Annotated in this window: 51 protein-coding genes and 3 pseudogenes (1 of these 54 running past the window's edge); 43 read left to right on the forward strand and 11 right to left on the reverse strand. The window is 41.3% G+C overall.

What is annotated here, in order from left to right:
- The 3 genes and pseudogenes from T543_RS16085 to T543_RS13975 all read left to right on the forward strand — a co-directional run.
- Positions 1-1,476: pseudogene (locus T543_RS16085) on the forward strand (hypothetical protein); the annotation flags it as partial.
- A 341-nt stretch (positions 1,477-1,817) separates the two neighbouring features.
- Positions 1,818-3,221: a hypothetical protein gene (locus tag T543_RS13970; protein ID WP_035769654.1), complete on the forward strand. Its 1,404-nt coding sequence runs from the start codon at positions 1,818-1,820 to the stop codon at positions 3,219-3,221.
- A 205-nt stretch (positions 3,222-3,426) separates the two neighbouring features.
- On the forward strand, positions 3,427-4,986 hold the full coding sequence (locus T543_RS13975; protein WP_035769656.1) for an ABC-F family ATP-binding cassette domain-containing protein: 1,560 nt from the start codon (positions 3,427-3,429) through the stop codon (positions 4,984-4,986).
- A 53-nt stretch (positions 4,987-5,039) separates the two neighbouring features.
- On the opposite strand, the gene T543_RS15950 is transcribed toward T543_RS13975, so the two are convergent.
- Entirely contained in the window at positions 5,040-5,195 is a 156-nt protein-coding gene (locus tag T543_RS15950; RefSeq protein WP_155843304.1) for a hypothetical protein, read from the reverse strand.
- Between the two features lie 300 nt (positions 5,196-5,495).
- Between T543_RS15950 and T543_RS13980 the strand changes: the two genes are divergently transcribed.
- On the forward strand, positions 5,496-6,524 hold the full coding sequence (locus T543_RS13980; RefSeq protein WP_035769658.1) for an NAD-dependent epimerase/dehydratase family protein: 1,029 nt from the start codon (positions 5,496-5,498) through the stop codon (positions 6,522-6,524).
- Here T543_RS13980 and T543_RS13985 read toward each other — a convergent pair.
- Entirely contained in the window at positions 6,502-6,954 is a 453-nt protein-coding gene (locus tag T543_RS13985; RefSeq protein ID WP_035769660.1) for a hypothetical protein, read from the reverse strand. The two genes, T543_RS13980 and T543_RS13985, sit on opposite strands and share 23 nt — an antisense overlap.
- A gap of 173 nt (positions 6,955-7,127) precedes the next feature.
- Here T543_RS13985 and T543_RS13990 point away from each other — a divergent pair, with 173 nt between their 5' ends.
- Genes T543_RS13990 through aat form a run of 3 tightly spaced genes read left to right on the forward strand, consistent with a single transcriptional unit; the run spans position 7,128 to position 10,345 of the window.
- A complete protein-coding gene (locus T543_RS13990) occupies positions 7,128-7,427 on the forward strand; it encodes an ATP-dependent Clp protease adaptor ClpS (RefSeq protein ID WP_035769661.1) in 300 nt (99 codons plus the stop codon).
- Positions 7,427-9,643 carry an AAA family ATPase gene (locus T543_RS13995; RefSeq protein ID WP_081830094.1) on the forward strand — a complete coding sequence of 739 codons (2,217 nt, stop codon included), beginning with the start codon at positions 7,427-7,429 and terminating at the stop codon, positions 9,641-9,643. The genes T543_RS13990 and T543_RS13995 overlap by 1 nt, the downstream gene beginning before the upstream one ends.
- A 12-nt stretch (positions 9,644-9,655) precedes the next feature.
- Positions 9,656-10,345: a leucyl/phenylalanyl-tRNA--protein transferase gene (gene aat / locus T543_RS14000; RefSeq protein ID WP_035769665.1), complete on the forward strand. Its 690-nt coding sequence runs from the start codon at positions 9,656-9,658 to the stop codon at positions 10,343-10,345.
- Positions 10,346-10,423: 78 nt separating this feature from the next.
- Here aat and T543_RS14005 read toward each other — a convergent pair whose 3' ends face one another.
- A complete protein-coding gene (locus T543_RS14005; RefSeq protein ID WP_035769666.1) occupies positions 10,424-11,584 on the reverse strand; it encodes an endo-1,4-beta-xylanase in 1,161 nt (386 codons plus the stop codon).
- A gap of 228 nt (positions 11,585-11,812) precedes the next feature.
- Between T543_RS14005 and T543_RS14010 the strand changes: the two genes are divergently transcribed.
- The 8 genes and pseudogenes from T543_RS14010 (at position 11,813) to T543_RS14040 (ending at position 18,044) form a co-directional block, all read left to right on the forward strand.
- Positions 11,813-12,439 carry a GDSL-type esterase/lipase family protein gene (locus T543_RS14010; RefSeq protein ID WP_035769667.1) on the forward strand — a complete coding sequence of 209 codons (627 nt, stop codon included), beginning with the start codon at positions 11,813-11,815 and terminating at the stop codon, positions 12,437-12,439.
- A gap of 115 nt (positions 12,440-12,554) precedes the next feature.
- Positions 12,555-13,487, forward strand: a pseudogene (locus T543_RS16600) (transporter substrate-binding domain-containing protein); the annotation flags it as partial.
- Positions 13,488-13,565: 78 nt separating this feature from the next.
- Positions 13,566-14,291: pseudogene (locus T543_RS16605) on the forward strand (MetQ/NlpA family ABC transporter substrate-binding protein); the annotation flags it as partial.
- Positions 14,292-14,293: 2 nt separating this feature from the next.
- Entirely contained in the window at positions 14,294-15,307 is a 1,014-nt protein-coding gene (locus T543_RS14020) for a methionine ABC transporter ATP-binding protein (RefSeq protein ID WP_035769669.1), read from the forward strand.
- Positions 15,300-15,959 (forward strand): methionine ABC transporter permease, encoded by a 660-nt coding sequence (locus tag T543_RS14025; RefSeq protein WP_035769670.1) that lies wholly within the window; start codon positions 15,300-15,302, stop codon positions 15,957-15,959. The genes T543_RS14020 and T543_RS14025 overlap by 8 nt, the downstream gene beginning before the upstream one ends.
- Before the next feature lie 2 nt (positions 15,960-15,961).
- Entirely contained in the window at positions 15,962-16,621 is a 660-nt protein-coding gene (locus T543_RS14030; RefSeq protein ID WP_035769673.1) for an amino acid ABC transporter permease, read from the forward strand.
- Between the two features lie 11 nt (positions 16,622-16,632).
- Complete coding sequence (locus T543_RS14035) at positions 16,633-17,301, forward strand: amino acid ABC transporter permease (protein WP_035769676.1); 669 nt, start codon at positions 16,633-16,635, stop codon at positions 17,299-17,301.
- On the forward strand, positions 17,298-18,044 hold the full coding sequence (locus tag T543_RS14040; protein WP_155843328.1) for an amino acid ABC transporter ATP-binding protein: 747 nt from the start codon (positions 17,298-17,300) through the stop codon (positions 18,042-18,044). The genes T543_RS14035 and T543_RS14040 overlap by 4 nt, the downstream gene beginning before the upstream one ends.
- Positions 18,045-18,087: 43 nt before the next feature.
- On the opposite strand, the gene T543_RS14045 is transcribed toward T543_RS14040, so the two are convergent.
- Positions 18,088-19,140 carry a LacI family DNA-binding transcriptional regulator gene (locus tag T543_RS14045; RefSeq protein WP_035769681.1) on the reverse strand — a complete coding sequence of 351 codons (1,053 nt, stop codon included), beginning with the start codon at positions 19,138-19,140 and terminating at the stop codon, positions 18,088-18,090.
- A 239-nt stretch (positions 19,141-19,379) separates the two neighbouring features.
- On the opposite strand from T543_RS14045, the gene T543_RS14050 reads away from it, so the two are divergent.
- The 5 genes from T543_RS14050 to T543_RS14070 all read left to right on the forward strand — a co-directional run bounded on the left by T543_RS14050 (position 19,380) and on the right by T543_RS14070 (position 25,858).
- Complete coding sequence (locus T543_RS14050) at positions 19,380-20,300, forward strand: ABC transporter permease (protein ID WP_035769683.1); 921 nt, start codon at positions 19,380-19,382, stop codon at positions 20,298-20,300.
- A 14-nt stretch (positions 20,301-20,314) separates the two neighbouring features.
- Positions 20,315-21,229 carry a carbohydrate ABC transporter permease gene (locus T543_RS14055; RefSeq protein ID WP_035769684.1) on the forward strand — a complete coding sequence of 305 codons (915 nt, stop codon included), beginning with the start codon at positions 20,315-20,317 and terminating at the stop codon, positions 21,227-21,229.
- 56 nt (positions 21,230-21,285) lie between these two features.
- Positions 21,286-22,938, forward strand: a complete 1,653-nt coding sequence (locus T543_RS14060; protein ID WP_035769685.1) for an ABC transporter substrate-binding protein — start codon at positions 21,286-21,288, stop codon at positions 22,936-22,938.
- A 95-nt stretch (positions 22,939-23,033) separates the two neighbouring features.
- The gene (locus T543_RS14065; RefSeq protein ID WP_255347227.1) at positions 23,034-24,365 is read left to right on the forward strand and encodes a family 43 glycosylhydrolase; all 1,332 of its coding nucleotides are present in this window, start codon (positions 23,034-23,036) and stop codon (positions 24,363-24,365) included.
- Positions 24,366-24,373: 8 nt separating this feature from the next.
- Positions 24,374-25,858: a glycoside hydrolase family 32 protein gene (locus T543_RS14070; protein WP_035769689.1), complete on the forward strand. Its 1,485-nt coding sequence runs from the start codon at positions 24,374-24,376 to the stop codon at positions 25,856-25,858.
- A gap of 38 nt (positions 25,859-25,896) precedes the next feature.
- On the opposite strand, the gene T543_RS14075 is transcribed toward T543_RS14070, so the two are convergent.
- Entirely contained in the window at positions 25,897-26,646 is a 750-nt protein-coding gene (locus T543_RS14075; RefSeq protein WP_051638803.1) for an SIMPL domain-containing protein, read from the reverse strand.
- Between the two features lie 238 nt (positions 26,647-26,884).
- Here T543_RS14075 and T543_RS14080 point away from each other — a divergent pair, with 238 nt between their 5' ends.
- Entirely contained in the window at positions 26,885-27,577 is a 693-nt protein-coding gene (locus tag T543_RS14080) for a hypothetical protein (RefSeq protein WP_035769693.1), read from the forward strand.
- Between the two features lie 63 nt (positions 27,578-27,640).
- Here the strand turns inward: T543_RS14080 and T543_RS14085 are convergent, their stop codons facing one another.
- Positions 27,641-29,197, reverse strand: a complete 1,557-nt coding sequence (locus T543_RS14085) for a GGDEF domain-containing protein (protein WP_035769696.1) — start codon at positions 29,195-29,197, stop codon at positions 27,641-27,643.
- 175 nt (positions 29,198-29,372) lie between these two features.
- Here T543_RS14085 and T543_RS14090 point away from each other — a divergent pair, with 175 nt between their 5' ends.
- From T543_RS14090 to T543_RS14105, 4 genes are all read left to right on the forward strand, one after another.
- Positions 29,373-30,488 carry an AI-2E family transporter gene (locus T543_RS14090; RefSeq protein ID WP_035769698.1) on the forward strand — a complete coding sequence of 372 codons (1,116 nt, stop codon included), beginning with the start codon at positions 29,373-29,375 and terminating at the stop codon, positions 30,486-30,488.
- On the forward strand, positions 30,485-32,341 hold the full coding sequence (locus T543_RS14095; RefSeq protein ID WP_035769701.1) for an ABC-F family ATP-binding cassette domain-containing protein: 1,857 nt from the start codon (positions 30,485-30,487) through the stop codon (positions 32,339-32,341). Before T543_RS14090 ends, T543_RS14095 begins: the two co-directional genes overlap by 4 nt.
- A gap of 53 nt (positions 32,342-32,394) precedes the next feature.
- Positions 32,395-33,612, forward strand: coding sequence for a hypothetical protein (locus tag T543_RS15450; RefSeq protein ID WP_051638804.1), 1,218 nt, complete (start codon positions 32,395-32,397; stop codon positions 33,610-33,612).
- Positions 33,613-33,886: 274 nt separating this feature from the next.
- Positions 33,887-34,477, forward strand: coding sequence for a hypothetical protein (locus T543_RS14105; protein ID WP_035769704.1), 591 nt, complete (start codon positions 33,887-33,889; stop codon positions 34,475-34,477).
- A gap of 125 nt (positions 34,478-34,602) precedes the next feature.
- Here the strand turns inward: T543_RS14105 and T543_RS14110 are convergent, their stop codons facing one another.
- Both T543_RS14110 and T543_RS14115 read right to left on the reverse strand, forming a co-directional pair.
- Positions 34,603-34,908 (reverse strand): YolD-like family protein, encoded by a 306-nt coding sequence (locus T543_RS14110; protein WP_035769706.1) that lies wholly within the window; start codon positions 34,906-34,908, stop codon positions 34,603-34,605.
- Positions 34,909-34,947: 39 nt separating this feature from the next.
- Positions 34,948-36,237: a Y-family DNA polymerase gene (locus tag T543_RS14115; RefSeq protein ID WP_242839531.1), complete on the reverse strand. Its 1,290-nt coding sequence runs from the start codon at positions 36,235-36,237 to the stop codon at positions 34,948-34,950.
- Positions 36,238-36,582: 345 nt separating this feature from the next.
- Between T543_RS14115 and T543_RS14120 the strand changes: the two genes are divergently transcribed.
- Positions 36,583-37,524, forward strand: coding sequence for a carbohydrate kinase family protein (locus T543_RS14120; RefSeq protein WP_035769708.1), 942 nt, complete (start codon positions 36,583-36,585; stop codon positions 37,522-37,524).
- 629 nt (positions 37,525-38,153) lie between these two features.
- Entirely contained in the window at positions 38,154-38,732 is a 579-nt protein-coding gene (locus tag T543_RS14125; protein ID WP_035769710.1) for a xanthine phosphoribosyltransferase, read from the forward strand.
- A 97-nt stretch (positions 38,733-38,829) separates the two neighbouring features.
- Here T543_RS14125 and T543_RS14130 read toward each other — a convergent pair whose 3' ends face one another.
- Complete coding sequence (locus tag T543_RS14130; RefSeq protein WP_035769712.1) at positions 38,830-39,117, reverse strand: hypothetical protein; 288 nt, start codon at positions 39,115-39,117, stop codon at positions 38,830-38,832.
- 262 nt (positions 39,118-39,379) lie between these two features.
- Between T543_RS14130 and T543_RS14135 the strand changes: the two genes are divergently transcribed.
- From T543_RS14135 to T543_RS14185, 11 genes are all read left to right on the forward strand, one after another.
- Positions 39,380-39,976, forward strand: a complete 597-nt coding sequence (locus T543_RS14135; RefSeq protein ID WP_035769714.1) for a hypothetical protein — start codon at positions 39,380-39,382, stop codon at positions 39,974-39,976.
- Between the two features lie 3 nt (positions 39,977-39,979).
- A complete protein-coding gene (locus T543_RS14140) occupies positions 39,980-40,432 on the forward strand; it encodes a PaaI family thioesterase (protein WP_035769715.1) in 453 nt (150 codons plus the stop codon).
- A gap of 187 nt (positions 40,433-40,619) precedes the next feature.
- Positions 40,620-40,859, forward strand: coding sequence for a hypothetical protein (locus T543_RS14145; protein ID WP_035769718.1), 240 nt, complete (start codon positions 40,620-40,622; stop codon positions 40,857-40,859).
- 81 nt (positions 40,860-40,940) lie between these two features.
- Positions 40,941-42,503 carry a DUF5605 domain-containing protein gene (locus T543_RS14150; protein ID WP_051638805.1) on the forward strand — a complete coding sequence of 521 codons (1,563 nt, stop codon included), beginning with the start codon at positions 40,941-40,943 and terminating at the stop codon, positions 42,501-42,503.
- Between the two features lie 167 nt (positions 42,504-42,670).
- On the forward strand, positions 42,671-43,978 hold the full coding sequence (locus T543_RS14155) for an erythromycin esterase family protein (protein ID WP_035769720.1): 1,308 nt from the start codon (positions 42,671-42,673) through the stop codon (positions 43,976-43,978).
- 108 nt (positions 43,979-44,086) lie between these two features.
- Complete coding sequence (locus T543_RS14160; RefSeq protein ID WP_035769721.1) at positions 44,087-44,764, forward strand: response regulator transcription factor; 678 nt, start codon at positions 44,087-44,089, stop codon at positions 44,762-44,764.
- Entirely contained in the window at positions 44,751-45,737 is a 987-nt protein-coding gene (locus T543_RS14165) for a sensor histidine kinase (RefSeq protein ID WP_242839532.1), read from the forward strand. The genes T543_RS14160 and T543_RS14165 overlap by 14 nt, the downstream gene beginning before the upstream one ends.
- Positions 45,738-45,862: 125 nt before the next feature.
- Positions 45,863-46,729, forward strand: coding sequence for a hypothetical protein (locus tag T543_RS14170; RefSeq protein ID WP_035769726.1), 867 nt, complete (start codon positions 45,863-45,865; stop codon positions 46,727-46,729).
- Positions 46,730-46,920: 191 nt separating this feature from the next.
- Positions 46,921-47,691 (forward strand): ABC transporter ATP-binding protein, encoded by a 771-nt coding sequence (locus T543_RS14175; protein ID WP_035769728.1) that lies wholly within the window; start codon positions 46,921-46,923, stop codon positions 47,689-47,691.
- Positions 47,681-49,696: an ABC transporter permease gene (locus T543_RS14180; RefSeq protein ID WP_035769730.1), complete on the forward strand. Its 2,016-nt coding sequence runs from the start codon at positions 47,681-47,683 to the stop codon at positions 49,694-49,696. Before T543_RS14175 ends, T543_RS14180 begins: the two co-directional genes overlap by 11 nt.
- 25 nt (positions 49,697-49,721) lie before the next feature.
- Positions 49,722-50,348 (forward strand): flavodoxin family protein, encoded by a 627-nt coding sequence (locus T543_RS14185; RefSeq protein ID WP_035769732.1) that lies wholly within the window; start codon positions 49,722-49,724, stop codon positions 50,346-50,348.
- A gap of 130 nt (positions 50,349-50,478) precedes the next feature.
- Here T543_RS14185 and T543_RS14190 read toward each other — a convergent pair whose 3' ends face one another.
- Complete coding sequence (locus T543_RS14190) at positions 50,479-51,327, reverse strand: alpha/beta hydrolase (RefSeq protein WP_035769734.1); 849 nt, start codon at positions 51,325-51,327, stop codon at positions 50,479-50,481.
- A 247-nt stretch (positions 51,328-51,574) separates the two neighbouring features.
- Between T543_RS14190 and T543_RS14195 the strand changes: the two genes are divergently transcribed.
- Positions 51,575-52,564 carry a DUF362 domain-containing protein gene (locus T543_RS14195; protein ID WP_035769735.1) on the forward strand — a complete coding sequence of 330 codons (990 nt, stop codon included), beginning with the start codon at positions 51,575-51,577 and terminating at the stop codon, positions 52,562-52,564.
- Positions 52,565-52,709: 145 nt separating this feature from the next.
- Here the strand turns inward: T543_RS14195 and T543_RS14200 are convergent, their stop codons facing one another.
- Positions 52,710-53,588 (reverse strand): alpha/beta hydrolase, encoded by an 879-nt coding sequence (locus T543_RS14200; protein WP_035769737.1) that lies wholly within the window; start codon positions 53,586-53,588, stop codon positions 52,710-52,712.
- A 177-nt stretch (positions 53,589-53,765) separates the two neighbouring features.
- On the opposite strand from T543_RS14200, the gene T543_RS14205 reads away from it, so the two are divergent.
- The 4 genes from T543_RS14205 to T543_RS14220 all read left to right on the forward strand — a co-directional run.
- Positions 53,766-54,440 carry a DUF4230 domain-containing protein gene (locus T543_RS14205; protein ID WP_035769739.1) on the forward strand — a complete coding sequence of 225 codons (675 nt, stop codon included), beginning with the start codon at positions 53,766-53,768 and terminating at the stop codon, positions 54,438-54,440.
- Positions 54,437-55,198, forward strand: coding sequence for a hypothetical protein (locus T543_RS14210; RefSeq protein ID WP_035769741.1), 762 nt, complete (start codon positions 54,437-54,439; stop codon positions 55,196-55,198). The genes T543_RS14205 and T543_RS14210 overlap by 4 nt, the downstream gene beginning before the upstream one ends.
- A 111-nt stretch (positions 55,199-55,309) precedes the next feature.
- Positions 55,310-56,974: a dicarboxylate/amino acid:cation symporter gene (locus tag T543_RS14215; RefSeq protein ID WP_035769743.1), complete on the forward strand. Its 1,665-nt coding sequence runs from the start codon at positions 55,310-55,312 to the stop codon at positions 56,972-56,974.
- A gap of 186 nt (positions 56,975-57,160) precedes the next feature.
- On the forward strand, positions 57,161-57,671 hold the 5' portion of the coding sequence (locus T543_RS14220; protein WP_035769745.1) for an EAL domain-containing protein. Its footprint extends 1,265 nt past the window's final position; only the first 511 of its 1,776 coding nucleotides appear in the window; its start codon is at positions 57,161-57,163; its stop codon lies beyond the right edge, outside the window.

The following is a 57,671-nucleotide window of genomic DNA, read 5'->3' on the forward strand; positions in this document are numbered from 1 at the left end:
GAGGAAATACCTGCTGTTGAGGAAGTGCCTGTAGTAGAGGAAACGCCTGTAGTAGAAGAGGCGGCACCGGCAATCGAAGAAGCGCCTGTGGCAGAAGAGATTCCTGCAGTAGAAGAAATCGCAATGCCTGAGGAGATACCAGCAGTAGAGGAAGTGCCAGTAGTAGAGGAAGTACCGGTAGCAGAAGAAATCCCTGCGGTAGAAGAAATCGCAATGCCGGAAGAAATGCCAGCAGTAGAGGAAGTTCCTGCAGCAGAAGAAGCAGCACCAGTGATTGAAGAAGTACCTGTAGTTGAAGAGGCGGCACCGGTAATCGAAGAAGCGCCTGTGGCAGAGGAAATCCCCGCGGTAGAAGAAGTAGCAATGCCTGAGGAGATACCATTAGTAGAGGAAGTTCCTGTAGTAGAGGAAGCAGCACCAGTGATCGAAGAAGCGCCAGTAGCAGAGGAGATTCCTGCAGTAGAAGAAATCGCAATGCCCGAGGAGATTCCTGCGGTAGAAGAAATCGCAATGCCAGAGGAAATACCCGCTGTTGAGGAAGCGCCTGTAGTAGAGGAAGTAGCGGCAGTAGAGGAAGCCTCAGTAGTCGAAGAAGCAGCGCCAGTGATAGAAGAAGCGCCTGTGGCAGAGGAAATCCCCGCGGTCGAAGAAGTAGCAATGCCAGAGGAAATACCTGCTGTTGAGGAAGTGCCTGTAGTAGAGGAAGTACCGGTAGCGGAAGAAGTGCCAGTAGTCGAAGAGGCAGCGCCAGTGATTGAAGAAGCGCCAGTAGCAGAGGAGATCTCTGCGGTAGAAGAAATCGCAATGCCGGAAGAAATGCCAGCAGTAGAGGAAGTTCCTGCAGCAGAAGAAGCATCACCTGTGATCGAAGAAGTGCCAGCAGCAGAAGAAGCAGCGCCAGTGATCGAAGAAACCCCTGTGGCAGTCGAAATCCCCACATTCGATGAGGCGGAACAGGTAATTGAAGAAGCTCCGGCAGAGGAGGATATGATCGATCTGGAGATTCCGCCGCTTGATATTCCGGGAATGGATCTGAGCGAAATAACCGAGGAGGCACCTACAATAGGTTCACTCCTTCAGGAAGGCGAAGAGGAAGCATCTCTCGATGCTGAGATAAATGAAATGGAAATGGCTCTTGGAATGTCCAATGCCAAGGAACTTGATTTTGAGAAGGCAGACGGCGCAATAATGGGCGCTGTTGCAGACATGACAGGATTCCTTGAGGGAGAGGGCTATGACTTTACCATAGTTTCAGAAGGCAGCCAGAACGCTACAATCCTCCTTAAGATGGAAGATGATTTCGTAATGGCGATCAGCTATGAGGATGACGAATTTAGCGCCCTGATCTCGCGATTTGAAAAGGATGGCAAAACTTCTTATAAAGAAATAGTTAATACCTACGTTAAAAATGCGATCCTTACAGGGGCTGAATCATCTATCACACGTCATAAGGGTGACAAAGTGGTTGCAAAATGAACTACCCCCACCGACTATGTCGGAAGGAGTTTTCTCGCTGATATATCATAAAATAGAGCCAGTATTTATCAATGGCTTGGAGCTTTGTTGGACAATTGTTGGACAAAGGATACTAAAATGACTTTCATAAGATATATGAAAGTCATTTTTTATTGAATAGGAAATTTCTCCGAAATTCCTATTCAATAAAAAACGCTCCGCGAGGATGCGCACTCGCGCGAAAGGAAAATGTTGCATTCTGCAACCGCGCTCGGCGCGAGAATGTCGCGAGCGACATTCTTTTCTTATTGGAAATTTCGACGAATTTCCTCTTTTTTTGTTAGGGGGGTGTAATAATAATAATGAGTATTTTACCGGAAAATATAAGGATTATGGGCGGCAAAATGACAGGTGCCGTTGCCAGAGTTGAATCAGTAGATTCGGGTGTCAGAGTACTGATGCATGTAAAAATGGATGACTGCGAAAAAGACATATTTTTCACGGAAGAATCATATCATACAAGTCCCGGAGACGGGCTTTCCAAATTCATAGATTACGTATCAGAGCTTCCTTCTGTTGACAGAATAACGGATTTTATAAAAAGAGGCGGCACAAATGTACTTTACGTTCTGGGCAATTGCGCCAATGGCCTTAATATGCGTTTGAAGGATTATTATCCCGAGGCAGATTACTGGTCAGAAAAAGAGAGAACAGCTCTGATCGTTTCGGATAAATTTTCGGGCCAGTTTTCTTTGGAGCATAAGAAAATCAAAGTATATTACAACCATATTTACGGAGATAATGCATTTGAAAATGACTACGCCAGTGCAGAAAAGAAGCGACTTCTGTACATTGTTGAAAAAAAGGCGCAGCACTACTATTCCGATTGCTATACATATGACCGGATTCTCGGAGTAGATGAAGGAGAGGCTATAGCCAAAAGGAATGTTGCAATGTCAAAAGTGGCAACACTTATCGGCAATCCTCAGATAGTAGCAAAATCGGAGTTCGTTGAGCTTGATATAAACGGCAATATCAAAAAAGGAATTGCGATGGACAGGGCAAAAGGCAGTGACCTGGCTAATTTCAGGGCTGTGAATATCAGCAGATGGCAGGAGGTTCCTGCAGATGCTGATCCGATCCAGCTTTTGAGTGAAGAGGTTATGAATAAGAGCGGTCAGCTCAAGAGAGATATTGCTGATATGCAGGTTCTTGACTACCTTTGCGGTAACTTTGACAGACACGAAAGACATATCATTTATAACGTTGTCTGGAAGAACAGGGAAAAGGGAGAAGTTGAGATAAAGGGCATTCAGGGCATCGACAATGATGGCTGCATGGGAACTGTGGATGATGAAGTTCTTGCAAGAAAAAGCATGACGACACCAACAGATATGCTTGTTATGCGCAGAGCAACAGCTGACGTGATCATGAACAAATTAACGGCTGAAGTACTAAGAGATAATCTCGCAGACCTCTGTTTTACCGAGGAGGAGCTTAGAGCTATGGAAAACAGGCTGCTCAACCTTAAAGCACAGCTGTATGCTGATGAAGATTATTTCAGCTATAGAAACCCGGTGACAGATATCACACTTGAGTCAGGTCATATCAGAGTGCTTGAAGATTCTGCTTTCGAAAATGAAAAGCTGTCCATAAAGGATATTGCAGAAAAAGTCAGCCATAAGAGCCTTTTTAAGACCGTAAGCATAGTACCGGGGCTTATAAGTAAAACAACTGCAAAGCAGCTGTATTTTGACAAAACGTGAGATACAAAACAGATACAAGAGGGGGATAAAAAGATGCCAGGTATAAGGATAATAAAACAACCTTGCAATTATAAAACTATGACTTCTTGCGGGCGATTCCGGTTTTTCTGAGGAAAAACAAAAACCTATGTACATTGAAGAGATGACGTGGTAATCTGACTTGAGCGAAGAAGCAGAATTTTTGCTTAAGGAAGGAAATTGTTAAATGAGTATTTTGAACGTTGAACATCTCACACACGGTTTCGGTGACCGCGCCATTTTTGACGATGTTTCATTCAGGCTTCTAAAAGGGGAGCATATAGGGCTTGTCGGTGCTAATGGAGAGGGTAAATCCACTTTCATGAACATTATCACCGGTAAGCTTATGCCCGATGCAGGTAAGATCGAATGGGCTAAAAATGTAAAGGTTGGATATCTCGATCAGCATGCTGTCTTAAAGGAAGGCATGACAATAAGAGACGTACTTGCTTCAGCCTATGAACCGCTTTTTGACATGGAAAGAAGGATGAATGAAATCTGTGATGCCATGGCAGAGGCAGATGAAAAGCAGCTTGAAGAGTACATGGAAGAACTCGGGACGATCCAGGACCTTCTGACAAATCACGATTTTTATCTTATCGATTCAAAAATAGAGGAAGTATCAAGAGCTCTGGGATTCTTGGAACTAGGTCTTGAAAGGGATGTAACAGAGCTTTCAGGAGGTCAGAGAACGAAGATTCTTCTTGCCAAACTACTCCTGGAAAAGCCGGATATCCTGCTTCTTGATGAGCCTACGAACTATCTTGATGCTGAGCATATCGTGTGGCTTACAAGGTATCTTCAGGAATACGAGAATGCTTTTATCCTGATCTCACACGATATTCCGTTTATCAACAATGTGGTAAACATCATCTATCACATGGATGGACAGACGCACAGCCTTGACAGATATGTGGGCGACTATGACAAATTCATGGAAGTCTATGAGATGAAAAAGGCTCAGAGAGAGGCTGCTTATAACAGACAACAGCAGGAAATAGCGGATCTTAAGGATTTTGTTGCCAGAAATAAGGCAAGAGTTGCTACCAGAAACATGGCTATGGCAAGGCAGAAGAAGCTTGACAGTATGGACATCATAGAGAAAATACAGGAGAAGCCAAAGCCGGAATTCAATTTTAAGACCGCACGCACTCCGGGTAAGGTGCTCTTTGAAGCAAAAGATCTGGTTATAGGCTATGATGAACCGCTATCAAGTCCTCTTAACATGATGATCGAAAGGAATACTTTTATTGTGCTCACAGGCTCAAATGGTATCGGAAAAACCACTCTTTTAAAGAGCCTGCTTGGACTTATTAAGCCTATATCCGGAAAAGTTGAGCGCGGAGAAAATGTTGAAATAGGATATTTTGAGCAGGAGATGTCGCCTGATATTGAGACAACCTGCATGGAAGAGATATGGAACGAATTTCCTTCTTTTTCACAGTATGAAGTGCGTTCCGCTCTTGCAAAATGTGGACTTACGACCAAGCACATAGAAAGCAAATGTAAGGTTTTATCCGGTGGTGAGCAGGCTAAAGTAAGGCTGTGTAAGCTCATAAACAGAGAATCCAATATCCTGGTACTTGACGAGCCTACAAACCATCTTGATGTGGACGCAAAAGAAGAGCTGCACAGAGCTCTTAAAGAATATAAGGGAACTGTCCTTATGGTGTGCCATGAGCCAGATTTTTATGAGGATCTGGCTACTGAGATTGTCGATTGCACCAAGTGGACTACTAAGATTTAATATCCTGTCCACGGGGCCACAAAATAATAAATGCTGTTATTCCGTAAGCCTTCTTAGAACAGGAGGATCGGAATAACGGCAGCACATATTACCACTAACACCAAAGCTCCTGCAGAAAGGAGCTTATTTCTTACGACTGAAGCATCTGTATATTTACCGTTGTATTCAACAACATCTATACAATTATCTTTATAATCATTTGTATTCATAGCCAAACCTCTAAAAAAACCGAGGACATAATGTCGATTTATACTGCATCAAAAAATTCATTTTTGATATCTTAATCCATGAATGTGTCCAAAATGCATCCGGTGACTAAAAAAAATATTAATTTGCATCTATGTGAATTTACATTTTTTTTATGAAAATTTCAAAGGCGGCATCCACTTTCATAATAAAAAGCCGTCAAAAGATAGAAAAAATCCGGTGGACGAGGAATAAGAAGAACTATAGAATCAAAGTAAGACTAAGCAACAAAAGCATTAGATTACAGATGGAGGTATAGCAAAATGAAAGCACTTTTTATAGGTGGCACAGGCACTATCAGTATGGGGATAGTGAAACGTCTTGCAGAGGATCCGCAGTGGGAAGTCTACCTTCTGAACAGGGGAAACAGAAGTGACAGCGTTCCTGCAGGTGTTAAGCAGATTGTGGCGGATATCTATAACGAGGAAGACGCTGCAAAGAAGCTTGAGGGGATGGAGTTTGACGTTGTCAGCGAGTTTATTGCATTTGATGTTTCTGCAGTAGAGCGTGATTACAGGCTTTTTAAGGGAAAAACAAAGCAGTATATTTTCATAAGTTCTGCATCTGCATACAATAAACCTGCGGCTAATTATGTGATCACAGAGGGAACAACCCTTGCAAACCCGCATTGGGAGTATTCAAGAAACAAAATCGCTTGCGAAGAATTCCTGATGGAAAAATACAGAAAAGAAGGCTTCCCGGTTACGATAGTAAGACCCAGCCACACATATGATGAGAGGAGTATTCCTGTAGGTGTTCACGGCGATAAGGGCTTTTATCAGGTAATAAAGCGAATGCAGCAGGGAAAACCTGTTATCGTGCAGGGCGATGGATCTTCACTTTGGACAGTTACATTTAACAGCGATTTTGCTATTGGATATACCGGTCTTATGGGAAACAGACATGCAATCGGTGAGGCTTTTCAGATAACAAGTGATGAGACACTTACATGGGATCAGATCCACAAAACCATTGCAGATGCTTTGGGTGTTGAGTACAAGCCTTATTATGTTACATCTGAGTTCTTAAGCAGCACAGGCAAGCTTTACGGATATGATTTTGAGGGCGGACTTATAGGAGATAAGTCTGTATCGGTTGTTTTTGACAATAGTAAACTAAAGAGACTTGTTCCGCAGATGACTACCAATGTGCCTTTCCACAAGGGAGTCAGGATGTCTCTTGATTACATTCTTTCTCATGAAGATAAATATGAGGAAGACCCTAAATACGATGAGTTCTGTGACAAAGTCATAGAAGCTATGGAGAATGCTAAGAAGGCAGTTCGTCCATAAGGCTGTCAGTTTTCTGGTAATCGCGGGCTTTCTGTGCAATCTTATCCTGCTGGATGGCCCGCATTATCAGTCCCTGATCTTTTGCTGAAAACATGCTGATACTCTGTACCAGCTCATCCAGATTATCTCTGTTTACCACAAGAGATCCGCCTCCTGAGAGCTTTATCCTTAGGCAGTTTTTCTCATCGCTGCAATCTCCCAGAAGCAGTCTGTTATTTTCTTTATCACACATAAAAGTAGCGCGTCCGTATGAAATAGCCCCTGTGCTGTCAGCATTTCGGAAATATTCGCATGGACGTTTATCTTTTGTTATCGCTTGTGATTTATTATCCAGAATCTTAGAAAAAGAATCGATGGAATCGCCTTTTGTAGTGAAGCTATAAGTGTAGATTTTATGCTTGGGTTCGTTAATATTCGATGTTTGAATCATAGAGTACCTCCTATAATCCTTTCCGTGGAAAACCGAATATCTGCCATCCTTGCGGATATTACTATTTAGTATATCGGCTTTGCTTTTGGAAAAATAACCCTTTTTCTTGTGAAATGGTATAGAATGAATTAAAGCCTCTTTAGAGGAAAACACAGATAAATATTGGAGAAAATATGGCAACGAAAGACGCAACAAAAGAGAAAACAAGAAGCAAAATAAAGGAACCACGCCAATTCAACGTGGTGATGCATAATGACGATTTTACTACCATGGAATTTGTGGTAGAAGTACTTGTAGATATATTCCACAAAGACGAAGTTACAGCGCAGGCAATCATGCTCAATGTCCATAAAAAGGGCAAGGCAGTAGTCGGAAAATATCCTTACGATATCGCAGTTACCAAGGTTACAAGTGCGCTTAACCGTGCCAAACGAGAGGGATATCCCTTTAGAATGACAGTGGAGGAAGCATGATGGATTTTTCAAAAGACGCAACAGAAGTATTACAGAAGGCGATAGCATTTGCAAAAGCCAATAAATATGAATATGTAACTCCTGAAATGGTGCTTCTTTTTATAGCGGAGACACCAATATTCAGAGAAGCATTTATGGAGTGCGGCGGAGACCTTAATATTCTTTCCGCAGATCTTATTAAGTACATAGATGAGTATGTTGAAAAGGTGAAGGGAAAAGAACCCGAGCTTTCTGCGACTCTTAATTTTCTGATAAGTTTTGCAGGGGAGAGCGCCTACAACAGTGCAAGTGATGAGGTTCATATTAGGCATCTGGTCCATGCTTTTTGGAGCCTTGATAACAGCTATGCTCTGTATTATATGGAAAAGCAACAGATAGCTGAGGCAGATCTATTGCAGGAAATCGCCAATTTAGAGGACCTCGAAGCCTTTGTTGCCGAGACTGCGCAGCCGGGAGAGGCTGACAGCCACGGTGACAACTGGAAGCTCTATGCACCATGCCTTAATGAAACTTTGACTGATGTAAATCCTCTTATAGGCAGGAAAAATGAGCTGGAGAGAACAATCCAGATCCTCTGCAGGAAGGATAAAAACAATCCGCTCCACATAGGAGAGCCGGGAGTTGGCAAAACGGCGATCACATACGGTCTCGTGCAGCTGCTTAGAGAAGGCAAAGTTCCCGATGCAATAAAGGGAGCTAAGGTATTTTCTGTTGACCTGGGCGGAATGCTTGCGGGAACGCAGTACAGAGGCGATTTTGAGAAGCGCTTTAAGAAGGTTCTTAATGAAATTGGCAAAGAAGAAAAACCGATAATATATATTGATGAAATTCACAACCTGTCCGGCGCCGGTGCTGTAGGAGAGGGCTCTTTTGATGCATCGAACATGTTAAAGCCTTACCTCTCTGACGGACATATCAGATTCATTGGAGCGACAACCTTCGAGGAATACAAGAAGTATTTTGAGAAAAACAAAAGCCTTGTTAGACGCTTCCAGAATATAGATATTAAGGAGCCGAGCGAAGATGAAAGCGTTGAAATACTCGAGGGCTTAAAGGCTAAATACGAGGAATATCACGGCGTAAAATATGAAAAAGGTGTAATAGAATACGCCGTAAAAATGAGCAGTAAATACATAAATGAGAGATTTCTTCCTGACAAAGCGATAGACATAATTGATGAAGCAGGCTCTTACAGAAAGCTTCATCCCACAGACAAAAAGAAACAGACAGTAGATAAAGATGTGATAAACGAAATCCTCACTAAGATCTGCAGAGTGCCGATAGAAACCGTTGAGACGGATGATATGGCGGGACTAAAGACTCTTGAAGATCGCCTTAAAAAGCGCATATTCGGACAGGATGAGGCGATCAGCCAGGTTGTCAATGCAGTTAAGTTTTCCAAGGCAGGTCTTGCAGATGAGAATAAACCCTTATCCAGTCTTCTGTTCGTTGGACCTACAGGTGTCGGCAAAACGGAAATCGCAAGGAGTCTTGCGGACGAACTTGGCTCAAAGCTTATCAGATTCGATATGAGTGAGTACGGAGAAAAACACTCTGTTGCCAAACTTATCGGATCTCCTGCAGGATATGTCGGATACGAAGATGGCGGCATTTTGACAGAAGAAATAAGGAAAAACCCTTCATCGGTGCTTCTTCTTGATGAGATTGAAAAGGCTCATCCTGATATTTTCAACGTGCTTTTGCAGGTCATGGATTATGCGACGCTCACGGATAACCAGGGAAGAAAAGCGGATTTCAGGAACGTCATAATCATAATGACATCTAACGCAGGCGCCAATCGCCTTGGAAAGAGCGGAATCGGATTTATCAGCGAAAGCTACGATAATGGGGCACTTATGGATGCTGTAAAACAGACATTTCAGCCTGAGTTCAGAAACAGATTAAGCAAGATCGTTGCTTTTAACAGCATGGACGAAGCTATGGCAGAGCTAGTTGTAGACAAAAAGCTTGCCGAAATGAGTGAGCAGCTAAGGGCTAAAAAAATCGAGGTAAAAGCCGATAAAAAAGCTAAAGACCTTGTCAAAAAGCGCGGCATCAGTCAGGAATTCGGGGCAAGAGAGGTTGACCGCGTGATCAGAAATGACATCAAGCCTCTATTTGTTGATGAGATTCTGTTCGGAAAATTGAAAAATGGCGGAAAGATCACGATCACAGTAAAGGACGGAGGTTTTTCCGTAAGTACAACAAAGAAATAACAGAGGTAGAAAATGCCTGTTTTTCAGCTAAATGACAACGAAATAAGCTTTCCCCTGCCTACACTGGCAGATGATGACGGGCTCCTTGCAATAGGCGGAGACTTATCCTTGGAGCGCCTTGTTCTGGCTTACAGCAATGGGATTTTTCCGTGGTATAACGAGGGCGAGCCTATATTGTGGTGGTGCCCCAAAGAGAGATTCATCATAAGGCCCGCAGAGCTTCACGTATCGCATTCACTTCGCAAATTCATGAAAAAGCATGAGATAACCGTTAAGCAAAACCGCGATTTTGCTGATACTATGCACAGATGCAGAGTTAAGCGTGAATTTAACGAGGGAACCTGGATAACAGATGACATGGAAAAAGCCTACAAGAACCTGTTTGACAATAAGCTTGCGATCAGCATAGATGCTTATACAGATGGCGAATTGGCAGGCGGGCTCTACGGTGTCAGTCTTGGGAAATGCTTTTTTGGAGAGAGCATGTATTCAGAAATGGATAATGGTTCCAAGATAGCACTTTATGCACTTTCCAAGATCCTGGCAGCCAATAATTATGTAATGATCGACTGCCAGTTTCATACAGATCATTTGGAAAGTATGGGAGGCGTCAGAATATCCTGGGAAGAGTACTACCAATATCTTCAGGAAGGTCTCCATCCCGAAAAAATGACCCCAACCTACAATATCCTTCCGACATAAGCAAGACCTGCGTATTTAATTCTCACCGGAGGAGCCTGGGAGCGGGTGCATGGCCTCTTGGAATGCGGGAAGTTTTGATCACTTACCTTTTAAGGCGTTTGCAACCGCATAATATGCCGGCTTTGGAAGATAATCCTTATCAAAGAGGCGTGAATTTGTGCCATCCTCTGGGCGATAGTGATCAACAAGACCAAATACGGTAACGTTGGTAATATTCGCGGGACCACCGCCCTGAGTGTCCATTTCGCACAGAAGAGAGAAGATTTCTCCGTATTTGTCAGCCTGTTTTTTGAACATTTCTTCTGATTCTTCATCAACACCTACGGATAGCTCTGTGATATGGATTTCAAGCCCTAGCTCTGAAAATTTTTCTATAGCTCTCTTTATATCAGTCATTGGAGGATAATCTATTCCCCAATATCCCTGCATTCCGATACCATCAATCAGGCCCTTTTCCTTTAAAGACTCGCACAGATTGTAGATGGCTGTTGTCTTAGGCGCCTGATAGGTGTTGTAGTCGTTATAGAAAAGTTTTACATCGCTATCTGCGTATTTACGCGCATAAGTAAATGCCATTTCGACATAATCCGGGCCTATCGTTTCATACCAGGGATTTGGTGCATCGCCTATTTTGGTGCGGCATTTAAAATCGCTGTCAGGATCTGCGCTTTCGGGATCGACAGCTTCGTTTACTACATCCCAGCAGTAGATGACACCGGGATATTCTGTCTGCACGTGTGTCAGGAGCTGCTTTATATAGCTTTCTACACGGACAAGCATGGTTTCTTTATCAACGTATTCTCCCTCGTCAGTATATCCCTCTCTGAAAAACCACTCGGGAGCCTGAGTATGCCATACAAGAGTATGACCACGCATTCTCATTCCATTCTCCTTGCACCATTCTAATGTAGGATCGATAGACATGAAGTTAAGAGCGGGTTCTTCGCTTCCGTTTTTATAGTTTTCCTGTGAACCAAACTGATCCAGGATATATCCGCTCTTCATAAGATTTGTCATGGTACAGCTGTTGAACTCTTTCTTAGCGAGCTCCATGTACTGCGGTATGTTGAGTGTCTGATTCTCAAGCGTGCTTCCGTTTATCCCCACTCCAAATGTGAAATAGTCCTTGCTAAGGTCCTTTAGGACTTTAGTATTGGCCTTTGCGCTGCCGCATCCTGTTAAAACGCACAAGGCAAGTGACAAGGCTGCAATTTTGCTAAAAATTCCCCTTTTTTTCATTGTTCCCTCCGTTTTTTTGTTTTTTGCCGGGTTTTTCCCTTACCTAAATATAAATGAACTTAAAGGCCGCAACTACTCACTAATTGTGGAGATATTGAGCTTTATTGCTAAAGTGATAGCCATGTGTGATAAGCCTGTTTTATCGCAGATGATAAAATCTATTGATTTTTCAAGGCGGAGTTTTAATGCTAAGCTATGAACCATCAAGAAACGAAGGGAGCGGAGCATATGGAATCAATACTTGCCTATGGTGATTCAAATACATGGGGATTTATTCCGGGTTCAAAAAACTATATCCGTTACCCTTACGAAAAACGGTGGACAGGTATTTTACAGAATAAGTTACCTGATGCGCAGATCTGTGAGGAAGGTCTTTGCGGAAGAACAACTATATTTGAAGATGAGATAAGACAGGGAAGACGAGGACTATCAACACTACCTATCATACTTGAAACCCACAATCCTCTAAAAGCAGTGTTTCTGATGCTTGGCACAAATGATTGTAAAAGCATATACGGAGCATCTTCCTACATGATAGGAAAAGGAATTGAACTGTGTCTTGATGAGATAGAAAAATTTGTAAGTCCTGACAGGATACTTCTTATATCACCGATCCATCTGGGACAGGATGTATGGAGGCCTGACAAGGATCCTGAATTTAATAAACATTCAGTTGAGATCAGTTATGAATTAAAGGACGTTTACAAAGAAATCGCACAAAGACGAGGAACACAATTTCTTGCCGCATCTGATCAGGCAAAGCCTGATGATGCAGACAATGAACACCTGAATGAGAAAGGACACCAAATACTGGCGGAGGCTATTTATGAAAAATACAGTAAGAACTTCATGTAGAAAAATGAATAAAGTCATGTGTTGTCATATGTCAATATCCCGGAAAAGTAATATGTCCGGGTGCTTAGGAGCAGATGATAGTATTAACCCAACAAATTTGAAGGAGGTACAAATTATGAAAAAAGACATCTTAAAAAAGTTTCTTACAGGAGCATTAACACTTGGACTTGGAGCATCAGTCATAGCAGGATGCGGACAAAGTAAAGCCGCCGAGGCTGACAGCCAGTCAGAAGATACTGCACAGGATACTGAAGCATCTGATGCACAGGAAGATGCGGCTGAAAGTACTGATGATAGCAGCAAAGTATACAGAACCCTTGATGAGATCAAGGAGAGCGGTGAAATAAATATCGGAGTTTTCTCAGATAAGAATCCTTTTGGATATGTCGATGAAAACGGTGACTATCAGGGCTATGATGTATATTTCGCAGAGAGGATCGGAGAGGACCTCGGAGTTTCGATCAACTACGTATCAACAGAGGCTGCAAGCAGAGTTGAATATCTTGAGACAGGAAAAGTTGATATAGTTCTTGCAAACTTCACAGTTACAGAGGAGAGAGCAGAAAAAGTTGACTTCGCACTCCCTTACATGAACGTAGCACTTGGAGTTGTATCACATGAGGACAACGTAATAGAGGATCTTAGCCAGATCGGAGCTGACGATCAGGTGATCGTAATCTCAGGAACTACAGCTGAGACCTATCTTGAGAAAGAAAATCCCGAGATCAAGCTTCAGAAGTTTGACACATACGCATCAGCAAAGACAGCATTTGAAAATGGCACAGGAGTTGCGTGGGCAAACGACAACACAGAAGTAATCGCATATTCTCTTGAAAATGAGGGATATGTTGTAGGAATTCCTTCACTTGGAAGTCAGGATACCATTGCACCTGCAGTATCTAAGGGCAACTCATCACTTCTTGACTGGATCAATTCAGAGATCGAGAGCCTTGGAAATGAGCAGTTCTTCCATGCAGATTATGAAGCAACTCTTCTTGATACCTATGGCGCAGATTACGAGGATACACTTGTTGTAGAAGGCGGAAAAGCAGCAGGCGCATCTGAAAGCGAAGATTCAGCAAGCAGTGAAGATGCACTTTCCGATATCGTACCCGGCAACGGTGAGACTATCAAGATCGCAGCATCACCTGTTCCTCATGCAGAGATACTTGCAAAAGCAGCAGAGATTCTTAAAGACTACGGATACGAACTTGATATTGTTGAATTCGAAGATTATGTTCAGCCAAACCTTGTAGTAGAGTCAGGCGAGTTTGATGCAAACTACATGCAGCATGTTCCTTACCTTGAGAGCTTTAACGAGGAGCAGGGAACACACATCGTAAATGCAGGCGGAATCCACTATGAGCCCTTCGGTATTTATCCCGGAACAAAGAAAAGCCTTGATGATGTAGCAGAAGGCGATAAGATCGCAATTCCCAATGATACAACAAACGAAGCAAGAGCGCTCCTGCTTCTTCAGGACAACGGACTTCTTAAGTTAAAGGATGGAGCAGGACTTACAGCAACAGTAAACGACATCGAAGAAAATACTTATAACCTTGAGTTTGTAGAACTTGAAGCAGCACAGGTAGCAAGAGTAATAAATGAAGTTGAATATGTAGTATTAAACGGCAATTATGCTTTGGAAGCAGGATACTCAGTAAAGAAAGACTCAATTGCTTATGAAGCTTCTGATTCTATCGCAGCACAGACTTACGTGAATATTATTGCAGTAGAAGACGGAAATCAAGATCAGGATAAGATAAAGGCTCTTGTGAGCGTTCTCAGATCAGATGATATCAAGAAGTTCATTGAAGATACTTATGACGGTGCAGTAGTATTTTTGGAGTGATCATGAGCATAATTGAGATTAAAAATCTGACGAAAAAATTTGATATCGAAGGACATACGATCGTTGCACTGAAAGACATAAACTTATCTATTGAAAAAGGCGATATATATGGGATCATCGGTATGTCAGGTGCCGGGAAAAGTACACTGGTAAGATCCATAAACTATCTTGAAAAACCTTCTGAGGGCAGCATTTTTATAGAAGGAATAGAGCTTGGCAGTTTATCTGAACGGGAGCTTAGAAAAAAGCGAAGCAATATCGGGATGATATTTCAGAATTTCAACCTCCTGGAGCAGAAAAATGTACTCGGCAATGTGTGCTTTCCCTTGGAAATAAGCGGAATAAGAAGATCCGATGCAAGGAAAAAGGCAAGGGAACTTCTAAAGCTTGTAGGCATTGAGGATAAGGAAAAGGCGTATCCCGCGCAGCTTTCAGGAGGGCAGAAGCAAAGAGTCGCAATTGCAAGAGCACTTGCGACTAGCCCTGACATTCTGCTCTGCGACGAAGCTACAAGCGCACTCGATCCCCAGACTACAGCATCTATACTTGAACTTATCAGATCGATCAACGAAAAGCTCGGTATCACGGTGATAATCATCACTCATCAGATGTCAGTTGTAACCGATGTATGTAAAAATGTAGCGATCATTGACAGCGGAAAGCTTGTAGAAAAAGGCTCTGTAGAAGAGATATTTGCTAACCCCAAGTCAGATGCTGCAAAAGAGCTTCTATCAGGAAAAAGAAATACCTATACACCTGTAAAACAGCTCAATACCGGAAACAAGATAAGAATTGTTTTCAAGGAAAACTCAGCATACGAGCCGGTTATAGCAAATCTTATACTTAAATGCAAAGTGCCGATAAACATACTTAAGGCAGATACCAGGAACATCGCGGGAAAGGCTGTGGGAGAAATGATCCTGGATCTTCCCGAGGATGAAGAAAAGCAGGAAGAGATCATAAATGAGCTTAAAAGAGCCAATCTAACAGTGTCGGAGGCTTCGGAGAATGAATGAAAATGTAATTAAAATGCTCATAAGAGGCATAGGAGAAACACTGTACATGACTTTTTTGTCAGTCATTGCCGGATATATCATAGGGCTTCCTGTAGGTGTTATCCTCTATGTCACCGGCAAAAAGGGGCTTAAGCCAAACGCAGTAATATATGGTGTGCTTGATTTCATAATAAATATTATAAGAAGTATTCCATTTTTGATCCTGCTCATTCTGCTTATTCCTCTTACCAGATTTTTAGTCGGTCAAAGCTATGGCTCGACTGCTACTATCGTACCGCTTGTAATATGCGCAGCGCCGTATATAGCAAGGGTTGTGGAGTCATCATTAACTGATGTGGACGGCGGTGTGATAGAAGCTGCAAGATCTATGGGAGCAAGTAATTTCCAGATAATTACGAAGGTTTTGCTTGTTGAAGCAAAGACATCCCTTATGACAGGGTTTACTATTACAACCGGAATTCTCCTCGGATATTCTGCAATGTCAGGAACAGTAGGAGGCGGTGGACTCGGAGATATAGCGGTCAGATACGGATACTACAGATGGCAGACAGATATCATGATAATAACGGTCATTTTGCTGATCGTGATATTCCAGATAATCCAGAGTGTGGGAACCCGCATATCAGCGCATTTTGATCACAGAAAGAGGTAAAAATGAATGTAGATGTTTTATATTCATATTTTCCCAAATACGCAGAGGCATTTATTTTAACAGTAAAAATTGGATGGCTTGGAATAGTACTTGCACTTGTGATCGGGATTTTTTCTGCATTTGTTACGCATTTTAAGATTCCGGTTCTTGGAAAAATTGCAGGAGCTTACGTGGAGCTATTCAGGAATACACCACTGCTTGTACAGCTGTTCTTCATTTATTTCGGACTTCCTAAGATAGGACTGTCAATTTCGGCTGAAAGTTGTGGGATTCTGGGACTTGGACTCTTAGGAGGCAGTTATATGTCTGAAGCAATAAGGAGCGGCCTTGATGCGGTTTCTAAGCTTCAGACTCAGACAGCCCTTGCACTTGGAATGACAAGATTACAGGTATTTTTATTTGTAATTTTTCCTGAGGCAGTGACTCTTAGCTTACCTGCAATAATTGCAAATGTTATCTTTCTTCTTAAGGAAACAAGCGTGTTCTCGGCAATCAGTCTGATGGATCTGATGTTTACTGCTAAGGATCTTATAGGCCTTTACTATGACACGACAGAGGCTCTGTTTTTACTTGTAATGTTTTATATAGTAATGCTCCTTCCGGTTTCAATACTGGGGAGTTATGCAGAGAAAAAGTACAGATACAGGATGCTTGGGCAATAAGAAGGCAGAATATGGGATTTGAAGTTTTATTTAAAGGTAGTAATTTTATAAGGCTGTTTCAGGGGCTTAGTGTGGCACTGAAAATAAGCATGATATCTGTGGTTATAAGTATCGCACTTGGGATGGTGATAGGCATTTTGATGGCGCTTGATATCCCCTATCTTAAAAGTGTCTTTAGGATATATCTTGAAATTGTCAGGATCATGCCACAGATGGTTCTGCTTTTTATAGTTTATTTCGGAATAACAAGGATGCTTGGAATAAGCCTCTCTGCTGAGGTTTCTTCTATAATAGTATTTTCATTTTGGGGAACTGCAGAGATGTCCGATCTGGTGAGGGGCGCACTAAAGAGCATTCCGCTTGTGCAGTATGAAAGCAGTATGGCACTGGGGCTTACTACGCTCCAGACTTATATATATGTCATCATTCCGCAGATTGTAAGGCGCATGATACCTCAGTCAATAAATCTGATAACACGTATGATCAAGACGACGAGCCTGATAATGATGATAGGAATAGTTGAAGTGCTAAAGGTAGGTCAGCAGATCATAGAGGCTAACAGAAAAAGCTCTCCCAATGCGGCATTTGGCATATTTATGACGATCATGCTCTTGTATTTTATAGCTTGCTGGCCAATCAGCCGCCTGTCAAAATATCTTGAAAAAAAGTGGGAAACATAATGAGCAAAGTATTGGAAATAAAGGAAATAACCAAAAATTACGAGGATATAAATGTTTTGGACGGGGTGAGCCTGTCTGTTGAATATGGCGAGGTTGTCGTTATCGTAGGACCCTCCGGATGCGGAAAAAGTACGCTTCTTAGGTGCCTTAATGCGCTGGAAAAGATAGATGATGGAGAGATCCTGCTTGACGGAGAATTAATAAATCCCGGGAACAACAACTTAAGCCGCGTAAGGCAGAAGATAGGCATGGTTTTCCAAAGCTATGAATTGTTTCCACACAAGACAGTACTGCAGAATCTGACACTTGCTCCACTTCATGTAAAGAAAGCGGATAAAAGAGAAACAGAGAAAGAAGCCCTGATGCTTCTTGAAAGAGTAGGTTTATTATCAAAAAAAGACAGCTATCCAAGGCAGCTCTCCGGTGGTCAAAAGCAGAGAGTTGCTATAATAAGGGCTCTGATGATGCATCCGGAGGTTCTTCTTCTTGATGAAATAACAGCGGCGCTTGATCCCGAGATGGTAAGGGAGGTCCTTGATGTAGTATTATCCCTGGCAAAAGAGGGCAGGACAATGCTGATTGTTACACATGAACTGTCTTTTGCAAGAGCTGTAGCAGATAGGATGATCTTTATTGATGGTGGAAGAATTGTAGAAGAGGCACCGCCGTCAGACTTTTTTGAAAAACCAAAGTCTGACAGGCTGAGAAAATTCCTCGATTCCTTCTCCTATGAGAAGGAGTAAGAATAATTAAAGGTTTTTGTTTTTGTCGGGAAAACAGAAACCTTTATATTTTTGTTGAATCTCTGTATATCAGATCGGTTTCTGTATAAGTAATCCTGTAGTTGAGTTCCGGCTGCTTTATCCTGGAAATAAGCAGGTTAGCAGCGGAATAACCTATTATCTGGCTGTGTATGTGGCTTGTTGAAAGCGATGGAGTCATGATCTTTGATTCCGGAGAATCATCAAAGCCAAATACTTTTATGTCCCGGGGACATTCTATGCCCAGCTTTTTTAATCCGTAAATTAGATCCAGAGCTACGAAATCATTGGCACAGATAAACATCTCCGGCATTTCATCAAGCTTTTCAAGAGCTTTGAATAAGTATTCTTTATATTCAAGATCATGTGGATGAACTTCTGTGAGGCAGAACTTTTCATCGGAGGTAAGGTTGTTGATATACAGAGCCTCTCTGTAGGCGATGAAACGCTCATAGAAAGAGCGGCAGTGCGTAACCTGTCCGACAAATCCGATCCTGGTGATCCCCTTTTTCTTCATATCATTAATAACCGTATATATGCTTGATGAATTGTCCATCAGGAGTATATCGGCATTAAGCGGTCTCCAGTAGCTTGAAACAGGGGCATCTACCATAAGTGTAGGGAGCCCCAGGTTGCACAGCATCTCGCAGTACCGCTGATTGAACATCTCAATACACATGATGGCTTTGACATTGTCTGACATAAAAGAGATGGGCAGGCTAAGATCCTGGATGTTAGACTCATCAACTCTGTGCATTGAGAGACTGTATCCCAAAAGGGATATCTCATGCTGGAATTTATCGAGCATGGTCGAAGCAAAGTGAGAATTATTTAAGAAGCTTCCGGTAAAGAGAGCAATCTCGCCGGAGGCTTTTTGCTGTGAAATATTGGGATTTTTGATATCTGCAATTGAACTTGCATAGGAAAACTGTTTATATCCCATTTCAATTGCTTTTTCCAAAACCTTCTGTCTGGTAGCTTCTGCCAGAACACCGGTATTATTGATAGCTTTTGAAACTGTATTTCTGGATACTCCAAGAGCATCAGCAATATCTTGTAATGTGACTTTTGAGGCCATATTTATTCTCCGTTCCTAATGTAATTATCAATCATCTTATTATGTAAAAGAAGCAGAAACGCTTCATCTGGGCTTATCTAGCTTTTTCAATTATAAAATGTAAAACTAAGAGTGTCAAATGTAAATCACATTGTTACAAATGTAAAATAAACATATTGACACCGCTTCTAATCTGTGATATATTTTGCACATGTAAAACACAGTTGTGCAAATGTAACACACGCTTGGAGGAGTTACGGATGGAAGCAAAAGCAAAAGATAATAGAATACACAACACGCTTATTTATATAAAGCAACATTGGCAGTTGTATGTTTTCTTTTTAGGACCTGCATTATTACTGACAATAGTATTCAGGTATATTCCGATGGGGGGAGTTCTGATCGCGTTTCAAAAGTACAATCCCTTCAAAGGAATTCTCGGAAGTGAATGGGTTGGACTTAAGTATTTCAAACAATTCTTATCATCCCCCGATTTCATGCAATATCTTGTAAATACACTTAAGCTTAGTATTTTCGGATTGCTTTGGGGATTCCCGATGCCGATCATTCTTGCACTTCTTCTTAACAGAATCACAAGCAGCAAGATAAAGCAGAAGATACAGCTTGTACTGTATATGCCGAACTTCATTTCAGTCATCGTACTTTGCGGTATGGTCAGAATCCTTCTTTCAGTAACAGGACCACTCAACATGATGCTTGGAACAAAGATCAACTTCCTTACAATACCTGCAGCATTCAGACCGATCTACATCATAAGTGGTATCTGGCAGGGTGCAGGCTGGGCTTCGATCATGTACACCGCTGCATTGTCAAATGCAAGTAAGGAACTAAAGGAAGCAGCACAGATCGATGGTGCCAATATCTGGCAACAGATAAAAGCAGTTGAATGGCCTGCGATCAAGGATATGGTAGTTATCCAGTTCATACTTCAGGCAGGTAACATCATGAGCATCGGATTTGAAAAAGCATATGCTCTTCAGTCAGACATGAACCTTGCGTCATCAGAAATCATAGCAACCTACGTTTACAAAAAAGGTTTGCTTAACGGTGACTACAGTTACTCAACAGCGGTTGGACTTTTTAACACGATCGTCAATGTAATACTTCTTATAGTAGTAAATAAGATAGTAGAGAAGCTGAATGACGGACAGGGATTATAAGAGGAGATATCAAAATGGAAAAAGCACTTAAACTTAAAAAGACAGAGTTTGCAAGGGCATCCATGGGAGATAAGATCTTTCTCCTTGCAGGATACATATTACTTGGACTTTTCGTACTCGCAATAATCGGACCTGTCGTATACATCATAGTCGCTTCCTTTATGGATCCGATAACACTTCAGAATAAAGGTATTGTTTTTGATCTCAGCAAATGGACACTTACAGCATATGAGCGTGTAATGACCAATTCACAGATCTGGATCGGTTTTGGTAACGCAATTCTTTACTCAGTATTATTTGCGGTTATCTCAGTATTCATCACACTGCTTTGTGCATATCCCATGTCACGTGATGACTTTAAGGGTAAGGGATTTTTTAACACGATCTTCATTATAACAATGTTTTTTGGCGGCGGACTTATCCCTACATACCTTCTTATCAGCAACATGGGTCTTCTGGACAGTATGTGGGCGGTTATCCTTCCCGGTTCCTTCAGTGTATGGAACATGATCATCGCAAGAACATATTACAAGGGAGTTCCTTCAGAGCTTAGAGAAGCAGCTGATGTTGACGGAGCAAATGAACTTGTATTTTTCTTCAGAATACTGATGCCGGTTTGTACACCGCTTATAGCAGTGCTCATTTTGTGGCAGTTTGTAGGAATGTGGAACAGCTACTTTGATGCAATGATCTACCTTAATTCAGCAAGCAAGCAGCCCCTTCAGCTCGTACTTAGAGCAATTCTTATTCAGAATGAGCCTGATCCGGGAATGATTGCTGATATGCAGAGTACAGCACAGAGAGCACAGCTCGCAGAGCTTCTTAAATATGCAACGATCATTATCTCAAGCTTACCGCTTGTTGTAATGTATCCGTTCTTCCAGAAGTATTTCGATGCAGGAATCATGGTTGGTTCAGTAAAAGGTTGAGCAATCCTCCTAAATTAGGGTTGAATATAGCAAAAAGGATTAAAAAGGAGAGGACAATGAAAAAGAACACAAAGAAACTACTGTCAACAGCACTTGTGTTAGCAATGTCAGCAAGTGCACTCACAGGTTGCGGTAAGCAGGCAACTGGATCCGGGGCAGCTGAAGTATCAGCTGATGATCTTAGTTTCCCGCTTCAGGACAAGGTTACTATCACAGGTACAATAAGCTATCCTTCAGGAACTGAGTCTGAGCCCAACAACAGAACAATCTTCAAGAGACTTGAGGAAGAGACAAACGTACACGTTGATTGGACAGCAATTTCAAACGATCAGTGGGGAGACAAGATCCAGCTTAACATGGCAAACAAGGATGCTCTTACAGATTTCGTATTTAACGCAGGCTTCAGCAATTCTGACCTTATCAAGTATGCTGACCAGGGCGTTATCATCCCTGTAGAAGAGTACATCGATAACAACATGCCTAACCTTAAGGCAGTATTTGATAAATATCCTGAATACCGCGCAATGTGTGAGGATTCAGAGGGTCACATCTGGGCACTTCCGTGGATCGAGCAGCTTGGTTCAAACAAGACAGCAATCCAGACTGTAGGTAACAACTTCACATATATCAACAAGAAGTGGCTTGATTTCCTTGGACTTGAGACTCCTACAACTGTAGATGAATTCGAGCAGGTTCTCCTTGCATTCAAGGATCACGCAGCAGAGCTTCAGGCAGAGTTTGGCATCGAGGGTGACATCATCCCTATGTCATGCATCATGAACGATCAGGATCCCAGCCTTCTTATCAACGGATTTGGCGAAGGCTACGGTGACAACGATATAGGACAGCACATCGCTGTAACAGATGACAAGAAGGTTATCTGCACAGCTACAACAGAGGGCTTTAAGTCAGGTATGCAGTGGCTCCACAAGCTCTATGATGAGGGTCTTATCGATCCTGAGTGCTTCACACAGGATTGGTCAACATACGTTGCTAAGGGTAAATCTCACAGATATGGCGTTTGCTTTACATGGGACGTTGCTAACGTAGATAACCTTGAAGACTTCGTGCCTCTTGCAGCACTTGAAGCTGATACCAAGAACGTAACACCTCTTAATGGTTCATTTACATCAGGTTTTGACCGCGGCAGATGTGTTGTAACAGCTAAGTGTGAAAACCCTGCATTTGTATGTGCATGGCTTGACCTTATGTATGATCCTTTCCAGTCACCTCAGAACAACTGGGGAACCTATGGTGAGGATGACGAGTTCGATATCTTCGAGCTTTCAGAGAACGAGAACGGCGAAAAGATGCTTAAGCATGCTCCTCTTGGCGATGCATCACCTGTTGAAGTTCGTGAAGCTGAGTGCGTAGGCGGACCTCTTGCAATCCTTGATGAGTACTACGGTGTATATGTAACATGCCCTGATGATGCTCAGTATCGTCTTGACTGGATCAAGGAATACTACACAGATGATATGCACTGCAAATATGTATATCCTAACGTATTCATGACAGCTGAAGATACAGAGAAGCTTACAACAATCCAGACAGACCTTATCAGCTACATCAACTCAAGCAGAAGTAACTTCGTTATGAACGGTCTTACAGATGCAGAGTGGGATGAGTACTTGAACCAGGTTAACGCTTACGGTCTTGATGAGTACCTTTCAATCTATCAGAAATATCTTGATGAGTTCTACAAATAAGACAAGGCAGCTTTAAAAAGGAAAGGTGAGGGGGGAGATTTCTCCTCCCTCTTTTTTAAAAGATGAAATTTAAAACTATTGCTTTACTGAGCTTGATGATATGCACTTTATCAGGTTGTGCTTCAAAAAACGAAACAGAATGTCTTTTTCCCAGAGCAGAGGAAAGCTATGTGGGAGATGTGATGGCGCTTTCAGACGATAATGGTGTATATCTGAACTATCTGTATGAAACAGACAATAACGGAATCGGATACCATCCGATACATCAGTTTTATACCAGAGATTTTCTAAGATTTGAGGATAAGAATGAGGTACTTCCTTTTGCGGAAGACTCAGAGAAGCAGGATCTTGCAGTAGGAACCGGCTCTTTTATAAAAGACGATAAAGGCATCTACCACTGCTTTTACACAGGCCATAACGATTATTATGATCTGTACGGTCTTGATAAAGAGTGCGTAATGCACGCTACAAGCAAAGACAACAAAAAGTATACAAAAAACTATGATGAAATAATACATGCACCTGAAGGGTACAGCACAACGGATTTTCGTGATCCTCAGATACTCCGCACAGATGACGGATACATAATGCTTGTTGGTGCAAGAAAAGAAAACGAAGAAGAAAGCGCGATCGTCTATTACGAATCGCAGGATCTTGAAAACTGGACATTTAAGGGTGATTTTTACACAAGTAAAGATCTGTATTTTATGGAATGTCCTGATGTATTTGAATTGGGGAACAAGTACTACATGGTTTTTAGCTGGAACAATGTAGTTTATTATCGTGTAGCAGACAGCTTTTTTGGACCTTGGGAAAAACCTGAGATCGACACCTTCGACGGGAACGGTTTTTATGCCGCAAAGACATGTGAATACAACGGGAAAAGATATCTTATAGGATTTCTTGATCGCAAAAAAAGGGAAAGCGACAGTCTTTCCTACACATGGGCAGGAAGCGTTCTTGTATATGAACTTAGACAATTAGAGGATGCCACATTAGGGGTGTGCATGCCTGAACAATATAATGAGTATTTTTCAAAAGAGATATTTTCTGCTGAAACTGCAGATAAGTCACTTGATCTTGGACAGGTTCCAAATACCTGCCATCTTTCATTTGACTTAACACTTGAAGATGATGGAAGATGCGAACTTTCCTTTGCGAACAGTGAATTAAATGAAGAGTACAAGATCTCAGTTGATAATGCAGAGGACAATATTTCCTATAATGCATTTCCGAATTTTCAGGCTATGAAACTGGAGGCAGGAAAAACCTACAAAACGGATGTTGTAGTGGAAAAAGATATAGTAGTAATTTACGTTGACGGCAATAAGGCATTATCGAACCGCATATATGCTGCGCAGGGTGCAGACTGGAAGCTGGACCTCTCCGGAGCACAAGCGGACAATGTAGTGATTTATGGCAAGTGAGGAATATTATGAGCGAAAAGTTAGAAAAAGCAAGAACTTACGAGGCGAAAGAAGAGCAGAAGATTGCAGAAGAGCTTAGACCTCTTTTTCATCTTACACCTCGTTGCGGCTGGATGAATGATCCCAACGGATTCAGCATATATAAGGGAAAATATCACCTTTTTTATCAGTACTATCCGTATGAAACAGTATGGGGCCCTATGCACTGGGGACATGCTGAGAGTGAAGACCTTATCACATGGAAGTACCTTCCCTGCGCTATTGCACCGGACGAGGAGTACGACGGTGCAGGATGTTTTTCAGGAAGTGCAATAGAGATGGAAGATGGTAAGCAGCTTCTTGTTTACACAGGTGTCCGCAAAGAAGAGGATGAGGATGGCCATATCCGTGAGATCCAGACACAGTGCGTTGCTGTAGGTGATGGTATAAACTATGAAAAATACGGCAACAATCCGGTAATAGAAGCAGATGCCCTTCCTGAAGGCGCCGGCAGATTCGACTTCAGAGATCCCAAGGTATGGAAGGAAAATGGTAAATACTATATCGTAGTCGGCAATAAAACCGAGGACAAGGACGGCCAGATCCTTCAGTTTGAAAGCGAAGACGGAATAAAGTGGACCTTCGACAAGGTTGTAATAAAGAACAATCACAGATTTGGTGTTATGTGGGAATGTCCCGATTACTTCCCTCTTGATGGCAAGCAGCTCCTTCTTACAAGCCCTCAGGACATGCTTCCCGAGGAACTTGAGTTCCACAACGGAAACGGAACCTTATGCGTTATAGGAAGCCTTAACGAGAACGGAGATTTTTGCGAGGAAAACTGTCAGGCAATCGATTACGGTATTGATTATTATGCACCTCAGACCATTCTTACTGCAGATGGCAGAAGAGTGATGATCGGCTGGATGCAGAACTGGGATACATGCGGTATCAGAAGAGATGATTTCCCGTGGTTTGGTCAGATGAGCATACCAAGAGAGATATCACTTCACAATAATAAGCTCATCCAGAAGCCGGTAAGAGAAATTGAGAATTATTACGGAAAGAGGATCAGCAGACAAAACGTTCTTATTTCAGACAGCGCATCACTATCAAGTATCGAGGGCAGATGCATCGATATGACAGTCAATGTACGTTCAAAGGATGCAGACCTTTCCTACAAAAAGTTTGAGATCCGTTTTGCTGATAACGGCAAAGCATACTCTACAATAGAGTATGACCCTGAGCAGAATATTGTAAAGATTGACAGAAAACATTCAGGAAGCAGAAGAGCGATCGTTCATCAGAGAAGATGCAGAGTAGAGGGCAATAAAGGTGAGATCACATTAAGACTTATCCTCGACAGATATAGCATGGAGCTCTTCATTAATGGTGGTGAGCAGGTAATGTCTATGGGAATCTACACAGATATCAAGGCTGAGGGAATCAGCTTCAAGGCTGTAGGCGAACTCCTTATGGACGTAACCATGTACGAACTTGAGAAGAAGAATTAAGTAAATTAACAAAACGCAGGCATTTCGCCTGCGTTTTATTACTTAAGGTCATATTCGAGTCTGACGGTTATAGTAGCGGTCTTGTTTCTTGAAGAAGTGTCAAATGCGCCATCGTAGGAGTAGCTGCTTGTACCGGAATTCTTGGCTGTTATCTGGAATACGCCAAGGCTTGAATTCTTAAGTTTTCCGAGGGTTGCACCGGAGTTCTTGGCCATGATATCGATCCTTTCCTTGGCATTTGCAGATGCCTTGTCGATCAGGTCAAGCTTTAAGGCTTCAAGATCTGAATAATAGTATTCGGGAGAGTCTGATGTAAGCTCAACACCCTGATCCAGAAGGCTTGAAATATCTCTTGAAATCTTTTCAACAGTATCAAGATTGGAAGAAGTAATAGTAACGCTTTGTGTGAGCTGATAGCCGTCAGGCACAGATCCTATATAATTACCGTTCATATCGTAGTTATCGGAGTAGGTTCTGCCGATATCTACTGAGTTAAATACGATCTCATCCTCTGAGATACCATTATCTGTCAGGTATTTTTTTACTCTGTCGGCATCTGATTTGATCTTGGAATAAGCATCCTGAGAAGTGTATGCAACAGCAGAGAATGAGCCTCTCCAGATTATGATATCTGCCTCAAAGTCCACACTTGAACTTCCGGTTGCGGCTATAACATGTGTGCTCTCAGATCTGAAATGTGAGAGACCGTAAGCGATCGCTGCGCAGCTTATCATTACGCTTAAACCAATTATCAGTGCGCTAATCCAGCTATGTTTGTTTTGTTCCATTTTTATTTCCCCTTTTCTGATTTTCCTCTTATCAGTCGCTTTAAGTAGCTGATGGTATATAAGATTATAACCTTATTTAACTTCTTTTCCAACCTTATTTATCGCAATATCAAATACTCTTTAAAGTTTTCTTAATTAATGAAAAATAGCCCTATATTCATTTGAATGTGCTGTTTTATAGGTGTAATATATGTTCTTCAGGCAAAAATTTAGTACAGAAGAAGGACAGATATAGGTTATGGATAATCAATTATATTCTTATGAAGAAGTATGCAATCTGATCAGAGAAAAAGGACTTAAGGAATTTGAGAGAGAGGATGCTACGATAAACAGTCTTTGGCAGTTTGGCGAGAAGGGATCTTCACTTCATGTAAACACATTCTGCTATCAGCGTTTTGAACTCTATGCAACAGAGAAAGATTTTAATCTCCTTAAAAAGAGAGCAGACGAAAAAGGATTAAGCATAATGCTCAGAGAGAGCAAAAAAGATGATATTGATCTTATGATATCCGGTTATGAGTCTGTTGGAAGCAAGGCCATTCTTTTTTACAAAAACGGAAACAAAGGACTGCTTCAGATTCCTACAGAAAAGAATCTTCCTCACAAAATAATTTTCTTCACAAATGAAAATCTTGAATTTGTATTGGATGTAATTCACGAGGGCGAACTTACAAAGGCTAAGAGCACAAGTAAGGGTAAGGTTCAGCAGAGGGTTGTTTTTGCTCCCAAGCCCAAGGAACCTGAGATGACGGTTGAAGAGATAGAAGAGTACTATTCTGAGGGATGCATTGTTTCTCACAGCAAGTACGGACAGGGAACAGTTAAAGAAATCTCTGAAGGAAAGATTGCTGTTACCTTTGAAGGCGCAGTTGAAAAAGTATTCGCCGCAAGAATCTGTATTGATAAGAAGATACTTACATACGTTGCTTAAAATGTACAAAAACAAAGCACATCGTCCACTCATTTTTTTTAAGAAGGCAATGTGCTTTTCATTTTATTCCCGGGCTGCTTTCATGGCTTTTTTGTTTTCATACATCAGGCTGTCAGCCCGCTTAAATACATTGTCAATGCTGTTGTCGATATTCGGGTCATATATGGCAATGCCGATGGCTGCTGAGATTTTTTCCCATGGCGAGAGTGCGGCATCTTCTTGCATTGCCGCCATCATTCCATGGAACTGGTTAAGGAGCTCGTCCCTGTTTTCGAAGTCAGTTCCTTTTAGTATAACAACGAATTCATCACCGCCTATGCGGAATACCGGCGAATGAGAGAAGATATTGCATACTGTCATGCATAGTTTTTTTATTGCATAATTGCCCTTTTCATGACCATAGGTATCGTTTATCATTTTCAGGAAATTGAGATCTATCATGGCTAGACCAAAGACTAAATCGGGGTTTATCTTAAGCTCCCAATCAAGATTCCCAATCTCTGTGTCATAGGCATTTTTATTGCGAATTCCCGTGAGGGCATCCTTGTTTGCCAACTCGCTCATTCTTTCGGCCTGTATCTTGGTGCTGTCGAGCTCTTTTGAAGTCTTGTTGAGATTCTGCATGTAGTCGTCCAGCTCTCTTATCATGGAAGCAGTAGATACGGCGAGATTGGTGATTTCGTGATTTCTTCCGGCAAGCTTGTCAAACTTTTCCGCGATCGCTGCATCTTTTTTCTCGGTATATTCGTACATGTAATCTTCCATCAGGTGGAGCTTCCTTATATACTGCTTGTTCATTGCCCATAGCATGGTAAACATGGTAATAACAAGGATTATCGTCAAAAGAAGTACTTCTTTAAGAGTATTAGCCAGGATTTCCTTGTTTACATTGTCGACATTGATATCGGCGCATACTATTCCAAGCAGCTCTCCATCTACATAGAGAGGGGTAAAATAGCCATAGGTTTTTCCGTATTGATTGTCGTATACTTCGTAGCCGTCTGGACTTTTTCCTGTCCAATAGGTTTCCCATAACTTAGGATACTGATCCACGGGAACCTGTACGTCATAGTCAAATTCCATAATGCTTTTACCATCTACGACTTTTTCTGTGCGAAGACCGTCGAAAACGTAATACATAAGAGGGGGAGTGTCAGTTGGTACAAGATAATAAACATATTCTGTTCCGAAATTATCATTAAAAGATTCAAAGGTAGAGAGCCACTGCTCATACTTGTATGTGGCAAAAGCTAACTTGGCTTCCTCGGAGAGATCGTCAAAACTAAGGCTTTTTCCCAAGGTTTCACCGCCGTATTGCTCTGAACAGATCTGCAACCACTTATCCCTTGCAGGAATGTAATTGCCATCATAGTCATAGGGAATTATGATTTTTTCATGGTTTTCAAGGAAGTATTCCTGCATCTGTTTGAATTCATCACCGTTATCAGTGATAAGTTCTGTAAGACATCTGGTAACTTCCTTGATGCGGGCTTCTTTCTGAGCCCTGTATTCATTGTTCTGGCTTGCAAAAGTAGCGGCAGAACTGAATATTATAGTAATTATTATGAATGCCGTAAGTAGTAGGGCAAATCTTTTTACTAATCCACCGGTCCTTTTCATGCGCGGTCTCCCTTCATTATGTAATTATAGGAGAGATTTATTAAATTTTTGTTAGATTTAATTAAGTAAAGCATAAAAAAAGCCTTATATATTTGAATTGACAGCTATTTAACTGTAATATGATGATATATAGTGCGCTTATCTATTAAAAATGTACTGCGAAAGGGGAGAAACAGTGGATAAAATAATCGAAAAACTGGATAAGAAATACTTGAAAATATGTGTGTATGCGGCGGTAACGGTTCTTATCACATTGGCGATAATAGGTTTGTTTCTGGTAAGCGGGAGCTTTTGGGCAAAGCTGTGGGCTATTATCTCGGCTGTTATTAAGCCAATAATCATAGGCGGGATCATATGTTATCTGTTTCTTCCGATTGTAAATAAGCTGGAGAGCATGATGAACAGGAGAAAGAACCATAAGTGGGCAAGAGCTTTAAGTGTTCTTCTGACATTTTTTATTGTATTTGCTGCAATAATGCTCATGCTCGCTCTGATTGCTGCTGCAGTGTATAAGAATGTGGAATCGCTGAATTTAGAGTCAATAAGGAATATTTTTGTGGTCTTAAAAGATGATTACAAAGAAGTATGGGATATGCTTGCAAAGCAATTGGAATCGCATAATATTTCAACAGGTAATATGAGTCACATAGTTACTGCGGCAACAAACGCTGTAACTGGCTTTTTCTCAGGCCTTTTGTTTGGAATCATCTTTTCAATTTATTTTTTACTTGATAAGAGCAACATCTATCCTTACTGGATCAGGGCTTTCCGGCTTATTTTCGGGGAAAAAGCAGAAGCTGCGCTTCAGGTTTTCATAAAGGATGCTGACAATGCCTTTTCAGGATATATCAGAGGACAGTTTACTGACGCGCTGATCGTCGGAGTGCTGATAAGTATTACACTGTCAATTGCAGGTGTACCGTATGCTCTGCTGGTTGGCGTGTTTGCAGGACTTGGCAATCTGATCCCGTATCTTGGACCGATTGTGGGATATGCTACTCTTGTGATAGTATGTCTTCCGTCAGGTGCGTTTGATAAGATGATCATCGGAATCGTGATCTTTGCTTTAGTCATGTTCATCGATGGAAATATCATAAATCCCAAGCTATTGTCGGATAACGTCGAAGTACATCCGCTTCTTGTAGTGGCTGCACTTATCGGCGGAGGCGCTTTGGGAGGCGTTGCAGGTATGCTGATAGCAGTTCCTACAGCAGCGCTTATCAAGCTTCAGTTCGACAGATACCTTCAGAGAGTGGAGGAAAAGAAAAACAATGAAAGAAGTAACAAATGAATATCTTAAACATAGAAAATGTATCTAAAACATATATGGAGAAGGCTGTCCTTAACAATGTTTCACTCGGGATCAGCGACACCGACAAGATCGGTGTAGTTGGTACCAACGGAACCGGTAAATCAACTCTTTTGTCAATCGTGGCAGGTATCGTTAAACCGGATAGCGGAAGCGTTGTTATGGGCAATAATCTCCGTATTTCTTACCTTCCGCAGAATCCTGTTTTCAATATGGACAAGAATCTCCTTGAAAACATAACAGAAAAAATATATGCAGGCAGTGATCATTGGGATAAGATGGGCGAGATCAAGGCTAATCTTGCAAAGTTTGGAATTGATGATCCTGAATGTGATCCATCGGTTTTATCCGGCGGGCAGAAAAAAAGAGCGGCGCTTGTTGCTGCAATCATGACTCCTTCAGATCTGCTTATTCTGGATGAGCCTACAAACCACTTGGATTCTGAAATGATCGAATATCTCGAGTCCTTTCTTAAGCACTTTAGGGGTGCTATTTTAATGGTTACCCATGACAGATATTTTCTGGATGAAGTGACAAATCAGATTTTGGAAATCGATAAGGGAAGTTCTTATCGCTACGAGGCCAACTACTCAGGATTCCTTGAACTTAAGCAGCAGCGCCTCGACTATGAGCAGGCTGCGGAGAGAAAAGCTGCCACACTTTACAGGAAAGATCTGGCCTGGATGCTTCGCGGAGCAAGAGCCCGTTCTACCAAGCAAAAAGCTCACATTCAGAGATTTGAGGCACTTCGTGACAGGGAAAGACCTGAGGATGAGAGACAGGTTAAACTGAGTTCAATTCCAAGCAGGATGGGCAATAAAACAATAATTATTGAGGGCATCACCAAGAGTTATGAGGATATAATTCTTTTCAGGGACTTTTCATATACCTTCAACAAGCTGGACAGGATCGGCATTATAGGACCAAATGGCTGCGGTAAATCAACACTTATCAAGTGCATTATCGGGGATGTCACTCCGGACAGTGGCAACATAGAGATCGGACAGACTATTAAGATAGGATATTTTGGACAGGAAAATGAAGCGCTTGATGAGTCGAAGCGCGTCATCGATTACATCAAGGATACAGCGGAGTTTATAAGGACTGAAGATGGTCTTGTTTCAGCATCTTCTATGTGTGATCGCTTTCTTTTTGGTCCGGATATGCAGTATGCGCCGATTTCCAAGCTTTCAGGCGGTGAAAAGAGAAGGCTCTATCTGCTGCGTGTTCTTATGGAACAGCCAAATGTTATCATCCTCGACGAGCCTACAAACGATCTGGATATCCAGACGCTTAGAATTTTGGAGGATTACCTTGACGGCTTTGCGGGGATCATAATTACCGTCAGCCATGACAGATATTTCCTTGACAGAGTGGTAACAAGAATTTTTGCTTTTGAACAGGATGGGACTTTGTATCAGAGTGAGGGCGGCTATTCAGATTTCCTTGTTCATAAAAATATCGCAGGGGATATGGGAAATGAATCCGCAGGTGCTGATCAGAAGAAGGGAAAATCTTCCCGAGAAAAGGGCAGCGATGCGGAAGGAACTGACAAGCCTAAGGGTAAATACCGCGCTCCCCGTGAAAAGACCAAGCTCTCTTATAATGAACAAAAAGAATATGACAGCATAGAATCGGAAATTGAGGAACTGGAAAATAAGAGTGCACTTCTCGAAACGCAGATAGCAGAGGCTGCGACGGATTTTCCGAAACTTATGCAGCTGAGCAAAGAAAAAGAAGAAGTAGATAATCTCGTTGAGCAGAAGATGGAGCGATTTATTGAGCTTCAGGAGATGGTAGAGAGTTTTGAAAAAAACAATGTAGCAAAAAAGTGAATATTTTGATACATTATATGGTATAAAATTTTTTCTAATTGAGGAGGAAACAAATGAAAAGAAAGTTTTTAACTCTGGCAATGGCTATGACATTGTCAGCTAGCGTTATCGCGGGTTGCGGAGGTGCTAAGAGCAGCTCTGAAGAGACACCTGCGGAAGTTGTTGAGGAAGAGGCTACAGAAGCTGCTGATGAGGCAGAAGCTGAAGAATCAGTTGAATCAGTTGAAGAAGCTGCTGCAGAGGAATCAGCAGATGAGGAATCTTCAGAAGAAACAGTTGGAATGGCTAATCCCTGGGTTTCAATCACAGAGGATGAGGCTAAGGAGTTGTGTGCAAGACTTTTCAAGGCTCCCGATGATTCTAAAGATCAGGAGTGGAGTAAGTGCGAAGAACTCGGTGATCCGGACAACGGAGTCGGACCCTTGGTACAGCTAAGCTTTACACTTGATGACCTGAATTTTACAGCAAGAGCTCAGATGGGTGCAGCAGAGAATGCTGATATCGCCGGCAATTTTGTAGAGTGGACTGTAGGTCCTGAGGATGCAACACTTGCTAACTGGGGCGGCGGCAACATGCCTGCTAAGTTTTACCGTTCTATTAACGATACCGGATATGTGGATATGATCACATGGTACGATTTAGAGATTGGTATTGCATATTCACTTTCTGTTGCTGCAGAAGATCTTGATGGCTTTGATATTCAGGCTGTAGCAGAGCAGATGTACTCAGCAGATAATGAGGACTTTGCTGATATTCCCGGAGATTTCCTTCAGGAACAGTCAGGCAAAACAACCTTTGAATCTTATGATGATGCTATTGCACAGCTCACAACAGGTCAGGGATATGCATATATCAAACTTGTTGGCAGTGATGAAGAAGTTTTGGCTGTAACCGATACAGTATTTGAAGCTGATAACTCAGCTTATGAGATTTCTGTGTATGCAATGCAGGATGGCGAAGTAAAGAACGTTGGTAATGCATCAGGAAATGGTTCTTCATATCCTCTCAGATTAGAGGACGGAATTATTTACGGTGGCGACAACCACACTTATGAGACTTATTTCCTCTCTGAAGAGTATGGATCACTGATGCTCAAGGATTATATCGATGACGGCGTAAACACAGGCTCAAACGAGATCTCAGGCTTTACAAGAGAAAAGAATTCATTTGAGGATGAAACTCCGGACTATACCGGAACAGCGGAGGATTTCGAGAAGCTCCTTGCTGATAGAGAAGAAAAGCCGATCATAGAGTTTACTGCAGTTGAATAAGACGCGTATTTATCGGGCTATCACACCATCGATAGGTGTGATAGCCTTTTTGATGCACACTCGCGCGAAAGGAATATGTTGCATAAATGCAACCGCGCTCGGCGCAAGGATTTTGCAAGCAAAATCCTTATTTAAGTGCATTTTTCTTGTTTTTTAAGGGAAAGTTTATGTGCAAAGCGGGAACCGCAATCTATAATTATCAGTGAGAGGTACTTTTATAAACATGGAAAATACTGGGAATAGCAATGTTTTCAGAGAATAGGGGTAAATTATTATGAAAAAATTTTTTAAAGCTGTTTCAATGTTCTTTTCTGTGATCCTTTTGGTAAGTGCTTTTACTGATGTTAAGGTTTTGGCTTACAGTGAGAGACCCGACTATTTCGATTTCGGAGATTCAGTAGTGAGCATAGATGCCGGTGCTACCAAGGAAGTCTGGATCAAAACACAGTATAATTACACTTATTTTGTAGGGCCGCATACCAGTACTAAAACTTATGTTGAGTGCTCAGGCAGGGGTGGATCTGAATATATGAAGATCCATATTGGTCCCGATGAGACAACCAAAAACGTATTTTTATATTTCTACATCGATGATGAGAAGGTGGCAAATGCAGATATCCACGATTTCATCGAGGTATATGTTCAGAACATCGATCCCGCTGTTGTAGATGCTTATAACGCACAGAATGCAGCAATGGATTCACTTAAGAATTATGCGGGCAACAATGCTGAGTTTAATGCATATTACTATTATACAAATTACAAGGATCTGCAGGATGCTTTCGGAGCAGATGCGGACAAGCTCCTTAACCACTATAATCAGCTTGGAAAGGCTGAAGGCCGCGTAGCTAACAGGATTAAGTGATCGAGGCAATTTTTTAGAATTATGAGAAGATGCTCAAATGCGAGCATCTTCTTTTTTGGGTGCGCCATGGGCGCGCTCTAACGGGACATATCTGATCTGAGTTAACGTACGACCAGTTTTGCGCATCAGATTCTGATCTCTCTGATCAGGTCAAAGCTGATGTCGCATGTAACGACAGTGAGATATCTCGCATCTTTTTTAATATTGGATATAAGCCCTGTTTTTTCTATGTAAGCTCCCAAGTCGTAGTAGATTATAGTGACCATGTCTCCGACTTTAAGGAGCGATAGCTGATAATCAAGAAAATTCAGGGCTTCTTCCGATAAATTAACTTTTTCAACTTCTATACGTTCTTTTTCCTGCAAGGCTTCTTCAAAACCTTTTAATGCAGCAAAAGGCTGAAACTGGCTTGCTCTGTCTGCTCTTGGCATATATTACCTCCGCATGAGCTATTTTTGCCGTATATGCTTTCAATACAAGGTGGCTCCGGCTTTATGCCCACCGATAAATTCATTCCGCTCTATGGTATTTCCGGCTTCGTACAGGTCCATGCCTTTAAGGATGGCATTTTTCCCGTATCTGGCTTTGATCTGATTGACGGATTGGGTGATCCTTCGATCCTTTTCCATTATCACAGGGTCTACAAAGAAACTGTACTGTTCATAACATTCATCAAGCACGGAATTGGCGCTTATGCAGACTCTGCGAATGGGGATGCCCCGCATGGTGCTTCTGCTATACAACTTAGCAAAGGTATCCATTAGTATTCGAAAAGAGTTGGTCGTTACAGGAAGATTGGCACTTGCTCCTGTGGAAGGATAAGCATCCTTGCTGTAGCCTACGAAAAGCGATACGTTGCTTGAGACTACGTGAGCAGCCACCATATCAAGGGACAGTTCATCTGCCATTTCTTTTACTATGATAAGTGCTTCTTCGAAGCTGTAATCGCGCATCAGAACCTGCCCGCAGGAAAGGGATTTGGTTCTTGTGCGATAATTTTTTATGTCCTGCATTGTGCATGACTCACGCCCCCAGGCATGGTCTATCATGTATTCCGCCAGAACGCCGAATTGCTTATACATCAGCTTTTCAGGAAAATGCGCGATATCACACTGATTGATGATCCCCATGGATGAGAGCCTACGCGCAGTTCCGGGGCCTATTCTCCAAAAATCCGTAAGTGGTCTGTGAGTCCAGAGCCTTTGCTTAAAAGAATCCTCTGTAAGTTCCGCAATGAAGTCCGGAGAGTGTTTGGCCAGAATATCAAGGGCTACCTTAGCAAGATACAGATTGGTGCCGATACCGCAGGTCGCACGCAGCCCCAGTTTTTCTCTAATGTCATTCATGATCCGAAGCGCAAGGTCATGGGCGGATAGCCCGTATAGACCAAGGTAATTGGTCACATCAAGAAAAGATTCATCAATGGAATAAACGTGAATGTCTTCCTTGGCGACGTAGCTTAAGTATATTCCGTAAATATCGGCGGATATATCTATGTATCTCTTCATCCGGGGCGGAGCAACGATATAATCAAGGTGCTTCGGAATCTCATATATCCTGCAGCGGTTCTTAATCCCGAGTGCCTTCATGGCTGGGGTGATTGCAAGGCAGATGGTTCCCTTGCTTCGCTCTGCATCAGCTACGGCAAGCAAAGCCTTCATGGGATCAAGCCCTCTGTCTACGCACTCAACACTTGCATAAAAGCTTTTCAGATCGATTATTATATAGGCCCTCTGCGGGGGAATTACCTGAGGCATCATAGGGCAGCTTCCTGAGGAGAGTTGGCGATATTGTCATAATCCGTGGTATGAAATGTGTCTTTTTTTTCCATAAATATTACCTCTTTCTCCATAAATATCACCGCTATGCTTCGAATATATGTTCCGAACTAGTGTTCATTAATAATAAGCCCGGGTATCATATTTTTCAATCGAACAATTTCTTAAATTTTTGATGTAAAATATAGATTATTGACTTTCCTCAGAAAAACAGAAATCGTATTGGACAAGGTCCTGCTATAGGAAGTTGTTTTGCCTGCTTTGGGGTATATTGAGGCTGATACGGTTTTAGCAAATAATACGGAAGATTTTTGTGGGAGATTATTCATGAGTAAAAAAGTTTCTGTGATAGGAGCGGGAGTTGTCGACATTTTTGCAGGCCCTGTAGGTGATGACATTTTTTCCAAAGGCTCTGTACCTGCAAGAAATATAGGTATGACCTGCGGAGGAGATGCGTTAAATGAGGCCGTTATTTTGTCAGGCCTTGGCCTTGATACTGAACTGGTTTCCCTTTTAGGCGTAGATGAAGCGGCAGGAACGATTTTAAAATATCTTAGAAGTAACAATGTTGATGTTTCTAAGATCGCGGAAGATAAAGCTATTCCTACAGGGATGAATATTGTTCTTGTTGATGAGAAAGGTGAGAGGTATTTTGTCACTAATCCTGAAAGCAGCTTAAGGAAGCTTTCAAAAGAGCACATCTTGCCACATGTTGATGCCCTAGGAGAGATAGTCAGTTTTGCCAGCATCTTCGTATCGCCGAAGCTATCAATTAGCGATATGGAAGAGGTATTTAAGAAAATAAAAGAAAAGCCGGGCAGGATACTTGTGGCGGATATGACAACTGCCAAAAACGGAGAGAGCATAGAAGATATCAGACCAATCTTAAAATATATTGATTATCTGATCCCAAATGAGAAAGAGGCAGCCCTTCTTACGGGAGAGGCCGATCCTTCAAGAAATGCAGAGATTTTTACAGAATATGGTGTCTGCAATGTAATCATTAAGTGTGGTAAGGACGGCTGCATCTATAAAAGCGCATCCGAGGAAGGATCGATCCCGGCCTATAGTGATGCCAAAGTGGTAGACACTACCGGCGCAGGAGACAGCTTTGTGGCAGGTTTTATCTATGCCCTGAGCAATGGTTTGAGCCTTCCAGAATGCAGCAGATACGGCTGCGCAGTATCTTCCGTTGTTGTAGAGCATATGGGCTCACAGTGCATAGAAGAAATAAAACGCAAAGCAGGTAAAAGGTTTAGGGATTTATAGGTTTTTGTTTTTCCTCAGAAAAACAGAAACCGTATTGGACCAGGTCCTCGAAAAGCCCCAAGTCCCCATGATTTCGTGGCAACTTGTGGCTTTTCGCTCTCCAGGACGTTTGTGCCGAAAGCGGAAAAGCAACAAGTATAGCTGTTTTTCTATATACTTGGGGCTTTTTGTCCATGTTACAAGAGGAATTCGTTGAGTCACCGCATCTTCGAATTCTTCAAAAGCAACAAGTCCCCGCGATTTCAAGGCGACTTGTGGCTTTTCGCTCTCCAGGACATTAGCGCCGAAAGTTGAAAAGCAACAAGTATGTCCATTTTCCTATATACTTGTGGCTTTTTGTCCATGTTACAAGAAGAATTCGTTCAGTCATCGCATCTCCGAATTCCTCAAAAGCCCCAAGTCCCCGTGATTTCATGGCAACTTGTGGCTTTTCGCTCTCCAGGACGTTTGCGCGGAAAGCGCAAAAGCAACAAGTATCACTATTTTCCTATATACTTGGGGCTTTTACTGCTCCGAGTAAACCCCGTCCCCAAGAGACCACTAAATATGTTGTAAATCATAGATTTGAGCCTTAAAATTGAAAGTAACTGGTGCATGAAAACAGCGCATATTTTGTGTAGGAGGTGCTCATGAAAATCCTTGAAGAAAAAATCCTTGCTGAGGGGAGGGTGTATCCCGGAAATATCCTTAAGGTTGACAGCTTTTTGAACCATCAGATCGATGTGGGGTTGCTCTCTGTGATAGGAGAAGCTTTTTACACAAAGTATAAGGACAGAAAGATAACAAAGATACTCACGATCGAGGCATCCGGAATTGCCATAGCCTGCGCTGTTGCTGACCACTTTAAAGTTCCGGTTGTGTTTGCCAAAAAAGCAAAGAGTCTGAATCTGGGAAACGACGTGTATGTTTCAAGGGTCAGCTCTTTTACGTATGGCAAGGAGTACGATGCTACGGTATCAAGAGATTATCTTACTGCCGATGATCATGTACTTATTGTCGATGATTTCATTGCCATAGGTAATGCCATGAAAGGCCTTATTGAAATCTGTGACCAGGCAGGTGCAAAGATTGAGGGGATCGGCATCTGCATAGAAAAAGGATTCCAACAGGGCGGTTCTGACATCAGGCAAATGGGATATGATGTTACTTCGCTTGCAATAATAGACGAAATGACGGATACAGGCGAGATCATATTCAGGGAGCAATGAACTATTTCCACCGACTATGTCGGAAGGGGTTTTCTCGCTGAGACACCATAAAGCCCGGATACAGTTTCGGGCACCTTACGGGGTGGAAGAAAAAATGCTATATTGCCAATCGCCACTTGGAATTGATCCGCGGATCATAATATATCCGAACGATCCTTTTCATGCCGGCAGATATAATAAGGCACTCAAATATGAAGGTGGAGTCAGAGGTGTAGATCCCATCTTCTGTTGTATGGGCGCCTTTTTTTTCAGCCTCGCGGTAACCCTTTATCGTATATGTTTCATATTGTCCGTCTTCATTCATAAAGCGAAGTCTGAGTGGAATGATGCGGCCATTTGCCTTGTGCTGACATATAACATCAACTTCATCAATAATTTTTTTCATAGCAATTCCTCATGAACTGCCTCAACAGACTCTGTGCCGGAAGGAGTTTTCTCGCTGAGACAGCATAATAGCGAATATATGTTCCGAACAGGTGTTCATTAATAATACTCCCAAGCATTCGTTCTTGCAATAGGAAATATTCTTAATTTTTTTAAGTTTGTTTTGAGTGTTTTGCTATAATTGTAGATGTATAGATTTTTGCGGGCGATTTCCGTTTTTGCCCGCAAGAAGTCATAGATAATGAAGTGGGGAGCGGATAAATATGAGCAGAAAAACAGTAATTGTTGTTAATGCAGTGATCCTGGCGCTGGAAGTGATCGCGCTGATTCATGATATTTACGCATTTGGAACGGGGCTGTTTGTCTGGTATACGGTAGACAGCAATGTTCTTCAGCTTGTTGTTTCGGCGCTTGTTTTATATTTTGTCCTTAATGGGAAGCAGATACCGGAAGGCGTTACCAAGATGCATTTTGTAAGCGCAGTGGGACTGACGGTGACTTTCCTGATTGCGGCGTTTGTCCTTGCGCCGGAGGGCGGTATAAAATACTATTTTTTATCTGATGTGGCACCGATAAATCATTTTATCGGACCGTTATTGTCAGTAATATCACTTGTTTTTTTGGAAAAAACAAATAAGCTTCCGATTAGAACGGTCATTTTGCCGGCGCTCGTAACCCTGATATATGGCATAATCTGCCTGATCCTTAACGGACTGGGTGTAATAGACGGGCCATATTTCTTTTTGAAGATCAATGAAGTTGCAGCAGGTGTGATCATAATGTGGTTTGCAATCATTGCAGTGCTTTGTGTTGGCTTTTCCTTGCTTTATTATATTGCTAAATGGAGAAAGAGAGGCTAGACAATGAGAAAAGCGCGTACAGAAAAAGAAAATGCCATAAGGGAGAAGATGATCGCGGAGCTGTATTCCAACGAATATAACAAATTTATTGGATTTGAGGTGTTAGAGCTTAGTCCCACCTACAGTAAGTCAAGGATTAAATGTGATACGAGGCTCCATAACACATACGGAAGCATACACGGAGGAGCGCTGCTTTCTTTTGTTGATGCTATGGCCGGTGCTACGGGAAGCATGAGCGGATACTATGTAACAACGGTTTCTGCAAACCTGAATTTCCTGCTACCCGCCGTTAATACTGAGTATATTTACTGCGAATGTATGAAACTGAAAACAGGAAAACACATCCTGGTGTTTGATATAAGAGTAACGGATGATGAAGGAAACCTTCTGGATAGCGGAGAATTTTCATTTTTTGCCAGCAAAGTTCCGGTTCTTGGGGATAACTTGAAATTCTGAGAAAATAGCGGGATGTATTATAAACTACCTTCATCGACTCTGCGCCGGAAGGAGTTTTCTTGTTGATAAAGCATAAAAGTCATTGATTTTTTTCCATGAAATGTTGTAGAATACGAAACGCACGCCTGATTCCGGGCGAAAAAAGTATTTTACATCATAATAGCCAAAATGGTTATGGGGAGGATCAGTGACTAAAGACGAATTTTTAAAAATACTTATTGAAGAAGGATTTACATGTGAAAAAAGCGGAGCATATCCGTCAGTTGTGTGTGACGCCAAAGACGTGAAACAGACAGCCAAGAAGGTTAAGGCCATTGCAAAGAAGAGCGAATATACGGAATCTTTTGCAATAAGATGTTTCCGTGAGGAGATGGACCTCATCTCAAAAAACAGCACAGCTTCCAATGAACTGGGCGAAACCGCATAAATAAGAGAAGACTAAAATAATAAAGGCAATTCACAAGCAGACAAATGCTACTGTAAAATAATATTTTTTGTGGGGAAGGTTATGGATAAAGTAGAAAAATGGGGAGTTTTTGAATGGTCAGGAAAGGGCTATGGGGATGGAAACCCTTTTGTTGACTACGACATTGAAGCGACTTTTAAAAGTGAGAACGAAGAAAAAACCGTGAAGGGTTTTTACGACGGCGAGGGCATATACAGAGTGCGCTTCATGCCTTCGTATGAAGGAAAATACGAATTTTTTGTAAGAGGAAGTTTTTCCGAAGAAAAATATGAGGGAAGTTTCGAGGTGACTGCGCCTTCAGGTAATAACAGAGGGCCTGTCAGAGTATGCGACAAATATCACTTTTGCTATGCTGACAAAACGCCCTATTATAGCATTGGAACGACATGCTATGTGTGGGAGCTTCGAAGCGATGAGCTCATAGAAAAAACATTTCATTCTCTTGAAAATGCAGGCTTTAATAAGATAAGATTCTGCATTTTTCCTAAGCATTACGACTATAACCTTGGGGAGCCTAGGTCTTATCCGTATGTCGGAACACCTATGGACAGCAGTAAGCTTACCAAGGACAATTTCTGGGATTATACAGATAAAACCGAGGGTAATGACTGGGATTTCTTCAGATTCAATCCTGAACACTTTTCACATATTGAAAAATGTGTAGAGAAGCTTGCGAAAATGGGGATAGAAGCGGATATTATTGTATTCCATCCGTATGATAGATGGGGATTTTCGCGGATGTCACGAAAACAGGATGATCTTTACATCAGATATTTGATCAGCAGATTGGCGGCATACAGAAATATATGGTGGTCTATGGCCAATGAATATGATATTTTTCCACATAAAAACATTGAAGACTGGGATCACATCGGGAACCTGTTCAAAGAAGAGGATCCCTATGATCATTTGAGGTCGATACATAACTGCATTGACTTTTTTGATCATAAGAAATCCTGGATCACTCATTGCAGTATTCAGAGGCAGGATCTGTACAGAACTGCGGAATATACGGATGAGTGGAGAGAGGAATTTCAGAAGCCGGTGGTTCTCGATGAGATAGCATACGAGGGCAATATCCAGCATGGATGGGGCAACATTACGGGAGAAGAGATGGTAAGGCGCTTCTGTGAGGGAATATTCAGGGGCGGCTATCCGGGACATGGTGAGACTTTTCTTAATGAAAACGATATTCTGTGGTGGTCCCATGGAGGAGAACTGCATGGAGAGAGCTGGAAAAGAGTTAAGTTTTTGCTTGGCATAATGAAGGAAACACCGGGAACAGGGCTTAAGCGCGATAAAAGCGATAGAAGGTGTTGGGACTGCTTAAAGGCTGTTCCGGAAGATGATGCTCTGTATGAAAAGACAGGATATCAGATTTACTACTACAGCTTTATGTGCCCTTCATTTAGGGAATTTTTCATGGAAGATGATGCCTATTATAAAGCGGAAATTATAGACACATGGAATATGACCATAGAAGATGCGGGTATTCACAGCGGCAGATTCAAGATAGAACTTCCCGGCAGACAGTTCATGGCTATCCGGCTTCAGAAAATTCATGGCCCTATGGTCCTAGGGGACGGGGTTAGTGGTCCATTTTAGAATTCTTACAAATAGAATTCTTACAAAAATGTAAGTTTACTTAGAGGAAATGTAAGCCAAATAAAAGGCAGTACATTTCCTTTTTTGTTACCCTTTTTTTGACGGAAATAAGTGAGTCGCAGATAAACAAACGACATTCTGAGCGATATGTTGAAAAGGAGTATGAAATGAAAGTGTTAAAGAAAATAGGGAAAGTATTATTGATAATTATAATTGCGATCAGCATCTTACTGGGAGTAGGGTTGAATTATAAGACAGTCCTTGCAATGCATAAAAATAAAACAATGGTTGAAAACGCCAAAGCTGTTTCCGGGCTAGACATACCGGATAACGTAGAGATTGTAGGTCTTGGAGAGGCAACCCATGGAAGCGTGGAATTTCAGGAATCCAAGCTTGAGGTTCTCAAAATGCTTGTGGAAAATGAGGGATATAGTGCGTTTTGCCTTGAAGCAGACTTCGGAGATTGCCTTAGAGCCAATGAATTTGTTCAGGGCGGAGAAGGTGATGCCAGAGAAATTGCTAATAATTTAAGTTTTAATATATATCACACCCAGCAGATGGCAGATCTTCTTGATTGGATGAGAGAGTATAACGCTTCTGTTTCAGAAGATAAGAAGATAAGATTTTACGGCTTTGACATGCAGAATCCGGAAAAATGCGTAGAGTACCTATATGACTACATGAAGAAAAACAACATTACTGTTAAAGAGACTTCAGAAATTGACTACTATATTGATGAGAACAGAACTGAGTCCATGACAGAAGATCATGTTAAAAAGGTTAAAGAAGAGCTTGAAGATATCAAAAAAGAAATAAATGTTTCAGATGGAAATGATCAGAATCTAGATGCTCTTTTCGCTACAAAAGCTGCTGATAATATTGCTACAAGTGCAGATTATGTTCTGATTGATTTTCAGGCGGATTATCAGAAGAAGTTTGCTGCAAGAGACACTGCTATGGCTGATAACGTTTCATGGATTCTCGATCTTGAAAAGAAAATCGGATCAGGCAAGATAATGCTTGCAGCTCATGATGGACACATTTCCAAAAAGCCACATAGTATGTTGCAACCTGTAACAATGGGAGGCTTGTTAAAAGAAAAATATGGAGATGCGTACTACAGCCTTGGTACAGACTTTTTCAAAGGAAAAACAAATGCAAGTGTATCCAGTGTTATTTCGAGTGAGTATCAGAGAAAAGACTTTTACTTTACAACTGCTGATCCTATAGCTTATCAGGCAAAATATATGGATGATAAGAGATTTTATCTGGATTTTGAGACCGTAAGTTCCGAGGATAACAAGGCCATCTATGATCTGATTCATTCAGAGGTATCTATGGGGACGCTGGGAGAAGGGCTATCCGGAATATATTACTTTATGCATTCTGCATACAGAATAGAAATGAAGCCTGCGGATCTTTATGACGGAATGATTTATTACTACAATGTTTCTGCCATTTCACCGCAGTATTAAGTGTACGAAAAATGGACCACAAACCCCGTCCCCCAGGACCATTTTGCTCGACAATAAATCATTTTCGAATTAGAATCGTAGATGACTAGATGAGGAAAGGCGGTATGTATGAGAAAAGTATTTATTGTTGAGGATGATGAAATAATTGCAGGTCAGGTTGTAAAGCACCTTGAAACCTGGCAAATGAAGCCGTTCCCGGCACATGATTTTCAAAATATAACTGAAGAATTTGAGAAAATTCAGCCGGATATAGTTCTTATGGATTTAAAACTTCCTGCTTATAACGGATTCTATTGGTGCGGCGAGATAAGGAAAATATCTCAGGTTCCAATCGTATTTTTATCATCTGCTGATGACAACATGAATATAGTAATGGCGATGAATATGGGCGCTGATGATTTTATAGCCAAGCCCTTCGACTTGCAGGTTCTGACGGCCAAGATACAGGCAATCCTTCGAAGAAGCTATGGCGAGAGCATTGCAGTTCATGAGCTTGAGGTAAAAAATGTAAGACTAAAACTCGATGATACTTCGGCAAGTGTAGGTGAAAACAGGCTGGAGCTGACCAAGAATGAATATCTGATCCTTAAAACCCTGATGGAACAGCAGGGTAAAGTGGTTTCCAGAGAAACCATAATGGAGAGACTCTGGGGAGCGGACGAGTTCGTGGATGATAATACACTAACTGTCAACATTACCAGAATCCGCAAAAAGCTCGATGCGGCAGGAGCTGAGGATTTCATAACAACCAAGAGAGGAATGGGATACATTGTTGGGGAAGAATAAATTTGGGGAAAAGAGTAAAGCTCTCATATTTACCAATGCATTACTGGCAGCGGTGCTCATAATTGCAGGTGTTTTATACAACATAGAAAGCGAATTTCTTTTTTATGAAATCAGCTTTCTTATTTTGCTTACAATGATATCTTCAGTGTTAAGTTATAGGAAAGATAAGGAAGATATTTCTGATACAGATGAGAAAGAAACAGAGGATATAAGGGATATCAGATGGGAGCAGATACGGGAAAAAGAGGACTTTTTTGCTTTGTGGGCCCATCAGATAAAGACTCCTATCGCTGCTCTTAAGCTTCTTTTCCAGGACGAAGAGCTTTCTATCGGAGACTGTAAAAGAGAGCTTTTTAAAATAGAAAACTATGTCAGCATGGCCCTCAATTATCTTAGATTTGAGGACATGTCAGGAGATATGGTCCTCGAAAAATGTCAGCTCGAGCCGCTTATCAAACAGGTGGTTAAAAAGTTTTCGACAATCTTTATTTATCAGCATCTTACGGTCACACTTGAAGACCTTGACAGAGAGATATTAACAGACGAGAAGTGGTTTTCTTTTGTGCTGGAGCAGGTTTTATCCAATGCGCTCAAATACACTAAAGAAGGTGGAATTAAGATTTTTGCAAGAGATATTTCTGGTGTGCATGAGACAGCAATGGATTCTGATAATATAGATAATTCAGATTTATATAAAGAAATCATTTCTTCAAATGGAATCGAAATTGTAATAAGAGATACAGGTGTTGGTATTAAGAGCGAAGACCTTCCCAGAGTATTTGAAAAGGGTTATACCGGCTACAATGGAAGAATTGATAAAAAAGCCAGCGGCCTTGGACTATATATGTGCAAGGGAGTATGCGATAAGCTTGGGCACAAGATTCGCATTGAATCTGAGGAAGGACGCGGGACTGACGTGATCATATCAGTTACAAAAGAAAAAATCTCTGCAATTGATGTAAGGAAAGATTGATGAACATATAGATTCCGGTTTTTCCTCAGAAAAAATTGAAAAATCTATATTTATTTGACATTTGTTGGACATCATAATTTACAATACTGATTCAGACAATAAAAAACAAAAGATAGGGGAATGAAATGAAAAAAGTTTTGATAATTAATTCTAAGGGAACAGTTCTTGCAATTGCGACAGCAGTAATTGCTATGTCCATCAGCGGATGCGGCAATCTGGCAAATTCAAGCAGCGAAAGCAGTGATCTTTTCACAAGCCAAAATGAAGAGGCTTCAGACAATACTGCCACTGAGGAATCAGCAGTTGAAATTGAAAGCACTGCCAGCGAAGCAGCATCTACTACAGAAAACACAGAGAATGCAGATAATGCAAATGCAGAGGCTTCTGACAACACTTTATCCGCTGCATCAGACAACATTTATTCGCAGTATAGATCAATTGTAGAGCAGGCAAGTTCTACTGAGTGGGACAGCTTTCAGCTGATAGACCTCGATGCTGACGGTACACCTGAGCTTTTTGCAACCTGCACAGATGAAAGCAGACCTGATCCCGGAATGCAGCCTTACATGATAGTGGGCCATAATGCTAACGGCATTGTAAAAAATGATGAATTTGCCGATGGAGTAGCTTCAGCAGGAGGTTATAGAGGGACACTGTATTATATTCCGGGCACCGGAAAACTCCTTGACTCCGCTGTAAATGCACCACTTGGCGTTCCGTCCGATACGATCTACGAAATGAAAGACGGCAAGATTGATTACACAGTGTATGGTGGCTTTGAAGTTACAGAATATCCTGAAGATGACAACTATAACGACTGGGATCCGATGGAGCACGGCGAATGGAGATGGATGGACGAAACTGTAACAGAAGAAGAGTATAAATCCAAATTCGCCGAAGCAACGGATAATACGCATGGAGTTGCAATGTCTGAAATCGACTATATGGACAAAGATTCTATGTTAAAAGAGCTTGAAAAGCATATGAATTAAGAACAGTACCAATCCTTACAAAAATGTAAGATAATTCAAAGGAAATGTAAGCCTGATAAAAGGCAATGCATTTCCTTTTTTGATACCCTTATATTGTCGAGAGACGAGATAAAAGGAAAACAAAAAAAATTGGGACAAAAAAATGGACCACAAACCCCGTCCCCCAGGTCCAAAATAGTGGAGGAAAAATAATGTCAGTTTTAGAAGTAAATCATGTGAAAAAAGTATATAAAACAAGAATGGGTACTGAGTCAGTTACAGCCCTTAAGGATGTTCATTTCAGTGTTGAAAAAGGTGAGTTTGTTGCAATCATGGGTGAGTCCGGAAGCGGAAAGACCACTCTTTTAAATATCCTTGCAAGTCTTGATGTTCCGACAGCAGGGAAGGTTCTGGTAAATGGAAAAGATTTCTCATCGCTTAAGGATGGAGAGAGAGCTATCATGAGAAGAAATAATCTTGGATTTATCTTCCAGGATTTCAATCTTCTTGATAATTTCACAATAGAGGATAACATCAAGCTTCCGCTTGTTCTTGCAGGAGAGGATTATAAGACAATGGATGAAAAGGTAGCGCCACTTGTTAAAACACTTGGCATCGAAGCTCTTCTTCATAAATATCCATACGAAGTTTCAGGTGGACAGAAGCAGAGAACAGCGGTAGCAAGAGCACTTATCACAAAGCCTCAGATCCTTCTTGCAGATGAGCCTACAGGAGCGCTTGATTCCAAGGCTGCGACAAACCTCATGCATCAGCTAAGAGATATCCATAAGAGCGGCCAGACAATCCTCATGGTTACTCACAGTAATGTGGCAGCAAGCTACGCAGACAGAGTAATGTTCATAAGAGATGGTGAAGTGTTCCATCAGATCTACAGAGGAGAGATGTCAAGAAGCGAGATGCTCGATAAAATCTGCGATGCAGTGACAGTTCTTATGAGGGGAGGAGATGACAATGAACAGTAATCTTCTCGGAAGACTTGCCTTTAACGGCCTTAGGAACAATAAAAAAGCAGTAATTCCTTATATACTTGTAAGCGCCATAACTATAATGGTTTTCCATATTTTGATGTCACTTGTTTACAGCAGATTTCTTATAAATAATGGAACACCGGTGTTTTACGGAGCCGACTACATTGTTTTGTTTTTGCACATTGGAAGCATAGCGGTAGCAATTTTCGCGATGATATTCCTTTTGTATGGCAACAGGTTCGTGCAAAAGTCCGGGAAAAAGGAAATAGGATTATATGGTGTTTTAGGCCTTAGCAGAAAAAATGTCAGCAGGATTCTTCTGATACAAAGTAGTGTTCAGGCACTATCCTCAATGGCGCTTGGTATATTGGCCAGTATTTTTGTGAATAAGCTTGTAGTTCTTTTCCTGTATAAGCTGGTGCATCAGCCTGTTGTAAAGGGAATGGAGTTTTCTTTAAAGGCAACAATAATTACAGTCATATTTTTTGGACTTATATTTATCAGCCTCTTTGTTTTTAACCTCTTAGAAGTCCGCCTTGGTAACCCCATTGACCTTTTAAAGAGTGAGAATCTGGGAGAAAAAGAACCAAAGACAAAATGGGTTCTCCTTGTGATCGGTGCGGTAACTCTTCTTGCAGGTTATTATATAGCGGTTAGTATTGAAAGCACATTTTCTGCTGTCAGTTCACTTTTTACAGCAATTGTTCTTGTAACCATAGGAACTTATGCATTGTTTATTTCGGGAACTATCTTTGTCCTTAAGATGCTCAAGAAAAATAAAAAATATTATTACCAAACAAGACACTTTATCAGCCTTTCAAATCTTATTTTCAGAATGAAGCACAATGCTGCGGGACTTGCATCTATCTGTATATTATCAACAGGAGTAATTCTTTTGATGGTGTGTTCCAGTGCACTTGTAATGCTGGGTGAGCAGAATATAAACAGTATGTTTAGACGTGACATAGTGACCTGGTGTCAAAATGATGGAAGCCTTTCAATCGAAAGCATAAATAAGATTATTGATGAAACTCTATTGGAAGGAAATGTTGAAGGAACTGAAAAAATAGTCAGGCTCTACCATGAGGATTTGTGCTGTGGGGATGAGAAGGGTCTTACACCATTGATCAAAATGACTGCAGATTATTCTCAGATGCGTGTCATGTACCTAATCACAGCCGACCAGTATAATGAATACACAGAGGAAAATATAAGCCTTGGTGAAGATGAGATATTCCGTTATAGTTCTGCGGATAAAGTAAAAGAAGGAAGCTTCTCAATATTTGGTGAGAATTATCAGATCAAAGAGGAAATCGGAAACGAATGTCTTGTAGAGACCTTTGATCCATCCATGGGACTTTTTGGCAAAGAGATTATTGTTGTTTCTGATGAAAATGCGATTGACTCTCTGATGGATGCTAAGAACCGGTGCCTGAACGGAGAAACTACTCTATTTGATGGATATGATAATTGTTATTTTGGTTTTAATGTTCCAAAAGATGTCGATCAGAGCAAGGTGGATATTGTCAGAAGTGAACTATCATCAAAGATCGGAAATACCAAGATCAGGTATAAGGCTGAGGAAAAGAAAGTGTTTTACAGCATCTATGGCGGAACATTCTTCGTTGGAGTATTCCTTGCAGCTCTTTTCCTTATTGCTACTGTGATGATTATTTTCTACAAGCAGATGTCCGAAGGTATAGAGGATAAGAAGAGATTTGAAATACTTTCAAACGCGGGTTTATCCGACAAGGAAGCGAAAGGAGTCATCAGAAATCAGGTAATGATAATGTTCTTCCTGCCTGCGGTATGTGCAATTATTCACATAATTTTTGCAAGCAGGATATTAAGACTTTTCCTTGCAATGATCCTATACGTTGACACATTTACTTTCAATATGGCGATTGCAGTAGTAAGTCTGATTTTCCTTGGTACTTATGCACTAGTTTACCGAATCACATCAATGCAGTATTATGGAATAGTGTATGCAGATAAATAAAGAATATCTATTAAGGAGGTGCAGGATGAGCAAAGTAATATTACTTAATGGCAGTGCGCATCAGCATGGATGTACTGCCGCGGCACTGGATGAAATGATCAAAGTGTTTGAGGAAGAAGGCGTAGAGACAGAACTTATTCAGGTGGGAACGAAAGATATCCGCGGCTGTATTGCCTGCGGCAAATGCAGCGAGATAGGAAAATGCGTGTTTGATGACCTTGTAAATGAGGTTGCACCTAAGTTTGAAGAAGCGGATGGACTTGTTGTGGGAAGCCCTGTTTACTATGCTTCTCCAAACGGAACAATTCTTTCTTTCATGGACAGGCTATTCTACAGCACCTCTTTTTCCAAGCATATGAAGGTGGGTGCAGCGGTGGTAAGCTGCAGGAGAGGCGGCAATACCGCAAGTTATGACGTGCTGAACAAATACTTCACCATAAGTGGCATGCCTGTAGCATCTTCAACATACTGGAATCAGGTTCATGGCTTTTCGGCAGAGGATGTCAAGAAAGATCTGGAAGGTCTGCAGACAATGAGAAATCTGGCCAGGAATATGAGTTTTATGATAAAAGCTTTTGCCGATGCAAAGGAAAAGTATGGATATCCTAAGGTTGAAAAGGATAGCTTTACAAGCTTCCCGGATGGAAAGTAATTTATTTAAAATGTAATTTGTAAATCAAGAAAAGCTGTACCGCTTTTGAGTTTCATCAGTGGTACAGCTTTTTAATATTATGATATATCAGCGAGAAAACTCTTTACGACGCAGAGCCGGCGTGGGTAGTTCATTTAAAAAATACCTGTAGGGCATGGTATAAATGCAGCTGCCATGCTTTGATATCATGTACACCACCGGGGATGATGTAAAAATCATAATTTTTTCCGGGAACAAGAAGGTCAGTTTTTTCCACGGCCTTTTCCATAATATCTTTGTGCTCTTCAAAAGCGATGTCTTTATCGCCATTTCCGCAGAACATGAATCCCAGCTCGTAGCCTTTCTCTTTTCCTTCCTTAAGAGTAGTGCAAATACGTTCAACCTCTTTATTATGATCACCAAAAGGACCGCAGCAGCCGGAAAAAGGGCCATACCATGCAAACAGATCAAAGTTGTTGTAAAATGCCGCTCTGTAGGTAGTCATTGAACCTAGTGATAGTCCGGCAAAAGCACGGTGCTTTCGGGTTTTTATCAGATTCTCTTCCGAAACGTTGCCTTCTGCATAGCAGGCATATTTACTCTCTATTGCAGGAAGCAGGTCCTTCCTGATCTCGTGCATGAAGTTCTCACATCTGGATTCGTCATGAGTGTGCTGATCTTCCTCATTGTGATAGAAGGTCGGAGTTACGATGATGCAGGGATCGCAGATCTTTTTCTCCATCATATTGTCAAGGATCGTCACCGTTTCCGGAAAATCCTTAAACCAGTAAGTATGATTGCATCCGCCACCGTGGAGAAGATACAGAACATTATATTTTTTATTTTCATCATATCCATAAGGAAGATAAACATAGGCTTTCTTATGAAGTTTTTCTGAAGACTCATCATATGTCTGAGATTCATACTCAAACAATTCAACACGTCCTTTTTTATCAGTTTCTTTCAGCATTTCTGCAGGCATTTCATAGATGTAATTCATATTGCGTCCTCCGTTAGTTATCTAGTGTATTGCCTCATTCGTAATTGCTGTAAGCAAGGCATAGTATGATTATACAAGAGGTGAAGACAGTTTACTTTTTACATATTTTGATTAATTCCTCAAAAAATGCTAATTTTTGTTCAAGTGAGTTACTGGAGACACTCTCCGATGACTCAATAATGTTAATTTGCTATAATGATCAGGTAACGACACTAATTTCATTATCTATTCGAGGGGGATAACAAATATGTCTGACGGATCAAGATATGTACCATATGAAGAGCGTACCGGAGCTGAATCTATCGTTTATTTTACAAGGGACTTGTCTCCCGCAGGAATTCAAAATGTATATAAAAAAGTTAATAATGGCATTACAGGCAAAGTTGCGATAAAGCTTCACACAGGAGAACCGGGTGGTCCCAATATAGTGCCTCCGTCCTGGGTCAAGGAACTGATGGAGATGGAAGAAAGTCTTAAAAATGCCACAATAGTTGAGACTAACACCTTCTATGACGGAGACAGATATACTACAGAATCCCATAGAAAAACTTTGGCGATCAATGGTTGGAATTTTGCACCTGTAGATATCATGGATGAAGAAGGAACGATCACCCTTCCGGTTAAAAACGGAAAATGGTTTAAGGAGATGAGCCATGGTTCCCATATGCTTAATTATGATTCCATGTTTGTGCTAACTCATTTTAAGGGCCATACTATGGGCGGCTTTGGAGGAAGCAATAAAAATATCGGCATAGGATGTGCAGATGGCCGCATTGGAAAGGCATGGATACATGCTAAGAATGGTAATGACTGGGGCGTAGTAGAAGAGGAGCTCATGGAAAAGATCACTGAATCTACCAAGGCTACTATTGATCATTTCGGCAAAAACATTACCTATGTCAATGTGATGAGGAACATGAGCGTATCCTGCGACTGTGAAGGCGTAGCTGCTGAGCCTGTTGTTACTCCCAATGTGGGAATACTTGCGTCAACTGATATTCTGGCTGTGGATCAGGCCTGCATTGACCTTGTATACGCAATGACTGAAAAAGAGCACAGAGCACTTGTTGAGAGAATAGAAACAAGGCATGGACACAGGCAGTTGTCCTATATGAAAGAACTGGGAATGGGAAATGACCGTTATAAGCTCATAGATGTTGACAACAATGACATGGAGATAGACAGAAAAGAAGCTGTTAAAGACCTTAAGCCTTTTGTAAAAATGCAGCCCAAATAATATCTTAAATCCATGGAGAGCTCTTTTAAGGCAGATGCAAAGTCTGTATTTGAAGGTGAACTGTGTGTTGTAATGAACCCCGGATGGTACCGGGCAACTTAAGTTAGTGGACCATGTTAAAAAATGGTCCACTAACCCCGTCCCGTTACAAAAATGATTTAAAGAAATTGCATTCTTCGTCATTGCATCTTGCAGCTTCTGCAAGCCTCATATTGCAATGAAATACGTGTCCCAAAGGCTCGCCGCCTTTTACTGAATAATATCTAAAGACCGTCTGAACATTACATTCAAGCAGTTTGGAAACAAGTGGCAGTTGCTGATCCTTGAGAAAATCTCCGTCAGCTGTCATAACAAATGCAGGCGGGAATTCTCCTGTTACGAAATTAGCAATGGAAATAAGCTCGAGTTCTTCTTTTGTTCCGCCATTAGGAAGAAAGTCATGCATAAGACTAATTTCCTGTGAACCTTCTTCCGGCTCAACCTTGGCAACGCCGCAGTTAAGGGCAACAGCCTTAAATGCAAATCCTTTTGGAACAGTAAAGTTGTAGTTTGAAGCATAATCGCTGTTTGTGCTAAGGCATGAATATAGTCCCAAAAGGTGCGAACCTGCTGAGTCTCCAACACCAAAGATATGCTCCGTATCAAAGCCATATTTGTCTGCATTTTCCATAACAAATTCCGCTACAAGATTAGTATCTTCTACAGGAGCCGGGAACTTGAATTCCGGAGCAAGTCTGTAGGTGAAGTTGACTACAGCGAATCCTCTCTGCGCAAGGCTCATGGTGTAATACTGATAACGCTCCTTGTCGCCATATACCCAGCCACCGCCATGAACACTGATTATTACGGGAAGCTTACCCTCGGCATCCTTTGGTCTATAAACATCCAATACCTGCCAATCAGCATCGCTTCCGTAAACTATATCATCGAAACGCTTGATATCATCGGGAGTTGTAAGCCCTGCATCACGGATATCGTCTCCCTCTTTAAATGATTTTCTTATCTGATCTGATAGTTCTGACATGATTTCCCTCCAACATCTTGATTTTTTGCTATCTTTATCTATTTTAAAAGACATTTCACCAAAATTACAATACGATTCCCGTTTTCTTAGGAAAAACAGTAATCTGAACAAACTACGTACCGGGGTGGCAAAAAATGGTATACTAGAAAGTAGGAAAAAACTTGAGAGGGGAATAAGATGAAAAAGAATGAGAATTTCTTTTATATTGGTGTGATTGCAATCTCTATTTTGGCAATCATAATTCTTGGCATCGGTTATTTGAAAGATAAAACAGGAAGTTCATCCGCTAATTCCTCAGATATACAGATAGAAGCGATAAAACCCAAGGAAGACAAAGAGAAAGTCACTGTTACCTTTGATACACAAACCCTGCAGGACGGTTTACAGGGAATGGGATTTTTGGTAACTCAGGAGTATTATTTCACGCAGATTGGGCATTATAAAAAGGAAAAACAGATTGTTGGACCATTGTCCTCTACAGCTGAATTTTCTTATAGTTACGATGGATCGGTGACGGCAGGTATCAATTTTGAAAAAATATCAATTAGCTGTGACATGGATAAAAAAGTAATAATGGTTACCATGCCCCAGTCTGAGATACAGGGTGTTATCGTTGATAGAAATTCTTTTAAGAAGTATTCAGAAAAAGATTATCTATGGAACGCCATCAATATTGACGACTACAACATGTCATTGGTCGAATATGAGGAGAGTGCAAAGAAGAAGGCACTCGATAACAGAATACTTGAAAAGTCGGATGAGCAGGCAAAGCTTCTCGTGCAAAAATTTTTGTATAATTTTCCGCAGATAGCCGGATATGACATTACTTTCGAAGAGGGAGAAGAGTCATGAATTTAAAGAAAATAACCCTGGTAGTTGTTCTTGTTCTTTTGGCAGTAATATCGTTTACAAAGCTTGCGCCATGGGCTGCAAACCCGCAGAATCATGTGCATGCTATAGAACAGACGGACGAAAAGATAAATACAGTCATGACACTATCCGGTGGCGCAGCAGCAACTTCCGCGACGCTGTCACTTCTTCCCGGAGATATGTGCACACCTCTTTCAGAGCAGCTTGCTGAGCTTGCCAAATATTTTCTTATAATACTTAGCGCATTGTATCTGGAAAAGTTCATGATCGGAATAGCCGGATATATTACTTTTTCCATTTTCATTCCGCTGGCGCTCCTTATCTTTTGCGGAGTGATCATATTTGGGAAAAATAATTGGATAAATGTTGCCATTAAGATAGCGTTGACAGGATTCGTGATATTTGCGATAGTTCCTGCAAGTGTTAAGCTTACAGATATGGTATATCAGACGCAGGCAGAAAGGGTCAATGCCGCTGTAGAAGAATATAACAATCTCGATATTGAGGAAAATGAAGGCGGCGGAATACTGGGCGAGCTAGCTTCTATATCAAACAGTACAATTGAAAAAGTAACCACTTTCATAAGTGATCTTATGGAATCGCTTGCCGTGATGATAGTTACAGCATGTATAATTCCGATCCTCGTACTTGTAGTTTTAATATGGATCGTTAAAACACTGTTTACGTCAAATGTCTTTACGCTTGATAAGGATACCCTGGATGCTTTGAGACATATATGATGGTCCTAGGGGACGGGGTTAGTGGACCATTTTCTAAAAATGGTCCACTAACTCCGTCCCCTAAGCAAGCTTACTTTTAAGCTCTATCTACTAATAGACGGAGGGTAAATCATGGACAGATTTTATACTAATCCCAACGAACCTGATTTTCTTGAAAAATCACTTACATTTATAAGAGATTTTTTGGAAAAAAAGAAGCTTTCCAGATCATATATTTTAAAGACGGAGCTTTTGGCAGAGGAGACGATAGTGCTTTTGGTAAAGCATGCTTCTGAAGGTGCCCGATTACATATCCATGCTTCGGCTTTTCTGGGCGATATCAGTCTGGAGCTTAGTATGAAAGGAGAGGCATTTGAGCTTACCTCTGAGAAGGACATCGGACTATATGATGTTGAAGAGGATCATGTTGAAGATGCCATCAGGAATATCTTTTTACATTCCTACGGAGAAAGTTATAAATACAGCCATGATAATAATTCCAATAAATTCCGCATTCTTGTGGAGAAATCCGGGAAGCAGTCGTTATATACGATACTTCTGGCCATTTTGCTGGGCGTACTATGCGGAATACTCATAAGGAATTTTGCGCCTACTTCTGTTGGACATGGAATATCTCGCTACTTATTGGACCCGGTAAAAACCATGTTTATGAATGCACTTAACATTGTCATAGGCCCGGTTATATTCTTTTCGCTTATTACCTGCATTTCTCAATTTAAAAATATAGCAGAGTTGGGAAAAGTGGCCGCTAAGATAATGACTTTTTATCTTGTGACCACAGTTATTGCAGTTACCATTGGATTTGCAGTTACGAGTCTGGCAAAACCTGGCAATGAGGGATTTGCATTAAGTTCAGATGTTACTTATGAGAATGCGAGTGATTTTGACTATGGTGATGAAAACATTTCTCTTATTGATACTGTGGTAAACATTGTTCCCAACAACTTGATCAGCCCACTTATGAAAAATGATACATTACAGATCATGTTTCTTGCGATCCTTATTGGAATAGTTATGGGGATGATAGGAGAGTATGCCGTTACACTCCGTGGAATCTTTGAAGCCTGTAACACGCTGTTTTTGACGCTAACGACACTTATAACCAAGCTGATACCGCTTGCTGTATTTGCCTCAGTTTCGCTACTTTTAATCAATTCGGGTATGGGAATTTTCAGACATGTGCTGGCAGAGGGAATTACTCTCATAGCTACCATGTTTCTTATGATGTCTATATACGGTTTATTACTTCTTGTGATAGGCAGAATTAATCCTGTTAGATTTTTTAATAATTTGAAGGAGAGCATGGTTACCGGCTTTACTCTTTGCTCAAGTTCTGCTGCAATACCCACTAATCTGGAAACCTCTACGAAAAAACTGGGGATCACTCCTTCACTAGGTAACTTCACAATTCCCCTTGGTGCAACCTTAAATATGGATGGATGCTGTATTTTCCTCTCTTCAGGGATACTCTTTTTGATGAGAGCATACGGAGCAAAGATTACAATGTCACAGATCCTGCCACTTATATTGACGATCATTCTGTTATCCCTAAGTTCACCCGGAGTCCCGGGCAACGGAATAGTTTGCCTGAGTATAGTTATTGCGCAGACAGGCCTTCCCATGGAAGCAGTAGGGCTTTTAATGCCTATATATCCGATAATGGATATGTTTATAACAGTCAACAACACAACGGGTGATCTGGCTGGAACACTTCTCGTTGCAAAGTCTGAAGGTAAGGCTGATATGGACGTGTTCTATGGTCGTAAAAAAATATAGCCTGAATGGTCCTAGGGGACGGGGTTAGTGGACCATTTTCTAAAAATGGTCCACTAACCCCGTCCCCTAGGCAAGCTTCTTTAGAAAATATTTATCATTTTTTTAGATGATAAATATCGTTTTACTATAAAATATACTTGTATGATTTTACTAATTTTGTAGTAGTTGGGAGAAGGAGAAGATTTCTTGTATACATTCCCTGATGAAATAAAAAAATCATATGAGAATCTTAGAATTCCGTTGATCATTATGGGGCCTGTGGAAAACGGTAAATATGAGCCGCTTGTTATTTCTGATGGTCTTTTTGCCTTGAATAAAGTATCAAGAGAACAATGGAAAGGTTTTGACGGCGATCGACTGCTCGAGGATCTGATCAATAAGATACATCCCTCGGAAAGGGCAATGTTTAGTGCAATAAGTTATGGCTTTTTTGACAGGAAAGCTGATTATGACATCACCTTCAGGATCAAAATGAATGACGGATATCATCTTATACATTCGGTTGGCTATTGGCAGACCATGGAAGATGGAACAGATCTGGTTTTTCTTCTTTATCAGGATGTGCAAAAGTACGAAAATAAGCTTTTGGAAATATCAAATGAATACAAGCTTTTCCAAACGGATGAGTTTTATTACGATTCATTAACGAATATTCCAAATATGAATTATATTAACAAGCATGGCGAAAACAAGATAC

It is taken from the genome of Butyrivibrio sp. NC2002 (assembly GCF_000702265.1).
Lineage (GTDB): Bacteria > Bacillota > Clostridia > Lachnospirales > Lachnospiraceae > Butyrivibrio.

Excerpts from the sequence above, each read along its gene's own strand:
- T543_RS14110 (WP_035769706.1), bottom strand. The coding sequence starts at position 34,908 with ATGCCAAGAGCAGACAGAGCAAGCCAGTTTCAGCCTTTTGCTGCATTA.
- T543_RS14160 (WP_035769721.1), top strand. The coding sequence starts at position 44,087 with ATGAGAAAAGTATTTATTGTTGAGGATGATGAAATAATTGCAGGTCAG.
- T543_RS14205 (WP_035769739.1), top strand. The coding sequence starts at position 53,766 with ATGAAAAAGAATGAGAATTTCTTTTATATTGGTGTGATTGCAATCTCT.
- T543_RS13970 (WP_035769654.1), top strand. The coding sequence starts at position 1,818 with ATGAGTATTTTACCGGAAAATATAAGGATTATGGGCGGCAAAATGACA.
- T543_RS14035 (WP_035769676.1), top strand. The coding sequence starts at position 16,633 with ATGGGATTTGAAGTTTTATTTAAAGGTAGTAATTTTATAAGGCTGTTT.
- T543_RS14215 (WP_035769743.1), top strand. The coding sequence starts at position 55,310 with ATGGACAGATTTTATACTAATCCCAACGAACCTGATTTTCTTGAAAAA.
- T543_RS14125 (WP_035769710.1), top strand. The coding sequence starts at position 38,154 with ATGAAAATCCTTGAAGAAAAAATCCTTGCTGAGGGGAGGGTGTATCCC.
- T543_RS14095 (WP_035769701.1), top strand. The coding sequence starts at position 30,485 with ATGAATATCTTAAACATAGAAAATGTATCTAAAACATATATGGAGAAG.
- T543_RS14050 (WP_035769683.1), top strand. The coding sequence starts at position 19,380 with ATGGAAGCAAAAGCAAAAGATAATAGAATACACAACACGCTTATTTAT.
- T543_RS14180 (WP_035769730.1), top strand. The coding sequence starts at position 47,681 with ATGAACAGTAATCTTCTCGGAAGACTTGCCTTTAACGGCCTTAGGAAC.
- T543_RS14005 (WP_035769666.1), bottom strand. The coding sequence starts at position 11,584 with ATGAAAAAAAGGGGAATTTTTAGCAAAATTGCAGCCTTGTCACTTGCC.
- T543_RS14075 (WP_051638803.1), bottom strand. The coding sequence starts at position 26,646 with ATGGAACAAAACAAACATAGCTGGATTAGCGCACTGATAATTGGTTTA.
- T543_RS14190 (WP_035769734.1), bottom strand. The coding sequence starts at position 51,327 with ATGAATTACATCTATGAAATGCCTGCAGAAATGCTGAAAGAAACTGAT.
- T543_RS14010 (WP_035769667.1), top strand. The coding sequence starts at position 11,813 with ATGGAATCAATACTTGCCTATGGTGATTCAAATACATGGGGATTTATT.
- T543_RS14210 (WP_035769741.1), top strand. The coding sequence starts at position 54,437 with ATGAATTTAAAGAAAATAACCCTGGTAGTTGTTCTTGTTCTTTTGGCA.
- T543_RS14120 (WP_035769708.1), top strand. The coding sequence starts at position 36,583 with ATGAGTAAAAAAGTTTCTGTGATAGGAGCGGGAGTTGTCGACATTTTT.
- T543_RS14065 (WP_255347227.1), top strand. The coding sequence starts at position 23,034 with ATGATATGCACTTTATCAGGTTGTGCTTCAAAAAACGAAACAGAATGT.
- T543_RS14045 (WP_035769681.1), bottom strand. The coding sequence starts at position 19,140 with ATGGCCTCAAAAGTCACATTACAAGATATTGCTGATGCTCTTGGAGTA.
- T543_RS13975 (WP_035769656.1), top strand. The coding sequence starts at position 3,427 with ATGAGTATTTTGAACGTTGAACATCTCACACACGGTTTCGGTGACCGC.
- T543_RS14055 (WP_035769684.1), top strand. The coding sequence starts at position 20,315 with ATGGAAAAAGCACTTAAACTTAAAAAGACAGAGTTTGCAAGGGCATCC.
- T543_RS14130 (WP_035769712.1), bottom strand. The coding sequence starts at position 39,117 with ATGAAAAAAATTATTGATGAAGTTGATGTTATATGTCAGCACAAGGCA.
- T543_RS14175 (WP_035769728.1), top strand. The coding sequence starts at position 46,921 with ATGTCAGTTTTAGAAGTAAATCATGTGAAAAAAGTATATAAAACAAGA.
- T543_RS14200 (WP_035769737.1), bottom strand. The coding sequence starts at position 53,588 with ATGTCAGAACTATCAGATCAGATAAGAAAATCATTTAAAGAGGGAGAC.
- T543_RS14080 (WP_035769693.1), top strand. The coding sequence starts at position 26,885 with ATGGATAATCAATTATATTCTTATGAAGAAGTATGCAATCTGATCAGA.
- T543_RS15450 (WP_051638804.1), top strand. The coding sequence starts at position 32,395 with ATGAAAAGAAAGTTTTTAACTCTGGCAATGGCTATGACATTGTCAGCT.
- T543_RS14155 (WP_035769720.1), top strand. The coding sequence starts at position 42,671 with ATGAAAGTGTTAAAGAAAATAGGGAAAGTATTATTGATAATTATAATT.
- T543_RS13980 (WP_035769658.1), top strand. The coding sequence starts at position 5,496 with ATGAAAGCACTTTTTATAGGTGGCACAGGCACTATCAGTATGGGGATA.
- T543_RS14140 (WP_035769715.1), top strand. The coding sequence starts at position 39,980 with ATGAGAAAAGCGCGTACAGAAAAAGAAAATGCCATAAGGGAGAAGATG.
- T543_RS14135 (WP_035769714.1), top strand. The coding sequence starts at position 39,380 with ATGAGCAGAAAAACAGTAATTGTTGTTAATGCAGTGATCCTGGCGCTG.
- T543_RS14115 (WP_242839531.1), bottom strand. The coding sequence starts at position 36,237 with ATGATGCCTCAGGTAATTCCCCCGCAGAGGGCCTATATAATAATCGAT.
- T543_RS13990 (WP_035769661.1), top strand. The coding sequence starts at position 7,128 with ATGGCAACGAAAGACGCAACAAAAGAGAAAACAAGAAGCAAAATAAAG.
- T543_RS14195 (WP_035769735.1), top strand. The coding sequence starts at position 51,575 with ATGTCTGACGGATCAAGATATGTACCATATGAAGAGCGTACCGGAGCT.
- T543_RS14060 (WP_035769685.1), top strand. The coding sequence starts at position 21,286 with ATGAAAAAGAACACAAAGAAACTACTGTCAACAGCACTTGTGTTAGCA.
- T543_RS14020 (WP_035769669.1), top strand. The coding sequence starts at position 14,294 with ATGAGCATAATTGAGATTAAAAATCTGACGAAAAAATTTGATATCGAA.
- aat (WP_035769665.1), top strand. The coding sequence starts at position 9,656 with ATGCCTGTTTTTCAGCTAAATGACAACGAAATAAGCTTTCCCCTGCCT.
- T543_RS13995 (WP_081830094.1), top strand. The coding sequence starts at position 7,427 with ATGGATTTTTCAAAAGACGCAACAGAAGTATTACAGAAGGCGATAGCA.
- T543_RS14170 (WP_035769726.1), top strand. The coding sequence starts at position 45,863 with ATGAAAAAAGTTTTGATAATTAATTCTAAGGGAACAGTTCTTGCAATT.
- T543_RS14085 (WP_035769696.1), bottom strand. The coding sequence starts at position 29,197 with ATGAAAAGGACCGGTGGATTAGTAAAAAGATTTGCCCTACTACTTACG.
- T543_RS14185 (WP_035769732.1), top strand. The coding sequence starts at position 49,722 with ATGAGCAAAGTAATATTACTTAATGGCAGTGCGCATCAGCATGGATGT.
- T543_RS14030 (WP_035769673.1), top strand. The coding sequence starts at position 15,962 with ATGAATGTAGATGTTTTATATTCATATTTTCCCAAATACGCAGAGGCA.
- T543_RS14070 (WP_035769689.1), top strand. The coding sequence starts at position 24,374 with ATGAGCGAAAAGTTAGAAAAAGCAAGAACTTACGAGGCGAAAGAAGAG.
- T543_RS15950 (WP_155843304.1), bottom strand. The coding sequence starts at position 5,195 with ATGAATACAAATGATTATAAAGATAATTGTATAGATGTTGTTGAATAC.
- T543_RS14150 (WP_051638805.1), top strand. The coding sequence starts at position 40,941 with ATGGATAAAGTAGAAAAATGGGGAGTTTTTGAATGGTCAGGAAAGGGC.
- T543_RS14105 (WP_035769704.1), top strand. The coding sequence starts at position 33,887 with ATGAAAAAATTTTTTAAAGCTGTTTCAATGTTCTTTTCTGTGATCCTT.
- T543_RS14025 (WP_035769670.1), top strand. The coding sequence starts at position 15,300 with ATGAATGAAAATGTAATTAAAATGCTCATAAGAGGCATAGGAGAAACA.
- T543_RS13985 (WP_035769660.1), bottom strand. The coding sequence starts at position 6,954 with ATGATTCAAACATCGAATATTAACGAACCCAAGCATAAAATCTACACT.